This window comes from Cellulomonas sp. EB106-03-03-XG116 (assembly GCF_058792015.1).
The window spans coordinates 1-45,089 of sequence record NZ_JBYTEP010000036.1 but is presented as its reverse complement, the minus strand read 5'-3'; the positions used below and the strand labels follow the sequence as shown (position 1 = coordinate 45,089).

Here is a 45,089-nt window from a genome sequence, read left to right as displayed (position 1 = left end):
CCCCCCCCCCCCCCCCCCCCCCCCCCCCCCCCCCCCCCCCCCCCCCCCCCCCCCCCCCCCCCCCCCCCCCCCCACCGACCGATCCGGAGGAAGGGCCATGTCGACCGACGTCGTCCCGGCACCCCAGGCCGCCCGCGCCGCTGGCGCACCCCGCCCGCGCTCCACCCGGCGCCGGGCCCGCGCCGCGACCCCCTGGCTGTTCGCGTCGCCCGCGATCGCGTTCTTCGCCGCGTTCCTGATCATCCCGATCGGGTACGCGCTGTACCTGAGCTTCCGCGGCTACCGGGTCTCCGGCGGCGCGTTCGGGCGCCGCGAGGAGACGTTCGTCGGGCTGGAGAACTACGCGACCGCGCTGTCCGACCCGGAGTTCGTCGCGGGCCTCGGGCGCTCGCTGGTCTACGGGGCCATCGCGGTGCCGAGCGTGCTCGGCCTCGCCCTGCTGTTCGCGCTGCTGCTCGACCACCCGCGCGTGCCGGGGCGCAGCTTCGCGCGGACGGCGATCTTCCTGCCGTACGCGGTGCCCGGGGTGATCGCCAGCCTGCTGTGGGGGTTCCTGTACCTGCCCAGCACGAGCCCGGTCAGCTACGTGGCGCGCGAGCTCGGCGGCAGCTCGGTCGACTTCTTCGGCTACCCGGCGCTGTACTTCGCGCTGGCCAACATCGCCCTGTGGTCGGGGGTCGGCTTCAACATGATCATCATCTACACGTCGCTGCGCTCGGTGCCGACGGAGATCTACGAGGCGGCCCGGATCGACGGCGCCTCCGAGCGGCAGATCGCGCTGCGCATCAAGATCCCGCTCGTGACGCCCGCGCTGGTGCTCACCGGCCTGTTCTCCGTGATCGGGACGCTCCAGCTGTACAGCGAGCCCGCCACCCTGCGCCCGATGTCGAACACCATCTCCTCGACGTGGGTGCCGCTCATGAAGATCTACCAAGAGGCGTTCATGAACGACAACCTCGGGGGCGCGGCCGCGGCGTCGGTCGTCCTGGCCCTGGGCATCCTGGCCCTGTCCCTGCTGCTCCTCCGGTTCTTCCAGCGCCGCACGTTCGGGGGTGCCGCGTGACCGCCGTCGACACCCGGCCCCCGGCCGTCGTCCGCACCGGCGACCGCAGCCCGCGCCGGGCACCGCGGCGGCACCGCCGCCCCCGCCTCGCGACCGCCGTCCTCATGCTCGGCGCGGTCTACACCCTGCTGCCCGTGGCGTGGGTGCTGATCGCGACGTCCAAGAGCCCGCGCGAGCTGTTCACCACGTTCTCGTTCGCGCCCGGCACCGGTCTGCTGGACAACCTCGCGAACCTCAGCGCCTACGGCGGTGGCCAGTTCTGGCTCTGGGGCATGAACTCCGCCCTGTACGCCGGCGTGGGCGCGATCGTGTCCACGCTGGTGTCCGCCATGGCCGGCTACGCGCTCGCGAAGTTCCGGTTCCGGGGCCGCGAGCTGCTGTTCTCCGGCATCCTCGCCGGCGTCCTGGTGCCCGGCATCGTGCTGGCCGTCCCGCAGTACCTGCTGATGGCCCAGCTCGGCCTGGCCGGCACGCGGTGGTCGGTGCTGCTGCCGGTGATCATCAACCCGTTCGGGATCTTCCTGTGCCGGGTGTTCGCGGCCGCGGCCGTCCCCGACGACACGATCGAGGCCGCCCGCCTGGACGGCGCCGGCGAGCTGCGCGTGTTCGGCGCGATCGCGCTGCCGATGATGACCCAGGGGCTGGTCACGGTGTTCCTGCTCCAGTTCGTCGGGATCTGGAACAACTTCCTGCTGCCGTTCATCATGCTGTCCGACCAGGACAAGTACCCGATCACCCTCGGCCTCTACACGTTCCTGTCCAAGGGTGCGGGGGACACCGACCTGTACCCGCTGATCATCGCGGGCTCCGCCGTGTCGGTGATCCCGCTGATCGCGCTCGTGCTCCTGCTGCAGCGGTTCTGGCGGGCGGACCTGCTGGCCGGCGGGCTCAAGGGGTGAGGCCCGGGCTCGGCGCGCTGACCGATCGGCACGGGCTGCTCTACGGCGGCGACTACAACCCCGAGCAGTGGCCCGAGGCGGTGTGGGCGGAGGACGTCGCCCTGATGCGCGAGGTCGGGGTCACCCTGGTGACCGTCGGGGTGTTCTCCTGGGGCACGCTCGAGCCGGAGCCGGGCCGGTTCGAGACGGGCTGGATCGACCGGGTGCTCGACCTGCTCGCCGGGGCCGGGATCGCCGTCGACCTGGCGACGCCCACCGCGTCGGCTCCGCCGTGGCTCGCGCTCGACCACCCGGAGACGTCCTCGGTCGACGCCTCCGGGGTGCGGATGAGCCCGGGCTCCCGGAACCACTTCTGCCCGACCTCCCCGGTGTTCCGCGAGCACGCGCTCCGCGTGGTCCAGGTGCTGGCGGACCGGTACGCCGGTCACCCGGCGCTCGCGATGTGGCACGTCGGCAACGAGCTCGGCCAGCGGTGCTGCTGCGACCTGTGCGCGGCGGCGTTCCGGGACTGGCTGCGCGCGCGGTACGGCACGCTCGACGAGCTCAACCGCGCGTGGGGCACCGCGTTCTGGAGCCAGCACTACGCGCGCTGGGCCGAGATCGTGCCGCCGCGCGCCGCGCCGTACCTGCACAACCCGGCGCAGGACCTGGACTTCCGCCGGTTCACCTCGGACCAGCTGCGGGACCTGTACCGCGTCCAGGCGGAGGTCCTCCGGGCGGCCACGCCCGACGTCCCGGTGACGACGAACTTCATGGGCTTCTTCCGCGGCGTCGACTACCGGTCCTGGCGCGACGACGTCGACGTGGTCGCGGACGACTGGTACGGCGACCCGGCCGACCCGCGCAGCCCGGCGCGCGCCGCGCTCACGCACGACCTCATGCGCTCGCTCGGCGGCGGGCGGCCGTGGGTGCTGATGGAGCAGGCGACGAGCGCCGTGAACTGGCGGCCGCACAACCTGCCGAAGCCGGAGGGCGCGCTGCTCGTCGACTCGCTGCGGGCGGTCGCGCACGGCGCCGACGCGGTCTGCTACTTCCAGTGGCGCGCCTCCGCCGCGGGCGCCGAGCGGTTCCACTCCGCGATGCTGCCGCACGCCGGCCCGGACACCGACCTGCACCGGGCCGTCCGCGCGCAGGGCGCCGTGCTGCGCCGGCTGCGCCGGGTCGTGGGCACCCGGGTCGACGCCCGGGCCGCGCTGGTCTTCGACTGGTCGTCCTGGTGGGCGGGCGAGGGACCGGGCCTGCCCAGCGACCGCCTGCGCCCGGTCGACCAGCTGCTCGCCTGGTACGAGCCGCTGTGGCGCGCCGGGATCGCCGTGGACGTGGTGCACCCCGGCGACGACCTCGACGGCTACGACCTGGTCGCGGTGCCGGGCCTGTACCTGGTCTCGGACGCCGACGCGGCGAACGTGGCCCGGGTGCCGGAGCGGGGCGGCGCGCTCGTCGTCGGGCCGTTCAGCGGCGTCGCCGACGAGGAGGGCCGGGTCCGCGGCGGGCGGTTCCCGGTGCCGTGGACGGCGACGCTCGGGATGTCGGGGGAGGAGCACCGGCCGCTGCCCGACGGGGGCGTCCGGGTCGACTCCGACCTCGTGGGCGCGTTCACGGCCGTCGACTGGTCGGAGCGGGTGCGCGTCGAGGGCGACGACGTCGAGGTGCTCGCGACCTACCGGGGCGCCGGGCTCGACGGGCGCCCGGCCGTCACGCGCCGCGCGCACCCGGGCGGCGGCAGCGCGACGTCCGTCACGACCGTGCCGCCCGCGGACGCGCTGTCCCGGCTGCTGCTCGACGCGGCGGCGCGCGCCGGGCTCGACCCCGTCCCGTCCCCCGACGGGGTCGAGGTCGCCCGGCGCGGGGACGTCCTGTTCGTGCTGAACCACGGGCCCGACGCGCGCACGGTGCCGGTTCCCGCCGCGGCAGTCGACCTGGTGACGGGCCGGGAGGTGGCCGGGCCGCTCGTGCTCGGGGCGCGCTCGGCGGCGGCGCTGGTCGCGTCGGGCGGCAATACCTCCCACCCGGTCGGGAAGAAGAGGTAGCCTCGCACTACCTAGTAAGCGGTAGGTAGTGCCTCGCACCGGCGCGCGCCCCTGCCGCGACCCGGGGCCGCCGTGGTCCCCGCGGACGACGAAGTGGAGTGTGCGATGCGCATCGCGAGCTGGACCAGCACCACCGAGCACGAGCGCTGGACCGACCTCGGGGGCGTCGAGCCCGCCGCGGTCGACCGGATCCCGGACGTGTTCGTGCAGCTGGACGACGAGCGCCAGGAGATCGAGGGCTTCGGCGCCACGTTCAACGAGCTCGGCTGGACCTCGCTGGCCCACCTGACCGACGACCAGCGGGCCGAGATCTTCCGCGAGATGTACGCACCCGGCGTCGGCGGCAACTTCACCATCGGGCGCATGCCGATCGGAGCGAACGACTTCGCCCGCGACTACTACTCCTACGACGACGTGCCGGGCGACTTCGACCTCGAGCACTTCAGCATCGCGAACGACCACGAGACGCTCGTCCCCTACATCCGCGCGGCGCTGGCGCACCAGGGGTCGCTGAAGCTGTGGGCGTCGCCGTGGGTGCCGCCGCAGTGGCTGAAGACCAACGGGCACTACGCGTCGGTGCAGCCGTGGATCAACGGCGTCGAGAACGGCCTGCGCCCCGACCAGGTCCAGGCCGAGGGCACCGACTCGTTCACCCAGGACGAGCGGCACCTCGCGACCTACGCGGCGTACTTCGGCAAGTTCGTCGACGCGTACCGCGAGCTCGGCATCGAGATCGGCATGGTCATGCCGCAGAACGAGTTCAACTCCGCCCAGCCGTACCCGAGCTGCACCTGGACGCCGGCCGGCCTCGCGGCGTTCCTCCGGCACCTCGGCCCCGAGATGCGCGAGCGCGGCGTCGAGGTGTTCCTCGGCACCGTCGAGCGCCCGAACGAGGCCCTGGTCGACGAGGTGCTGGCGGACCCGGACGCCGCCGCGGCCGTCACCGGCATCGGCGTGCAGTGGCACGGCAAGTCGATCGTGCCGTTCCTGAAGAAGGACCACCCCGACCTGAGGCTCTACCAGACCGAGCAGGAGTGCGGCGACGGCAAGAACGACTGGCGGTACGCCCGCTACGCGTGGCGCCTGATGCGCGACTTCCTCAACAACGGCGCGAACGCCTACCAGTACTGGAACCTGTCGCTGGAGCGCGGCGGCGTGAGCCGCTGGGGCTGGTCGCAGAACTCGCTCGTCGTGGTCGACCCCGAGGCGCGCACGTTCGAGTACACGCACGAGTACCACGTGCTCAAGCACGTCAGCCACTTCGTGCAGCCGGGCGCCCGCCTGGTGCCGACGCTGAGCTACGCCGGCTACGAGAACCAGGTCGCCTTCCGCAACCCCGACGGCTCGCTCGTCGTCGTGATGCAGAACGACACCTCCGAGGAGATGCCGGTCTCGGTGCTCGTCGGCGACCAGGTCGTCTCGCCCGTGCTGCCGGCCGACTCCCTCAACACGTTCGTCCTGGAGGTCTGAGGCGCCCGGGCACCCGGGTCGGCGGACGCACTGGCGCGTCGGCCCGGGTGCCCCGAGAGTGGTCGCATGAGCGTCGTGAACCCGCCTCGCGACCTGCGCGAGTACATCGAGTTCCTCCGGGACAGCGGCTACACCGTCCGGGACGGCCACACGCCGGACCCGGACCTCATCGACCCGCAGGGCAACCCGGTCTACACCTGGCAGGAGGGGTACCCGTACCCCGACCTGATGGACCGCGACGCGTACGAGCTCGAGAAGTACCGCCTCCAGGTCGAGCTGCTGAAGTTCCAGTACTGGCTCGAGGACAACGACAAGCGGGCCATCGTCCTGTTCGAGGGCCGCGACGCCGCCGGCAAGGGCGGCACGATCAAGCGGTTCACCGAGCACCTGAACCCGCGGACCTCGCGGGTGGTCGCGCTGTCGAAGCCGAGCGACCGCGAGCGCGGCCAGTGGTACTTCCAGCGCTACGTGCAGCACCTGCCGACGGCCGGCGAGATCGTCATGTTCGACCGGTCCTGGTACAACCGCGCCGGCGTCGAGCGGGTCATGGGGTTCTGCACCGAGGACGAGTACCAGGCGTTCATGGGGCAGGCGCCCGTCTTCGAGAAGATGCTCGTCGACTCCGGCATCCACGTGACCAAGCTGTGGTTCTCGGTGTCCCGCAAGGAGCAGCGCACCCGGTTCGCGATCCGCCAGCTCGACCCGGTCCGCCGGTGGAAGCTGTCGCCGATGGACCTCGCCTCCCTGGACAAGTGGGAGGAGTACACCGAGGCCAAGGAGGAGATGTTCCGCCGCACCGACAAGCGGCACGCGCGGTGGACGATCATCCGCTCCAACGACAAGAAGCGGGCGCGCATCAACGCGATGCGGTTCTTCCTCGGCCAGTTCGACTACGAGGGCAAGGACCCGGAGGTCGTCGGGCGGCCGGACCCGCTGCTCGTCATCCGCAGCAAGAACGAGCCGGCGGACGAGTAGCCGCCCCTTGCCCCGGGGTGGTGACGACCGCGATGCTGGCGCGATGGCCGGCGAACGGACCTACGCGATCCTGCCCTGCCCCGACGTCGACGCGGCGGTCGCGTTCTACGAGGCGCTCGGCTTCCACCCCACGTACCGGCAGCGGCGGCCGTACCCGACCGCCGTCGTGCGGTTCGAGGACATCCACATCCACCTCGCGGGCGTCGACGGCTTCGACCCCGCGGCGTCGTACGCGAGCGTGATCGTCGTCGTCCCGGACGCGGAGGCGCTCTACCAGCAGTTCGCCGCCGGGCTGCGGGCGCACCTCGGGCGGCTGCCCGTCGCGGGCGTCCCGCGCCTGCTGCGTCCGCGGCGCAAGCAGGGCACGACCACCGGGTTCACGGTGGTGGACGTCGGCGGGAACTGGCTCCGGTTCTACCGCGAGGCCGACGTCGGGACGCCCGAGCCCGCCGCCTCCGGGCTGGCGCGGGCCGTCGAGGTCGCGGCGCGGCAGGGCGACGCGCGGGGCGACGACGCGCAGGCGCTGGTCGCGCTCGACGCCGGGCTGACCCGGCACCCCGACGCGCCCGCCGACGACCGGGCCCGGGCGCTGGCGTACCGCGCCGAGCTGCTGGTGCGGCTCGGGCGGGTCTCGGACGCGGCGGCGGCGCTGGCCGAGGCGCTGCCGTTCACCGCCGCGCAGACGGACGCCGTCGCGCCGGACCTCGCGCACGCGCGCGAGGTCGTGGCCGGCGCGGCGGGGTGACGCGGGGTCGTCAGAACCGGAACGGGATCGGGATGCCGCCGCAGCAGCACACCCCGCGCACGTCCGACTGCGCCAGCATCCCCGCGGCCTGGTAGCACGCGACGAACCGGGCCACGGTCGGCCGGGCGCCGCGCAGCACGCCGCGGGCCACCACCGTGCGGCGGATCTCCTCCGAGCAGGACGTCCCGCCGTGCGCGACGCGGTGTGCGCACGCGTAGCCCTTCCGGGGCGAGATGCGGCGCTGGTAGACCCGGATCAGGCGGTCGGCGGCGACGGCGGCGAGGCTCATCGCGTCACGGTAGGCGTGGGCGCCGGGGGCGGCGACCGGTCAGCGCAGTGTCTGCGTCAGCACCGACCGTTCGTCGTCGTGCTCGATCGTCGCCAGCGCGCCGTTGACCAGCGCGAGGTGCGGCGGGACGTGCCCGCAGTCGACGTCCGCGAGCACGGGAACCCCGAGGTCGGCCAGGGCGAGCCGCGCGGCGTCGTGCTGCGTCAGGCCGGGGACGTCCGCGCCGCGGGTGCGCCCCAGCAGCACGGCGTTCGCGCCCGCGAAGAAGCCCGCGTACCGCAGGCCCAGCAGCCGGCGGACCACGTCGCTCGCGTCCGCGGCGGCCGCCTCCAGGTACACGATCGTGCCCTCCGGGGCGTGCGCGGCGACGAACGCCCCGACGTCGCCGTACGGGGTGCCGGCCAGGTGCGACACCGTCTCCAGGCAGCCTCCGACCAGCCGCCCGGTGACGCGCAGGTCGCCGTCGCCGTCGAGCCGGGTCCAGCCGCCGGGCGCGTCCAGCGGCTCCTCGGTCGCCTCCGGTTCGACCGCGAAGTCGGTGAACCCCGCCGACCGGTACCGCGGCGCGGCGCCCTGCACGAGCGTGGCCCCGGGCTCGGCGCGGACGACGTCCAACCAGGGCAGCATCGGCGCGGGCACCCGGAACGGCGTCTCCATCAGGTTCTGCCCGTGCAGCGTCGCGACGCCCGTCCGGAGCGTCAGCGGGAGCAGCAGCGTCGAGATGTCGGAGTAGCCCACGAACCACGTCGGGTCGGCTGCGAGGGTGTCCCAGTCGACGCGGTCGAGCAGGTCGAGCGCGATCTCGCCGCCCCAGGGCGGGACGACCGCCCGGACCGCGGGATCGGTCATCAGGTCGGCGAGCTCGGCCGCGCGTGCGTCCCGGGGCCCGCTGGCGACGCCGTCGCCGTGCACGAGCGGCCCGAGACGGACCTCGAACCCGCGCTCGGTGAGGTGTCGCACCGCGACGTCCAGCCGCCGCGCGTGCCGGACCGCGACGCCCGCGGAGGGGGACGCGACCCCGATGATGTCGCCGGGGACCAGCGGGCGCGGGTAGCGGATCATGCGCCGCAGTCTGGCAGCGCCGAGGCGGGCCCGGGGCGGTTTGCGGGTCGGCGGTCCCGGGTCCGCCGCCCCCTGGTGGCCCCGCGCGCCCGCGGCGTAGCGTCGTCGGTGCCGGAGCACCAGCCGATCGCACGAGGGGTGGAACTGCCGTGAGCATGATGATGGACATGATGAAGTCGATGCCGGCGGGCACGACGGGGATGGACATGACCGCGATGCAGCCGTGCATCGAGGCGTGCTCGGCCGCGGCGATGGCCGCGACCATGTGTGCCGACGCGGACGCCGGGGAGAACATGGCCCGATGTGCGTCCATGTGCGCGAGCACGGCGGACGTCGCGACCACGACGATGCGGATGATGATGCGGCCCGCGGGCTACGACATGTCCGCGATGTCGGCGATGATGCAGGCCTGCGTCGCCATGGGCGAGGCGTGCGCGGCGGAGTGCGAGATGCACGCGTCGATGTCCGAGCACTGCCGGATCTGCGCGCAGGCCTGCCGGGCGATGGTCGACGCCTGCCGCTCGGCCATGGCCTCGATGGCCTGACCGACCGGGTCGGACCGGCTAGACCGACGGGCGCGCGGCGTACCAGACGCCGCCCAGCGCCAGCAGCCCGGCGACCGGGTGCACCGCCACCGGCTCGCCGGGCTGCGGCGTGGCGCGCGTCGTGAGCACGCGCAGGTCGCCGTCGAGCAGGGCGACGGTCACCTGGGCGTCGCCCTGCGCGACGACGAGGCCGTCGCGCCAGGCGCTGGGGGAGGCGGTCGCGACGACCTCCTGGATGGGGAGGACGTCGACGCGGGTGTGCTGCGGCACTTCAGGCTCCTGGGGTCCGGCGTTGCGGTGCGGGTGCGCTCGCGCGCCGGGACGGACCGGGGCTGCGCGGAGGGCGGCTGCTGCGGGGTGACGCGGGGTCCGGCCGGGGCGCGCCTCAGGCGCGGGCGGGGGACCGCTGGGACGTCAGCGACACATTCGACAGCTGCACCGCACCGTCGGCACGGCGACGGACCCCGCGGGGAGCGGGGCCGCGTGGGCGTGCAGGACGGCGGACATGTCGACGAGTCTGGGCAGCCCCGCGTGACGTGTCAAGGGCGTCCGGGGACCGCCGCGCGCCCCCGCTGGTGAGGGGGTCGCGGCGCCGTCCGGGCGCGTCCGCCCCGTGGACGCGTCAGCCGGACGCGAGCGCCCGGAGGTCCGCCAGCGCGGCCCGCACGTGGTCGTCGAGGCCGCGTCCGCCGTCGCTCGCGACCCACGACTCGAAGCCGACCCGGAACGCGGCGACCGCGGCCTCGGCGGCGAGCGCGGCGACCGGCGCGGGCACCCCGCGGTCGCGCAGCGCCCCGGCCAGCGCGGCGCCGAGCGCCGCCATCTTGAGCAGCTCGCGCTCCTGGAGGCCCGGGTTGGCCGCGACGACCCCGGCGCGGGTGCGTGCGTGCTGGAACCGGTCGGCGAGGGCGTCGCAGCCCCGGACGACGCCCGCGCCGGCGGCCGCCAGCGGTCCGGCCCCCTGCGGGGCGTCCGCGACCCCGGCGACGGCCAGCCGCTCCATGGTGTGCGCGCCGTCGAACAGCACCTCGCGCTTGTCGGCGAAGTACCGGAAGTAGGTGCGCTCGGTGACGCCCGCCCGCTCGGCGATGTCCTGGACGGTCGTCTGCTCGTAGCCGCGCTCGGCGTAGAGCTCCAGCGCCGCGCGCGCCATCCGGCCCTGCGCGTCCGGCTCCCAGCGTCCCATCCCGTCAGTCTAGTGATGACAGCCGCTGACATCGGGCGTACGGTGATGACAGCGACTGACATCACGGTCGCCCCGGGTCCACCCGGGTGCTCGTCCCTGGAGGACTCCCATGCGCGTGTTCGTCACCGGTGCGTCCGGCTGGATCGGCTCGGCCGCCGTCCCCGAGCTGCTCGCCGCGGGGCACGACGTCGTCGGCCTCGCCCGGTCCGAGGCGTCCGCCGCCTCGCTCGCTTCCGCCGGCGTCGAGGTCCGCCGCGGCGACCTCGACGACCTCGGTGCGCTGCGGGCCGGCGCCGAGGACGCCGACGCCGTGCTGCACCTAGCGTTCAAGCACGACTTCAGCGACTACGCGGCGTCCGGCCGGACCGAGCGGGCGGCCGTCGAGGCGTTCGGCGACGTGCTCGCCGGCACCGGGCGGCCGCTGCTGCTCGCGTCCGGCATCGCCGGGGTCTCGCCCGGCCGGCTGCTGACCGAGGACACGGCGTCGCCGTACTCGGCCCCCGACGCGCCGCGCGGCGCGAGCGAGACCTACGCCCTCGGGCTGGCCGACCGCGGCGTCCGGCCCGTCGCGCTCCGGTTCGCGCCCACCGTGCACGGCGACGGGGACCACGGGTTCGTCGCCGAGCTGGTCCGCGTGGCCCGCGAGCGGGGTGTCGCGGGGTACGTCGGCGACGGCGCGAACCGGTGGCCCGCGGTGCACCGCGGGGACGCCGGGCGCCTGGTGGCGCTCGCCCTGGGCCGCGCCGCGGCGGCGGGCGACGTCCCGGTGGTGCACGCGGTCGGCGAGGAGGGCGTGCCCGCCCGCGACATCGCGGAGGCGATCGGCCGGGCCGTCGGCGTGCCCGCGGCGTCGATCGCTCCCGAGGACGCCGCGGCGCACTTCGGCTGGATCGGCGGGTTCTTCGCGCTGGACCTGCCCGCGTCCAGCGCGCTCACCCGCGAGCGGCTGGGGTGGCAGCCCACCGGCCCGACGCTGCTCGAGGACCTGGCGGGAGGCGCGTACGCACCGAGCCGGTGACGGAGGTCTAGGCACGCGCCGCACGGGTGGGTTCTCATGAGGGACCAGCCACCCGTGCGGCGCTCAGCGCCTGCCCGAAGGAGGACCCGCGATGGCGACCCTCGTCTCGACCCTGTTCATCTCGCTCGACGGCGTGGCCGAGATCGACCCCGCCTGGCACTTCCCGTACTTCGACGACCACATGGGCGCCGCGGTCACGGAGGACTACGCCGGCGCGGACGCGCTGCTCCTGGGCCGGGTGACGTACGACAGCTTCGCGGGCGCGTGGCCGGAGCGGGAGGCCGCGGGCGACGTCGACGCGGCGTACGCGAAGCAGCTCGGCGACACCCGCAAGCTCGTCGTGACGCGCGGCACCGCCGACCTCGGCTGGCGGAACGCGGAGCGCGTGGAGGGCGACCTGGTCGAGGCCGTCACCGCGCTGAAGGCCGAGCCCGGCGTCGGCAAGGTCGTCGTGCCGGGGTCGCTGTCGGTCGTGCGGCAGCTGCTCGCCGCCGGGCTGCTCGACGAGCTGCGGCTGCTCGTGCACCCCGTCGCCGCGCGGGGCGGGGAGCGGCTGTTCGACGAGGGGTCGCCGATCTACCCGCTCCGGCTGCTCGGGTCGGACATCTTCCCGACCGGCGTCGTCCGCCTGGTCTACGCGCCCGCCGAGCTGCCGAACGCGCACGGGTACGACGACGTGAAGGGCGACGTGCCGCTCGCCGACGAGGCCTGAGGCCGCGTCAGCCCGCCAGGGCCGCCGTCGCGGCCTCGACCGCCGCCCGGGCCTCCCGCGCGGCGGTCGTCGCCGCGATCACGGTGTCGATGTCCGCGGGGTCCACCTCGGTGGCGCGCGCGGTCGCGGCCGCGTCGAGGGCGCCCTGGAGCGCCGCGCGCGCGTCGGTGTCGCCGGTGCGCGCGCTCAGCGCCTGCTGCCCGGCGGCGACCGCGCCGTCAAGCGCGGCGACCTCGGCCTGCCGGGCCTGGTCCTCCTGCTGGACGTCGTAGGCGTAGCTGTCCTCGAAGACGGCCTGCGTGGCGTCCGCGATCGACTGCAGGTGGCCGAGCGCCGCCTCGCGCGTCTCCTCGACGGCGTCGGCCTGCTCGGCGAGCGAACCCTCCGTCGGGGCCGTGGTGTCCAGGGCCTCGGCCTCGGCGAGCACCTCCGCGAGCGCGGTCCCGAGGGAGGGGTCGAGCAGCCGGCCCTCGGCGGACGCGAGCCCCTCGTGCGAGGTGTCGATCGCCTGCTGCAGCTCGGTGGCGACGGGCGCCAGGTCGGCCAGCGCGTCGTCGAGCGCCGACCGGTCCTGCGCCTGCGAGCGCTGCGCGGAGGCGAACCAGACGCCGCCCGCGACGAGCAGCAGCACCACGACGACCGCCGCGACGGCCAGCCGGGTGCGGCGCGCGCGGCGTCCCGGCGCGGTGGTCGTGGCGGTGTTTGGCGGCGTGCTCGCGGCCATGGTCGTGCCCCCTGATCGGTCCGAGCGGTCGGTCACCGCAGCCTACCTGCGGGTTCGGCCGCGCCGGGTCCGCGCGCCCGGCCGGTCGAGCGGCCGCGGCGCAGGGCGCCGGCCGTCACTCCGGGCCGAGGGCGCTTCCCGGGGAGGGTGCGGCCGGGTCGCCCTTGAGCTCGACCAGCAGCACGTGGGTCGGCGTCGTGCCGGTGTTCTCGCCCGCGTGCTCCTGGGCGGGCAGCCACACCACGGCCCCCTCGGGCAGGACGACGTCGCGGTCGCCCTGCGACCCCGTCAGCCGCCGGCTGAACGCCGACCGCGTGATCAAGACGCTGTCCGGGTGGACGTGCGGCGTGGCCCGGTCGCCCGGGAGGTCGTCGTACGCCAGGACGCGCACGCGCGCGTTCTCGAGCACCACGCGGTAGTGGTCGGCGTTCGTCACGACGGGGTCGAGGTCCACGTCGCCCATCGTCCTCGCCGGCGTCGCAGGGGAGCGCGGTCGTGTCCCGGTTCTGGCTGTGCGCCCGCTGTGCCTGGCAGGATGGGCTCCGTGACCTGCCGAGACGCCGCCCTCCGCGCCCCCGCGCGCCGGGAGGTCCGGTGCTGACCGGCGCCGCGGACGTGGTGCTGGAGCTCGTGCTGCGGGTGACGGCCGCGCTGCTCGGGCACGTCCTGCACGGCCGGGACCCGGTGCAGGAGCTCGCGGCGGCGTGGACGTGGTCGGCCGCGGTGTGGCCCGCGGTCGGGCTCGCGGCGGTCGCGCTGCTCGTCGGGCTGTGGACCGTCTTCTGGGACGACTGAGCCCCCGGGCCGCGGGCGTCGGAGGTCGCCCCTAGCCTGGGCGCATGCCCGAGGGTCACACCGTCCACCGCATCGCCCGCCAGTTCGCGCGGGACTTCGTCGGGCGCCGCGTCGCGGTGTCCTCGCCGCAGGGCCGGTTCGCCCAGGGCGCCGCGCTGCTCGACGGGCGCGAGCTGCTGACGTCCGCGGCCGTCGGCAAGCAGCTGTTCCTCGGCTTCGAGGGCGGCCACGTGCTGCGGGTGCACCTCGGCCTGTACGGCGCGTGGGACTTCCTCGGGGTCGTGTCCCCGCTGACCGAGGGCGGCGGGGCGGTGGCCAGCCTCGGCGCCCCGCGCGTGCGGCGGTCGGTGCGGATGGGCGAGGGGGAGCACGAGGGCGACGAGGGCGCGGAGACCGAGGACTTCCCGCCGGAGCCGGTCGGCCAGGTGCGGGTGCGGCTCGCGACGGAGCAGACGGTGGCGGACCTGCGCGGCCCGACGGCCTGCGAGGTGCTCGACCCCGCCGCCACGGCCGCCGCGCTCGCGAAGCTCGGGCCGGATCCGGCGGTCGAGGACGACGTCCGCGCCCGGATGGCGGACCCGCACGCGGTCGCCGCGGCCACCGGCGCGGCGGCGCACGTCGAGCCTGGGGAGTCGGACCCCGCGGTCGCCGACGCGGTGGCGCCCGGCCCCGGCACGGCCGCCGACGTCGTGGTGCAGCGGCTGACCGCCCGGGGGACCCCCGTGGGTCAGCTGCTCATGGACCAGGCCGTCGTGGCCGGCATCGGCAACATCTACCGGGCGGAGCTGCTCTACCGCGCGCGCCTCGACCCGCACACGCCCGGCAAGCGGGTCCCGGCGGAGACGGCGCGCGCCCTCTGGGCGGACTGGTCGGCGCTGCTGGCCGACGGGATCGCTACCGGGGTCATGCTCACCCGGGAGGACCTCGACGAGGCCGGCCGGGCGGAGGCGCTGCGCGACCCGGCGCAGCGGCACTGGGTGTACGGCCGCGGCGGCGAGCCCTGCCGGACCTGCGGCACGCCGGTGGTCGTGGAGGAGATGGCCGGGCGCAAGCTCTACTGGTGCCCGACCTGCCAGCGCTGACCCCCGGCGCCGGCGGTCCCGGCGGTCAGCGCGGCGCCCGCACCATCGGGACGTGCGGGATGCCGTCCTCGTCGTAGTCCTCGCCGGCGCGCTCGAACCCGTACCGGCCGTACCAGACCTCCAGGTGCGCCTGCGCGTGCAGGTGGATGGTCGCCCGGGGGCCTCAGAGCGCGATCCCGTGCTCGAGCAGCGCACCCGCCACGCCACGCCCGCGCGCGGCCCCGGCGGTCGCGACGCGGCCGATCGCCGGGTGGTCGCTGCCGGCGCGCAGCACCCGGATGGTGCCGAGCAGCTCGCCGTCCTCGTGCGCCCAGACCTGCAGCGAGTCGTCCAGCAGGTCCTGGCCGTCGAGCTCGGGGTACGGGCAGGTCTGCTCGACCACGAACACGTCGACGCGCAGCCGCAGCAGCGCGTAGAGCTCGGCGGCGGTGATCTCGGCGGGGGTGCGGGTCTCGATGGTCAGCGGCACGCCGGTCAGCGTAGGTGGTCGCCGGGGGTGCGGCTGCGCCATGCTCGGACCACGGCGGCCCCGGCCGCCCGCGCACGCACCGCGCCGCGGAGGAGCCCGCCATGAGCAGCACCGAGACGCCCACGAGCCGCCCGAACCCCGTCGTCACGTTCCTGCAGCGCCGCTGGCTCAGCGTCCTGCTGGTCGTGCTCGCGGTCGTGTTCGTGGCGCAGAACCGGCAGCCGGTGCGGGTGCACCTGCTCGCGACGACCGTGACGACGCCGCTGTGGGTGGCGCTCGCGGCGATGCTGGTCGTCGGCCTCGCGGCGGGGACGTTCCGGATCCGGCGCGCGGGCCGCGCGGAGGGCCGCCGCGGCCGCTGAGGTCGTCACTCCCGCGCGAGGTCGTCACTCACGCGTGAGGTCGTCACTACTCGGTGAGGTCGTCACACACGAGTGACGACCTCGCCGGGTGGTGACGACCTCACCGCGCGACGAGCGCGCCCGCGCGTCACTCCAGCTCGAAGTCCGCCACCAGCTTGGGGTCCGGCTGCTGCTCGCCCACCGGCACCGGCGCGGGCAGCACGTTCCCGCGGGTCGCGAGCGGGCAGGCCCACGCCGGGTCGTACGCGCACGAGGGGTTGTACGCGAAGTTCAGGTCGAGGATCAGCCCGCCGTCGGTGGCCCGGCCGAGGTCGGCGTGCTTGATCGTGTCGAGCAGGTACCGGCCGCCGCCGTAGGTGCCCTTGCCGGCGGTCGCGTCCTTGACCGGGATGAAGATGCCGCCGCCGTAGGTGCGCAGCGCCCACACGGACAGCGAGCCGAGGCCCTCGAGCTCGACTCGCCCGACACGGTCGAACGGCACGACGCCGTCGGTCCCGGTGGCGACCTCGAGCCGCTGCGCGGACGTCGCCCGCACCCGCACCTCGAACCGGTAGGCGGGGTCGTAGGGCGCGACGGACAGCCCCTCGAACACGGCCTTCGCGGCGTGGTGCAGCGGGGAGGCGGCGTGCGTGGCGAACAGCTCGTCGCGGCGCGCGACCCACTCGGCGTGCGCGGCGGCGGGGTCGTCCTCGGCCAGCCGGCGGACGTCCGCGTACATCTGCGCGGTGCGCCGCCGCCAGTCCGCCACCGCGAGTGCGTCGAGGGCCAGGCCGAGCTGCGTCACCATGCCCTCACCGTCTCACGCGCGAGGCCCCCGGGCGGCCCGAGCGCGCCGGTCGTGCCGCTGCAGCGCGCGCACCTCGCGGACCGCGGTCGCCGCGCACACCAGGCCGACGACCCACGCCCACGGGCGGCCGCGCAGCGCCAGCACGAGGCACACGAGGGTGAGCGCCCCCGCGCCCAGCACGACGGCGAGGCTCGACCACCGGATGCCACGCAGCACGCCCCGACCGTACCGCCGCGTCCCCGCCGCGGGCCCGCCACGGCCCCCGCCGCGGCCCCGGTGCGACCCACCCCGCGCGCCGTGAAAGGCTGCCCGCATGGACCTGAGGATCTTCACCGAACCGCAGCAGGGCGCCACCTACGACGACCTCCTCGCCGTCGCGCGCGCCACCGAGGACCTGGGCTTCGACGCCTTCTTCCGCTCCGACCACTACCTGTCGATGGGCTCCGGCGACGGCCTGCCCGGCCCGACGGACGCCTGGACGACGCTCGCCGGCCTGGCCCGCGAGACCAGCCGGATCCGGCTCGGCACCCTGGTGTCGTCGGCCACGTTCCGGCACCCCGGCGTGCTCGCCATCCAGGTCGCGCAGGTCGACCAGATGTCGGGCGGCCGCGTGGAGCTGGGCCTGGGCACCGGCTGGTACGCCGAGGAGCACGAGGCCTACGGCATCCCGTTCCCGGACAAGCGGTTCGGCCTGCTCGCCGAGCAGCTCGAGGTCGTCACCGGCCTGTGGGGCACGCCCGTGGGCGACCGGTTCGACCACGCCGGCGAGCACTACACCCTCAAGCGCAGCCCGGCGCTGCCGAAGCCGGTGCAGACGTCGCCGCTCGACGGGACCACTCCGGGCGTGCCGCTGATCGTCGGCGGCCTGGGCCCGCGGAAGACCCCGGCGCTCGCCGCCCGGTTCGCCTCGGAGTTCAACCTGACGTTCCCGCCGCTGGACGTCGTGGGCGAGAAGCTGGAGACCGTCCGGGAGGCGTGCCGCGCGATCGGCCGCGACCCGCGGACGCTGACGATGTCGGCCGCGCTCGTCCTCGCGGGCGGCCGGGACGACGCCGAGGTGGACCGCCGGGCCGCCGCCATCGGGCGCGACCCGAAGGAGGTCCGCGCGGTGGGCATCGCCGGCACGCCGACCGCGATGGTCGACCGCCTCGGCACGCTCGCGGAGCAGGGCGTCACCCGGGTCTACCTGCAGGTGCTCGACCTGCACGACCTGGACCACCTGGAGCTCGTCGCCTCCGAGGTCATGCCGCAGGTGCGCTGAGGCGCGCCCCCTCGCCCGGCCCGGTGGCCCGCGACGAGACCCGACCCGTGCGGGCCAGGTCGCGGGCCACCACCACGACGAGGACGACCAGCAGCACGTTCCGCAGCACCAGGACCAGCGACGGGCCGGCCTGCTGCAGGGTGATCCCGTCGTAGGCGATCGGGAACACCACCTGGGTCAGCCCGGCGATCACGAGCACCAGCACCGCCGGGACCCGCCACGACCGCAGGCCGCCGGCGCCCGGCCGGGCGAGCCCGACGACGACCGGCCCCGCCAGCCAGCCGACGAACTGCGGCGAGCCGACCTTGTTCGCGAGGATCAGCGTCACGGCGACCAGCAGGGCCCCGCGCGCCAGGTACGCCGCCGTGTCCAGGCGGTCGCCGGCGCGCAGCCGCACCCAGGCGAGCAGCCCGGTCACCGCGGCCAGGGCGACCGGGAGGGCGACGCCCAGCGCGCCCGCGACGGCCGCGGTCCCCGGGCCGGCGATCTCCCAGGTGGTGATCTCCTGGTTGAGCACCACCCGCGTCCCGCCGCCGGCGATCCCCACCAGGACGAACGGCGTCGCGGCGACGGACTCGAGCTGGAGGCCGCGCTCGCCCTGCTCGGTGAGGAAGCTCGTGAGGTGCCCCAGCCCGCCGCCCGCGGCCACGGCACCCGCGACCGCCACGCAGACTGCCGCGGCCGGCAGCACGAGGTCCCGCCACGGGCGGCGCAGCACGAGCACCAGCGGCAGGAGCAGCGCGCCCGGCGCGACCTTGACCCAGGCGCCGAACGTGAGCAGCGCGGACGTCACGGCGGGGTGCCGCAGCGCCACCGCCAGGGCGACCACGACCACGGGCGCCACCACGGCGTCCAGCCGGCCGACCGCGACCGGGCCCAGCAGCAGCACGAACGCCAGCCACCACCAGGCGCCCACCGCGGGGTCGCGCGCGGGCGGCACCGCGTCGCCCCGCACCGCGCCCGCCCGCGCCGGGCGCCCCGCGAACCGCAGCAGCACGACCACGGCGACCGCGTCGAGCAGCGTGATGAGCGCGGACCAGGCCACCGCGTACGGCTGGGTGCCCACGGCGTCCACCAGCGCCGGCAGCAGCATGGGGACGACGGCGCCCGCGGGGTAGACCCAGTCGCCGTCGAGGACCGGCCACACGCCCTGGTGCAGCCCCTGCCACATCCACCAGCGGTACAGGTCGAGGTCCCAGAACGCCCGCGCGGGGATCAGCACGGTCCCGACGTAGGCGATCCAGCCGTGCACCGCGAGGAACGCGGTCCACAGCGCGGCGCGCGAGCGCAGCAGGCGGTCGATGGCGCACCTCCACGGCGGACGGTCACGGGCCGGGCCACACCCTACGCGGGCGCCCCGTGCGACCGTGGGCGCCGCCGAGCGGGTGACGCGTCACCCGCTAGCCTGCCCTGCGGCGCACGGACCGACCGGGGCGCCGGCGTAGGAGGAGGACCGCGGTGAGCGCGATCGGCTGGCGGGTGCACGGCGACGGCAGGAGGGTCGAGCCGGGGGCGGTCGTCGCCCCCGACGAGCGGCTGTCCTGGCCCCGGACCATCGGCATCGGCATGCAGCACGTCGTGGCGATGTTCGGCGCGACCTTCCTGGTGCCGCTGCTCACCGGCTTCTCCCCGGCGACGACGCTGCTGTTCTCCGCGATCGGCACCGTGGTGTTCCTGCTGGTGACCGGGAACCGGCTGCCGTCCTACCTCGGGTCGAGCTTCGCGTTCATCGGCCCGATCGTCGCCGCCACCGCCTCCGGCGGGCAGTCCGCGGCCGTCGGCGGCATCCTCGCCACCGGCCTGCTGCTCGCGGCGATCGGCCTGGTCGTGCACCTCGCGGGCTCGCGGTGGATCGACGTCGTCATGCCGCCCGTGGTGACCGGCACCGTCGTCGCCCTGATCGGCTTCAACCTCGCGCCGACGGCGTGGGGCACCTGCGACGAGACCGGCGCGTGCAGCGGTTTCCGCGCGGCGCCGGTGACGGCGATCGTGACCCTGGGGGCGATCGTGCTGTCCGCGGTGCTGTTCCGCGGCATCCTCGGCCGGCTGTCGATCCTCGTCGGGGTCGTGGTGGGCTACGTCGTCGCCACGCTGCGCGGCGAGGTGGACTTCACCGCCGTCGGCGAGGCCGCCTGGTTCGGCCTGCCGCACTTCGTGGCCCCGACGTTCGAGCCGCGGCTGCTCGGCCTGTTCCTGCCGGTCGTCTTCGTGCTGATCGCGGAGAACGTCGGGCACGTGAAGTCCGTCGCCGCCATGACCGGCAAGGACCTCGACCCGCTGACCGGCCGCGCGCTGCTCGCCGACGGCCTCGCCACCACGTTCGCGGGCCTCGGCGGCGGCTCCGGCACGACCACCTACGCGGAGAACATCGGCGTGATGGCGGCGACCAAGGTCTACTCCACCGCCGCCTACTGGGTGGCCGCGGCGACCGCGCTGGTGCTCAGCATGTCGCCCAAGTTCGGCGAGCTCATCAACACGATCCCGGCCGGCGTCCTCGGCGGGGCGACGACCGTGCTCTACGGCATGATCGGCGTGCTCGGCGCCCGGATCTGGGTGCAGAACAAGGTCGACTTCTCCGACCCGGTGAACTTGACGACCGCGGCGGTCGCGCTGGTGGTCGGCATCGCCAACTACACCTGGGCCGTGGGCGACCTGACGTTCGAGGGCATCGCGCTGGGCACCGCCGCCGCGATCGGGGTCTACCACGTCATGCGGGGCGTGGCCCGCTGGCGCGGCACCAGCCAGGAGCCGGCGTCCCCGGCGTCGGTCCCGGGCGGGGTCGAGCTGGAGCGCTGAGCGCGCGGCGGCCGGGGGCTCAGCCCTCGGCCGCGGGCTGCTCCTCCGCCGCCGGCGCCTCGGTGGCGGGCGGCGGGGTGGCCTGCGCGACCGGCGTGACCTGGTCGAGGGCGATGCAGCCCTCCGGCACGGCGAACGGCTGGTCCGCGACCAGCACGACGTCGGCGGCCGCCACCAGGGCGTTGTACGTCGAGCCGACGACGACGTCGACCGTCGCGTCCGCGCGGGTGTCGAGCACCAGCTGCGGGGTGTCGAACTGCGCGGCGACCGTGTAGGCGGCCGCGACGCCCTGGGTGCCGAAGTGGATCAGCGCGTTGCCGCTGTAGGTCGTGTAGCCCATCTGGCTCGCGTTGAGCTGCTGCCCGATGACGAACCCGCGCGACGACAGGGCCGACGCGGTGTCGCCCGCGAGCCCGACCCGGGTGGTGCCGTTGAGCACGTTGACCGTGACCTGGCCGTACGGCACGGGGGTGGCGCCCTCCGGCGGGCACGGCGAGTTCACGGCCGCCAGGCCGGTCGGCTCGGGCGACGAGAAGTCCCGGGACAGGAACGGCAGCGAGACGTTGCCGGTGTACACCGCGGCGGCGCCGAACGCGGCGACCGCGAGGCCGCCGAGCAGCACGCCGAACACGACGGCCTGGCGCTCCCGGGTGTGCCGGCGGCGGCGCTGGCGCGCGGCATCCGGCGTGCGGTCAGCGCTCATCGGACTCGATCACCAGGACGCGCGCGTGCAGCACGGGCCGCTGCTGCAGGGCGGCGCGCACCGCGCGGTGCAGGCCGTCCTCCAGGTACAGGACGCCGCGCCACTGCACGACGTGCGCGAACAGGTCGCCGTAGAAGGTCGAGTCCTCGGACAGCAGGTTGTCCAGGTTCAGGGTCCGCTTGGTCGTGACCAGCTCGTCCAGGCGCACCTGGCGCGGCGGCACCTCGGCCCACTGCTTGGGCGTGACCAGGCCGTGGTCGGGGTAGGGCCTGCCCTCGCCCACGGACTTGAAGATCACGGACGCGAGTGTAGGTGAGACGCGCCCCCCGCGGGGGCACCGGCTCGCGGGTGGGTGGTCGAGGGGCGGCACCCGGGTGAACTTCGGCCCCGGGGTCGCCTGCCCGCGCCCGGTGGCCGATGGGACGGGTACGGCGGGCCCGGTCGGCAGGGCCGCCGCCACGCGGGCTCGGGGAGGGGGTGCGCATGCAGGTCGACGCGCGCGGTCGCGCCCGCAGGCGGGTGCGGCTGGTCGTGGCCGTGCTCGTGCCGGTGGGGCTGGCGCTGTCGCTGCTCGCCTCGACCGTCGACGCGCACCAGCAGCAGGACCGGGCGGAGCAGGCGACGCGCGCCGACCTCGCCGTGTCCGCGGAGGCCCTGGTGGCCCGGCTCGGTGGCCAGGTCCGGGTGGCCTCCACGTCGGCGTCCCTCCTGACGCCCACCGCGGGCGCCTCGTGGGAGGACGCCGCCGCGGCGTGGGAGGGCCACCTGCGGGTCCTCGCGGGCGCACCCGCGCTCGAGGCGGACCCCGCCGCCCGGCGGGGGCCCGGTCCCGTCCTCACCTCGGGCGTCGCGTGGCTCCCGGCGCCCGCGAGCCCCGCGGACCGCGCCGGGGCGGTCGACCTGCGCCCCACGGGGTCCGAGGCGGTCCCGGGCGAGGTGCACGTCGCCCGCGCCGTGCGGATCGGGTCCTCCTCGCTGCTGGACGCGCTGGCGTCCGGGGCCGGCGACCCGGAGGGCGTCGCGGCGGTCGCGGGCGCGCTCGCCGCCGCCCGCGACTCCGGGCAGCCGGCGCTCAGCGCCCCCTACCGGCCCTCGTCGCCCGCGCCCGACCCCTCCGACGCCGGGAAGCTGGCGCGCGCGGCCGGCACCGCGCAGGCCGAGGCCGCCATCGCGGTGCCCGTGTTCGACTCCGCGGACGACCCCGGCAGCGCGGGCGAGCGCCGGCGCCGCCTGCTGGGCTGGACGGTGACGACGTTCGCCGTCGCCCCGCTGCTCGACGCGGTGACCGCGCGGCCCCGCGACGCCGCGGTGGTCAGCGACGGGGGCACCGTCCTCGGGGTGCTCGCCGAGGACGGCGACGCGCGCCCCGCCGCGGGCGGGCGGCTCTCCGTGGCCGTGCCGGTCGCGGGCCGGACCTGGACGCTCGCCGCGGAGCCGCGGGACGCCGGCGGGCCCCTGGCGCCCCTCCCGCTGCTCGGGGGTGCCGTGCTCACCGCGCTCGTGGTCGGCCTGCTCGCCTCGCGCGCCGCGGCCGAGCTCCGGGCGGTCGAGCTGGCCGACGACCGCACCCGCGCGCTCGCCGCGCGGACGCGCGACCTCGAGTCGATCACCCGCAACACCCCGGACGCGCTGGCGCGGGTCGACGGCGACGCCCGGCTCCGGTTCGTCAACGAGGCCATGCGCCGCGCGGCCCGCGTCACCGACGCCGACCTGGGCTCGCCGGTCGGCGACCTCGCCGGGCGGTCCCCGGTCATGGACTCCGTGCGTGCGCTCGCCCACCACATGATCGCCATCTCCGAGGACCGCGGCGTCGACGGGGACGCGGACCCGCGCCGGTTGATCAGCATGTCCGCGCAGGTCGAGGGGCACTGGTACGAGGTCCGGGCGGTGCCCGAGCGGGGTCCCGACGGCACGGTGGACTCGGTGCTGGTCGTAGCCCGGGACGTCACCCGGTTCCGGGACGCCCAGGACCGGCTGACGCACGCGGCGACCCACGACCCGCTGACCGGCCTGGCGAACCGGGACCTCGCCCGGGAGCGGGCGGTCGCGGCGCTGGCGACCTCGCGGGCCGGGACGGCGCTGCTGCTGCTGGACCTGGACCGGTTCAAGCTCGTGAACGACTCCTACGGCCACGTGGTCGGGGACCAGCTGCTGCAGCGGGCCGCGGAGCGCGTGGGCGCCGACCTGCCGGACCGGGCGGTCGCGGCGCGGCTGGGCGGCGACGAGTTCGTCGTGCTGCTCCCCGACGCGACCGCCGCCGTCGCCGAGGAGGTCGCCCTGCGGCTCGTCGCCGCGTTCGACGAGCCGTTCGCCGTCCGCGGCGAGGAGTTCGCCGTCGGCTGCTCGGTCGGCGTCGTGCACGCCGAGCCGGGCGGGATCGCCTGGGACGAGCTGCTCCGGTGCGCCGACGTCGCGATGTACCGCGCGAAGGCCGCGGGCGGCGGCTGCCACCAGTGGTACGAGGACCACGGCGCCGACCACGCGCGGCAGCGGCTGACGATGGCCGCCGACCTGCGCCGCGCCGTCGAGGAGGGCGAGCTGTCCCTCGTCTACCAGGCGGAGGTGGACCTGGTCACGGGCCGGGTCGAGGGGGTCGAGGCGCTCATGCGCTGGACCAGCCGCACCCGCGGGCCCGTGTCGCCGGGCGAGTTCATCCCGGTGGCCGAGGAGACCGGCCTGATCGGCGAGCTCGGCGCCTGGGCGCTGGACCGCGCGCTGGCCGAGGTCGCCGCGCACAACCGCAGCACCGGGGCCGGGCTGCGGGTCTGGGTGAACGTGTCGCCCCGGCAGTTCGCCGGGGGCCAGGACCGGGCCGACCTCATCACCCTGGTCGTGGACCTGCTCACCGCGTACGACGCGCCCGCGAGCTGGCTCGGCATCGAGGTCACGGAGAGCGCGCTCGCCGACGACGCCCGGGCGGTGCCGATGCTGCGGGCCCTGCGGGAGCTCGGCGTGGGGGTCGCCATCGACGACTTCGGCACCGGGTACTCGTCGCTGTCCCGGCTGCACGACTACCCCGTCACGCTGCTCAAGATCGACCAGTCGTTCGTGCAGGAGCTCGGCGGGTCCGGCGCGGCCGGACCGCGGGCGGCGGGAGTGGTCGAGGCGGTGGTCGCGCTGGGCCGGTCGCTGGGCGCCGACGTCATCGCCGAGGGCGTCGAGGACGTGGCCCGGTACGCCGCGCTGCGCTCGCTGGGCTGCGACCTCGCCCAGGGCTACCTGTTCGGCAGGCCCTGCGCCTTCGCCGACGCCGTCCGGCCGGTCGAGGTCCCCGGGCCGGTGCTGCCCGGGATGGTCGGGGCGAGGCTGCCCGGGCCGCGCTGAGCCGCGGGCTGCTGCAGCAGCATCCAGGTCGAGCACGCTGCGGCGAGCAGCGGCACGGCGAGCCCGATGCCGGTCGCCGGCACGACCACGCCCGAGTCGTTGAGCGCGAAGCCGACGCCGAGCGTGACGGCCAGGGCGACCAGGCCCTTCATCAGCATCGGCGCGTCGGTGCCGATCTGGCGCAGCGGCGCGCCCGCGGACAGCCAGGCGTACGGGCCGCCGTCGGGGGCGGTCACGGCCGAGCGGGCGGGGCGGCCGACCAGCAGCACCACCAGCAGCAGCCCGCCGATCGCCAGCAGAGTCTGCTCGCTGCCGAACAGGATGCGCAGGTTCGTCTCGCCCTTGCGCACCAGCACCGTCCACAGGCCGCCGTCCAGCACGGTCTCGATGAACGCGCCGAGGTGCGTGCGCTGGTCCGGGGGCCGGAGCCAGTCGGCCAGGGCGATGCCGAGGACGGTGACGACGCCGGCGGCCAGGACCGCGACGACGCGCCGCCAGGTCAGCCGCACGCCGGCGGCGAGCAGCGCGAGGATCGCGAACCCGGGGACCAGCGCCGGCGGCCCGCCGAAGTCCGCGCCGATCGACGGGGCGCCGTCGATCACCACCGCGACGACGCCGACGGCGGCGACCACCGCGACGGCGAGACCGCGGCGCCCGGCGCGCAGCAGCGGGTCGGCGAACGCCACCGCCGTGAGGACCATCGCCGTGGCGAACAGCGCGAACGCCGGGTTCCCGAAGCCGTAGAACCGCCCCGCCACCAGCGAGCCCGGGCCCATCATCGAGTCCAGCGCGAGGCGGGCGCCGGTGGCGACGTCGACCGCGAGCACGAGCGCCGTGAGGCCGCCGACGGCGCCCATCGGGCCGAGCAGCCGCCCGCGCCACCAGGGCGGCCCCAGCGTGACCGCGACGATGCCCGCGACGAACAGCGCGACCGCCCCGGCGAGCGCCCAGGCGGGGTCGCCGGACCGCCACCAGGGCAGCAGGTTGGCGAGGAAGGTCGAGACCGGCACCGCGGCGACCGCGACGGCCCCGATCCGCAGGCCGTGCAGCACGCGTCGGGGGTGGCCGGCGCCCGGTGGCCGGCGGCGCAGCCGGGCCAGCAGGCCGGACCACCACAGGCGGACCCGGTTGTTCAGCCCGACCACCACCAGCAGGTAGAGCGCGAGGTTGAGGCCGACCCAGAGCACGTAGAACCCGCCGACCAGCGGCGCGGCCGCCTGGGCGTGCCGGTTCTGGTCGATCAGGTACGCCACCCGGGCGCCCGCGGTCGCGTCGTCGGGGCTGAACCGGATCAGCGAGCCGACGAGCGCGCCGGTGGGCGCCTGGTCGCGGATCCCCAGCGCCTCGAGCACCGTCGGGGCGATGTCGGTGGTCTGGAGGAACCCGTCCTGGCGGGTGGACGAGGAGCCGATCAGCCCGCCCTCGTAGCGTCCGCCGTCGGCGGTCGGGCCCGCCGCGGCCGCCACCTGGAGGTTCGCGCGACGGCTGGAGTCCGCGACCGAGAACAGCAGCACGGTCGCGTCGTCGTCCGCGTCGGCGACGGCGTCCAGCACCGCCCCGATGCGGGCGTCGATCTCCTGGACCTGCTCGGCGCGCGTCGGCTCGATCACCACGTCCGTCCCGGACAGCGGCGGCTCGTCCTGGGTGTCGGACGGGACGTCGGCGTCCCCCTCGGACCGGCCGCGGGTCTGGTAGCCCGGGTCCCGCACCGTGCCGGCGTCGACGACCACCAGCTGCGAGCCCGCCAGGCCGGTCGCGACGGCGTCCTCCAGCGCGGAGGTGCCGGCCGGCGCGCGCACGTGGGTGCCGACGGGCGTGCCGTCCGCGTCCGAGAGTGCGATCGCGGCGCCCGGCCCGATGCCCGTGGCGGTCACGCCCGCCGCCGCGACGGTGTCGCCGAGCAGGCCCAGCCGGGAGTCGTACGACGAGGCCCGCATCGCGTCCTGGTAGTCGGCCCAGCCGGGCACCGCCCCGTTCGCCAGCGGGTCGCGCAGCGTGCGGCAGGTGCCGTCGGCCACGGCCAGGTCGGTCGCGCGGCCGCCCGCCGAGACGGCCAGCCAGCCCATCGACGGGCAGGTGAACGAGATCGCGCTGCGCACGACCGTGGTGCCCAGGGACGCGGTCCGGGACAGCTCCCACAGCGCGGGCGTCGTCAGCGAGCCCAGGTCGTCCCAGCGCAGGCCGGCCACCCCGACGAGCACGACGGGGCCGCGGTCCGCGGCCTCCTCCGCGCCGTCCGCGGCCGCGGCCCGGGGGGCGGCGGCGACCCAGCCCGCGGCGACCGTCAGCAGCGCCGCCAGCACCGCGGCGACCACCCGGGCGGTGGCGGTGCGGGCGGGCGCGGGGCGGGCAGCCGCGCGCGGCTGAGGCGTGGACAGGAGCACCGGCCCAGGGTACGGGCGCACTACTGTCGGTGGCGTCGTGGCGAGCGACTTCGCGCGGCACGTCCACCCGCGCCGCACAGGGCGCGCACGCCCCGGCCACACCCGTCGCGCGCCCGCGCGGCGACCGTCCCCTGGAGGTCCACGATGCCGCGTCCGCGCTACGCCTACCTCGGCCCCGCGGGCACGTTCACCGAGGTGGCGCTGCGGCAGGTCGCCGGCCCCGAGGACGCGGACTACCTCCCGCAGACCGACGTGGTGAGCGCGATCGAGGCCGTCCGGTCCGGCGAGGCCGACCACGCGGTGGTCGCGATCGAGAGCACCATCGAGGGCGGCGTCACCGCCACGCTCGACGCGCTCGCGGTGGGGGACCCGCTGGTGCTGCAGCGCGAGGTGCTGGTGCCCGTCGGCTTCACGCTGGTCGGGCGGCCCGGGGTGGCGCTCGCGGACGTCCGCCGGGTCGCCGCGCACCCGCACGCCTGGGTGCAGTGCCGCCGCTGGCTCGGGGAGCACGCCCCCCGCGCCGTGCACCTGCCCGCGACGTCCAACACCGCGCCCGCCGCGCTGCTGGCGGAGGCCGGCGCGGGGGCGGACGCCGAGGCGCTGGGATTCGACGCCGCGCTCGTGCCGCCCGCCGCGCCCGCGCACTACCGCCTCGAGGGTCAGGTGCTCGCCGAGGGCGTCGCCGACAACCCGCACGCCGTCACCCGGTTCGTCGTCGTCGGCCGCCCGGGCGAGGTGCCGCCGCCCACCGGCGCGGACAAGACCACGCTGGTCGTGCACCTGCCCAGCAACGAGGCCGGCGCCCTGCTCACCATGCTCGAGCAGTTCGCGGCCCGCGGCGTGAACCTGTCCCGGATCGAGTCCCGGCCGATCGGCGACTCGCTGGGGCGGTACTCGTTCTCGATGGACGCCGAGGGACACATCTCCGAGGAGCGGATGGGCGAGGCGTTCATGGGCCTGCACCGGGTCTGCCCGCACGTGCGGTACCTGGGCTCGTACGCGCGGGCCGACCGGCGGCCGGCGGACGTGCACATCGGCACGGCGGACGACGACTTCCGCACGGCCCGCGACTGGCTGCGCTCGGTGCGTGGCGGCGCGTCGGTCTGAGCCGCGCGGGGGCGGTCAGGCCTGCGCGACCCGGACGACCAGCGCGCCGGGCTCCACGCGCGCCGACAGCTCGGTGACCTGGCCGATCACGTCGCCGTCCACCTGCACGTACTCGCCGCCGGACACCTCGACGTGCACCTCGCGGGCGCGGGCGTGGTCGATCCGGCCGATCTTGGCGGGCAGCTGGCTGCGGACGCCGACGCCCTGGAGCACCACCTCGCCGAACAGCTGCGCCCAGCCGGCGACGCCGCCGCGGGTGTCGATGGCCGCGACGTCCAGCCAGCCGTCGTCCAGCACGGCGTCCGGCAGCAGCGTGATCCCGCCGGGCAGCCGGCCGCAGTTGCCGATGAGCAGGCTGCGCACCCGCGCGGGCTCGCCCGGCGCGTCGTCCAGCCGGACCGTGGTCCGCAGCCGGCGGCCGTGCAGGTGCTTGATGCCGGCCACGAAGTAGGCGACCCAGCCGACCCGGGCCTTGAGGTCGTCGTCGGCGTCCGCGACCATCGCCGCGTCGAAGCCGACCCCGGCGATCACCAGGAAGATGTGGTCCCGCGGGACGTCGGTGTCCGCGGGCAGGTCGTCGGCCGCCTCCGCGACGTCGTCGTCGACGCCGGACTCGTACTTCAGCACCCTGAGCCAGCCGACGTCGATCGTGCGGTCGGTGCCGTCCAGCGCGATCTGCAGCGCCGCCAGCGGGTCGCCGATCGGGATGTCGAGGTTCCGGGCGAGCAGGTTGCCGGTGCCGACCGGCACCAGGCCCATCGGGACGCCGGTGCCGACCAGCGCCTCCGCCACGGCGCGCACCGTGCCGTCGCCGCCCAGCGCCACGACGATGTCCGCGCCGCGCGCGACGGCGTCCTTGGTCTGCCCGATGCCCGGGTCCTCCAGGGTGGTCTCGAGCCACAGCGGCTCCGGGAGGTACTGCTCGGCGCACGCGCGGCGGACGGTCGCCCGCAGGTCGGGGACGTCGGGCTTCGACGGGTTGGCCACGAACGCCACCAGCGGGCGGTGCGGCTCCGGCTGGGCGGCCGTCGCGACGGACGCGTGGTTGCTCGCCGCGGTCCCGAGGATCTGTCCGGCCCGGTCGGCGCGGCGGCTCGAGGCGGTCGCCCGCCACGTCGCGCCGGCGACCACGAGAGCGGCGACGGACAGCGCGGCGGCGGCGACGGCCAGCCATCCCTCCCAGGTCATGCGAGGAATCTACGCGCCGGGGGCGGCCCGTGGCCCCTGGTTCGCGGCGCGACCCCGCGGCGGCGGTCGGTAGGCTCGGGAGCGTGATCGATCTCAAGCTGCTGCGCCAGGACCCGGACGTCGTGCGCGCGAGCCAGGTGGCCCGCGGCGACGACCCGGCCCTGGTGGACCAGGTGCTCGACGCGGACGCCCGGCGGCGCGCCGCGCTCACCGACTTCGAGAGCCTGCGCGCGGAGCAGAAGGCGCTCGGCAAGAAGGTCGCGTCCGCGCAGGGCGAGGAGAAGCAGTCCCTCCTGGCGCACGCGAAGCAGCTGGCGGAGCAGGTCAAGGCGCTGCAGGCCGACGCCGACGCCGCGGACGAGCTCGCGACCGAGCTGGCCCGCCGGATCGGCAACGTCGTCGAGGACGGCGTCCCCGCCGGCGGCGAGGACGACTACGTGGTGCTGCGGCACGAGGGCACCCCCCGCGACTTCGCCGCGGAGTACGGCGCGGAGTTCGCCGTCCGGGACCACCTGGAGCTGGGCGAGGGCCTGCGGGCGATCGACACCGAGCGCGGCGCGAAGGTGTCCGGCGCGCGGTTCTACTACCTGACCGGCATCGGCGCCCGCCTGGAGCTCGCCCTGCTGAACGCGGCGGTCGACCTCGCGCTGAAGTCGGGCTTCACGCCGGTCATCACGCCGACGCTGGTCAAGCCCGAGGTCATGGCCGGCACCGGGTTCCTCGGCGCGCACGCGGACGAGATCTACCGCCTGGAGGCCGACGACCTGTACCTGGTCGGCACCTCCGAGGTCGCGCTCGCCGGCTACCACTCGGGCGAGATCCTCGACCTGTCGGGCGGCCCGCTGCGGTACGCCGGCTGGTCGGCCTGCTACCGGCGCGAGGCGGGGTCCTACGGCAAGGACACCCGCGGCATCATCCGGGTGCACCAGTTCCACAAGGTCGAGGCCTTCTCCTACACGACCGTCGAGGACGCCGCGGACGAGCACCGCCGGATCCTGGGCTGGGAGGAGGAGATGCTCCGCCTCGTCGAGCTGCCGTACCGGGTCATCGACACCGCCGCGGGCGACCTCGGGTCGAGCGCGGCCCGGAAGTTCGACTGCGAGGCGTGGCTGCCCAGCCAGGAGCGGTTCCTGGAGCTCACCTCGACCTCCAACTGCACGACGTTCCAGGCCCGCCGGCTCGGGGTGCGCGAGCGCACCGCCGACGGCGAGGTCCGGCCGGTCGCGACGCTGAACGGCACGCTCGCGACCACCCGGTGGATCGTCGCGATCCTGGAGAACCACCAGCAGGCCGACGGCTCGGTGCGGGTCCCGGAGGGCCTGCGGCCGTACCTCGGCGGCCTCGAGGTGCTGGAGCCGGTGGGGGGCGGGTCCCGGTGACGCACCCGCGCGCGGCGGCCGGCACCCTCGTCGCCCTCGACGTCGACGGCACGCTGCTGACCTACGACGGCGCGGTGTCGCCCGCCGTGCGCGAGGCCGTGACCACGGTCCGCGACGCGGGCGCCCACGTCGTGCTCGCGACCGGCCGCGGTGTGCGCAGCGCGGTGCCGGTGGCCACCGACCTCGGCCTCACGACCGGCTGGGTCGTGTGCTCGAACGGCGCCGTGACCGCGCGCCTCGACCCGGAGGCCCCGCAGGGCTACGAGGTCACCAGCACCACCACCTTCGACCCGGAGCCCGCGCTCCGGGTGCTGCAGGCCGAGCTGCCCGACGCGCTGTTCGCCGTCGAGGACCTGGGCCACGGCTTCCGGGTGTCCCGGCCGTTCCCGGACCACGAGCTCACCGGCGAGCAGACGGTGCTGCCGTTCGACGAGCTGGTCGCGCAGCCGGCGACCCGCGTCGTCGTGCGGGACCCGGGCAGCACGCCCGAGGAGTTCCGCGAGCTCGTCGAGCGCGTCGGCCTGCACCAGGTGTCCTACGCGGTCGGCTGGAGCGCCTGGCTCGACCTGACCCCCGGCGGCGTCTCCAAGGCGAGCGCCCTGGAGGAGCTGCGCCGCGACCTGGGCGTCGAGCCGTTCGCGACCGTCGCGGTCGGCGACGGCGGCAACGACGTCGAGATGCTCCGCTGGGCCGCGCGCGGCGTCGCGATGGGGCACGCGCCCGAGTTCGTGCGGCTCGCGGCGGACGAGGTCACCGGCACCGTCGAGGACGACGGCGTGGTCGCCGTGCTGCGGACCGTCGGGCACGCGCCGGCCTGACGGGCCCGGGAAAGCGGTAGCGCTCCCACGGCAACCGGTCGCCCGACAGGGTGGACCGGGGCCCGCGCGGCGGAGCACAATCCCCGCCATGGCGCACGGCATCGTCGACGTGGCCCGGGCTGCCGGGGTGTCCACCGCGACCGTGTCGCGCGCGCTGCGCGGCCTGCCGAACGTCACGGCCGCCACGCGCGAGCGGGTGCGCCGTGCCGCCGACGAGCTGGGGTACGTGCCGTCGCCGTCCGCCTCGTCGCTCGCCTCCGGGCGCACGCGGACGATCGGCCTCATCACGCCGTGGGTCGCGCACTGGTTCTTCGCCAACGTCATCGAGGGTGCGGAGCGGGCCCTGCGGGTCGAGGACTTCGACGCGCTGCTCTACACGTTCGAGGTGTCCCGCGAGGTCCGGCGGCTGCGGCTGGACCCGGACGTGCTGCGCCGCCGCGTCGACGGCGTGCTGGTCGTGGGGCTCCCGCTCGAGGCGGAGGAGGTCGCGCTGCTCGACGAGCTCGGCTATCCGCTGGTGTTCGTCGGCGCGGGCGCGCCGGGCCACGTCACCGTCGGGCTGGACGACGTCGGCACCGCGCGCCGAGCGGTCGCGCACCTGGCGGACCTCGGCCACACCGTGATCGCGCACCTGTCGGGGGAGCCCGACGACACCCTGCCCTGGTCGCCGGCCGTGCGCCGGGCCGAGGGCTGGCGCGCCGAGCTGGCCGCGCGCGGGCTGGCGACCGCGGGCCTCGAGGTGCACGGGCACTTCGACGTCCGGGGCGGCCGCGCGTCGATGCACGCGCTGCTGGACCGGCGCCCCGACGTGACGGCGGTGTTCGCGGCGTCGGACGAGATGGCGATGGGCGCGCTGCTCGCGCTGCGGGACCGGGGGCTCCGGGTGCCCGAGGACGTGTCGGTCGTCGGGGTCGACGGGCACGACATGGGGGAGCACCTCGGGCTGACCACCATGGTGCAGAACGCGCAGGAGCAGGGGGTCACCGCGGCCTCCATGCTGCTGGAGATGATCACCGGCGCGCCGGTGCCGGAGGAGGTCGTGTTCCCGACGGTGCTGGTCGACCGCGGGTCCACCGCGGCGCCGCGTGACCAAATCGTGACAAGTCGGAACCCGTCAGGTGGTTGTGCGCCAGCCATGTAAACGCTTGCATATGACCCACGCACCGAGGCGCACCCGCCTCGGCCCGCAACCACGACGAGGTGGAGGCAGACGCATGATGAGGATCCGTCGTCGCGGCGCGAGCGCCGCAGTGGCCGGCGGGCTCGGGCTGGCGCTCGCGCTCACGGCTTGTTCCGGCGACTCGGGCGACTCCGGTGACGGGGGCACCAGCGGCGGCGACACCGACGCCGCGAACGAGATCGACTGCTCCGTGTTCGACGACTTCGGCGACCTGGACGGCACGACCGTCTCGGTCTACACGTCGATCGTCGAGCCCGAGCAGCAGACGCAGGAGGACTCCTACGACCCGTTCGAGGAGTGCACCGGCGTCACGGTCGAGTACGAGGGCTCGCGCGAGTTCGAGGCCCAGCTGCTCGTCCGCATCCAGGCCGGCAACGCGCCCGACATCGCGTACCTGCCGCAGCCCGGCCTGCTCAACACGATCGTCACCGACTTCCCCGACGCGATCGTCCCCGCTCCCGACGCCACCGTCGCGAACGTCGACGAGTTCTTCAGCGAGTCGTGGAAGGACTACGGCACCGTCGACGGGACGTTCTACGCCGCCCCGCTCGGCTCGAACGTGAAGTCGTACGTCTGGTACTCGCCGTCGATGTTCGAGGACGCCGGCTACGAGGTCCCGGAGACCTGGGACGACCTGATCGCCCTCTCGGACCAGATCGTCGACGACGGCGGCATGCCGTGGTGCGCCGGCGTGGAGTCCGGCGACGCGACCGGCTGGCCGGGCACCGACTGGATCGAGGACGTGGTGCTCCGCACCGCGGGCCCGGACGTGTACGACCAGTGGTACACGCACGAGATCCCGTTCAACGACCCGCAGATCATCGACGCGTGGGACACGGTCGGGGACATCCTGAAGAACCCCGACTACGTCAACGCGGGCCTCGGCGGCGTCGACTCGATCGCCACCACGCCGTGGACGGACGCGGGCTTCCCGATCCTCGACGGCACCTGCTGGCTGCACCGCGCGGCGAACTTCTACCAGACGCAGTGGCCCGAGGGCACCGAGGTCGCGCCGGACGGCGACGTCTACGCCTTCTACCTGCCGACCAACCAGACCGACATCAAGCCGGTCCTGGGCGGCGGCGAGTTCGTGGCGGCGTTCGACGACCGTCCCGAGGTGCAGGCGTTCCAGACCTACCTGTCGAGCGCGGACTGGGCCAACACCAAGGCCAAGACCACCCCGATGGGCGGCTGGGTCAGCGCCAACAACGGCCTGGACCCCGACAACCTGGCCACCGAGTTCGACAAGCTGTCGGCGGAGATCCTCGCCGACCCGAACTCCGTGATCCGGTTCGACGCGTCCGACCTGATGCCCGGTGAGGTCGGTGCCGGCACGTTCTGGACCGCGATCGTCAACTGGCTGACCGGCACCTCCACGGAGGATGCCGCGAAGTCGGTCGAGGACTCCTGGCCCGCCGGCTCCTGACGGGGTCGGGCATCGATCGACTGATCGGCTGACGGCCCGCCCGGCGGGGCGCGGGGGCAGCACCCCCCGTCCCGCCGGGCGGGCCCGTCCGGTTCGGAGGCGTACATGGACTGGTTGACGAGCGCGAGCTCGGTGGGCGAGAAGTTCGCCCTGATGTTCCTGGCGGTCGCGCTGTTCGTGGTCGTCATGGGCGCGATCCTGTTCCTGGTGGACCGGCCCAGCCGCGTCCCCCGGTGGGTCGTGGCCGCGGCGTTCGCGGGACCCGCGCTGCTGCTGCTGGCGTGGGGGCTCGTGCGCCCCGCGGTGCTCACCCTGTGGAACTCGTTCTTCGACAAGCGCGGGAACGAGTTCATCGGCGTGGACAACTACACCCGCGTGCTCACGGGCGGGCAGTTCCAGAGCGTGCTGACCAACACCGCGATCTGGGTGATCCTGGTGCCGATCGCGTCGACGCTGATCGGCCTGGTCTACGCGGTGCTGGTGGACCGCACCCGGTTCGAGAAGCTCGCCAAGGCGCTGGTGTTCATCCCGATGGCGATCTCGATGGTCGGCGCGTCGATCATCTGGAAGTTCGTCTACGAGTTCAAGCCGGACCAGCCCGGCGTGAAGCAGACCGGCCTGCTCAACCAGGTGCTCGTCTGGGTCGGGCTGGAGCCGCAGCAGTTCCTCATCAACGCGCCGTGGAACACCGTGTTCCTCATCGTGGTGATGGTGTGGATCCAGACCGGTTTCGCGATGACCGTGCTGTCCGCAGCCATCAAGGCGATCCCCGACGACATCGTCGAAGCCGCCCGGCTGGACGGCCTGCACGGCGTCAAGATGTTCCGCTTCATCACGGTGCCGTCGATCCGGCCGGCGCTGGTGGTCGTCCTCACGACGATCGCCATCGGCACGCTCAAGGTGTTCGACATCGTCCGGACCATGACCGGCGGCCAGTTCGACACCCAGGTGATCGCGAACGAGTTCTACACGCAGGCGTTCCGGCAGAACAACCAGGGGCTGAGCTCGGCGCTCGCGGTCATCCTCTTCATCCTGGTCGTGCCGATCGTCATCTACAACGTGCGGCAGCTGCGCAGGTCGGAGGAGATCCGATGACCACCACCCCGCTCCCCCCGACCGGGCCGTTCGCGGAGGCGTTCGAGGAGACCGCCGACGCGGGCGGAGAGCCGGGACGCCAGCGCCGGCTCTCGCGGCTCGAGAGGCGAGCCATCGCCACCAAGGGCAAGCTGTCGTCGCCCTGGGCGTCGTTCCTCGCGATCGTGATCGCGATCCTGTGGACGATCCCGTCCGTCGGCCTGCTGGTCACGTCGTTCCGGCCCGAGCTCGACATCCGCCGCTCGGGCTGGTGGACCGTCTTCGGCGGCCTGCTCAACGGCGAGGCCGAGTTCACGCTCGACAACTACGACCAGGCGCTGTTCGGCTCCGGGGCGAACCTGGCGACGTACTTCGTCAACTCGTTCGTCATCACGATCCCGGCGGTGATCATCCCGATCACCATCGCGCTGCTCGCGGCGTACGCGTTCGCGTGGATCGACTTCAAGGGCCGCAACATCCTGTTCGTCGCGGTGTTCGCGCTGCAGATCGTCCCGCTGCAGGTGGCCCTCGTGCCGCTGCTGCGCGACTACGTGAGCGCGGGCGTCGCCGGGTCGTTCTGGACGGTCTGGCTGTCGCACTCGATCTTCGGCCTGCCGCTGGCGATCTTCCTGCTGCACAACTTCATGAAGGACATCCCGTCGTCCCTCGTGGAGGCGGCCCGCGTCGACGGCGCGGGGCACGTGAAGATCTTCTTCCGGGTGCTGCTGCCGCTGCTGGTCCCGGCCATCGCGGCGTTCGGCATCTTCCAGTTCCTCTGGGTGTGGAACGACCTGCTCGTCGGCCTGACGTTCGCGTCGCCGAACTCCCGGCCGCTGACCGTCGCGGTCGCCGAGATGGCGGGCAGCCGCGGCGGCGACTGGCACGTGCTGACCGCCGGGGCGTTCATCTCGATGGTGGTGCCGCTCATCGTGTTCATCTCGCTGCAGCGGTACTTCGTGCGCGGCCTCCTGGCGGGCTCCGTCAAGGGCTGACCCGGGCCCGCGCCCGCTCGGGTGGAAGGTCTGGCCGGACACGCCCACGGCGTGTCCGTCACGACCTTCCACTGCGGGCGGCTGCGAGGATGAGGCCGTGCGCGTACTCGGTGTGGACCCCGGACTCACCCGCTGCGGGCTGGGCGTGGTCGACGGGCTGCCCGGCCGGAAGGTGCGGATGGTGGCCGTCGGGGTCGCGCAGAGCGCGCCGGCCGCCGACATCGACCAGCGGCTGCTCGTCATCGCGGCGACCATCGACGAGTGGCTCGAGGAGCACGCGCCCGACGCGCTGGCCGTGGAGCGGGTGTTCGCCCAGCACAACGTCAGCACCGTGATGGGCACCGCGCAGGTGGCCGGCATCGCGATGCTCGCGGCTGCCCGCCGGCGGATCCCGGTCGCGATGCACACGCCGTCCGAGGTGAAGGCCGCGGTCACCGGCAGCGGCCGGGCGGAGAAGCCGCAGGTGCAGGCGATGGTGCAGCGGCTGCTGTCCCTCGACGAGCTGCCCCGGCCCGCGGACGCCGCCGACGCGCTCGCGCTGGCGATCTGCCACCTGTGGCGCCCGGCCGGCGCGGTCGGCGCCCCGCAGCGCGCGCCCGGCTCGATGACCGCCGCGCAGCGCGCGTGGGCGCAGGCCGAGCAGGCGGCCCGCCGGGTCCCGACCCGCTGACCCTCGGCCGCGTGTCGTTCGTACACCTGTTCGTACGCGTGGCAGACTGCACGCCGGGCGCCCGGTCACGCCGGTCCCGCGCCCGCCGCGACTGGGAGGAGCCGGAGTGATCGCCTCGGTGCACGGGACGGTGCAGGCCGTGCGGCTGGACGCCGCGGTGGTGGAGGTCGGCGGCGTCGGCATGCTCGTGCAGGCGACCCCGGCGACGCTCGCGGGCCTGCGGGTCGGCGCGACCGCCACGCTGCACACCTCGCTGGTGGTGCGCGAGGAGTCGCTGACCCTGTTCGGGTTCGCCGACGACGACGAGCGCGAGGTGTTCGAGGTGCTGCAGCAGGTCAGCGGCGTGGGCCCGCGGCTCGCGCTGGCGATGCTCGCCGTGCACACCCCGGACGGGCTGCGCCGCGCGGTCGCCACCGAGGACCTGGCCGCGCTCAAGCGGGTGCCGGGCATCGGGCAGAAGGGCGCCCAGCGGATCGTGCTGGAGCTCGCGGACCGCCTCGGGGCCCCGGCCCCGGTCGCGCTCGCCGGCGGCGCAGCGGCCCCCGCCGGGCCGGCCGACCGCCGCGACCAGGTGGTCGACGCGCTCGTGGGCCTGGGCTGGAACCAGAAGGCCGCCGCGGACGCGGTCGCCGCCGTCCTCGACGGCAGCGACGAGCCGGTGGGGGAGGCCGAGGTCGCGGGCGTGCTGCGCGCGGCGCTGCGCACCCTGGGCGGCGGCCGTGGCTGACGACGAGGTCGACCTGGGCGTCGACGTCGACCCGGCGGGCTCGGTCGTGCGCCCCGGCGCCGACGACCTGGAGCGCGCCGCCGAGGCCGCGCTGCGCCCGCGGCACCTCGACGAGTTCGTGGGCCAGAAGGTCGTGCGCGAGCAGCTGTCGCTCGTGCTGCAGGCCGCCCTCGGCCGGGGCCGGGCCCCGGACCACGTGCTGCTGTCCGGGCCGCCCGGGCTGGGCAAGACGACGCTCGCGATGATCATCGCCGCGGAGCTCGGCACCTCGCTGCGCGTCACCAGCGGCCCCGCGATCCAGCACGCCGGCGACCTCGCCGCGATCCTCTCCTCGCTGGAGGAGAACGAGGTGCTGTTCATCGACGAGATCCACCGGCTCGCGCGGCCCGCCGAGGAGCTGCTGTACGTCGCGATGGAGGACTTCCGGGTCGACGTCGTCGTGGGCAAGGGGGCGGGCGCGAGCGCGATCCCGCTGGCGCTGCCGCCGTTCACGGTCGTCGGCGCCACCACCCGCGCGGGCCTGCTCCCGGCGCCGCTGCGCGACCGGTTCGGGTTCACGGGGCACCTCGACTTCTACGCCGACGACGAGCTGGAGCGGGTGCTGGTCCGGTCCGCCGGCCTGCTGGGCGTGCCGCTCGCGCACGAGGCGGCCGCCGAGATCGCCTCCCGGTCCCGCGGCACCCCGCGCATCGCCAACCGGCTGCTGCGCCGGGTGCGCGACTGGGCGCAGGTGCGCGGCGACGGCACGCTGTCGCTCGACGCCGCCCGCGCGGCGCTCGAGGTGTACGAGGTCGACCGCCGCGGCCTCGACCGGCTCGACCGGTCCGTGCTCACCGCGCTGTGCACCCGGTTCGGCGGCGGCCCGGTCGGGCTCACCACGCTGGCCGTGGCGGTGGGCGAGGAGCCGGAGACCGTCGAGACCGTCGCCGAGCCGTTCCTGGTGCGCGAGGGGCTGATCGGGCGGACCCCGCGCGGTCGCGTCGCGACGCCCGAGGCGTGGGCGCACCTGGGGCTGTCCGCCCCGACCCCGGCGGATACGCTGTTCGGCTGAGACCCCGCGCGCCGCGGCGGCACGAACAGGTCCCGCACAGGGAACCGGCGCGCGCCCGCGGTCGTTAGGAGCCCGGAGCCGTGGCGCCTAGACTGCGGCCGACGTCGTACGCAGTCAGGAGCTGTTTCTTCGTGGACCCGACCTTCCTCATCATCCTCGTCATCGGCCTCGGGGCGATGTGGCTGCTGTCCAGCCGCCAGCGCAAGGCGCAGCGGGAGCAGCTCAGCTTCCGCGACAACCTGCAGCCCGGCCAGCGGGTGATGACCGGCTCCGGCATGTACGGCACGGTCGTCGACGTCGACGGCGACGAGGTCACCCTCGAGTCGACGCCCGGCCAGCAGTCCGTGTGGATCAAGGCCGCGATCGCGCGCCTCGTCGAGCCGCCGGTGGCCGACGAGGACGAGGCCGACGAGGTCGACGGCGACGACGCCGAGTGGCGCGACGAGCCGGGCGCCATCCCGCCGGGCCGGATCGACGTCCCGGACGACCTCTCCTCGCTGCAGCCGCCGCGGGACGACGAGGGCCCCGACAGCACCAAGAAGCCCCAGCAGTAGTCGACCGGGCGCCGGCCACCCGCGCACCGCGGGGCCGGCGCCCTTCATCCGCACCGCCCGCCGTCCGCGGGCGGTGCGCGCACGAGAGAAGACGGTCCGTTGGCCCCACCCACACGCCGCCGCCACCCGGCGCGCATCCTGCTCACGCTCGCCGTGATCACGGTCGCCGTGTTCGGCGCGATCTTCGCCGGCACCAAGCTGTCGGACGCGACCTGGACGCCCAAGCTCGCCCTCGACCTCGAGGGCGGCACCCAGCTCATCCTGGCGCCCGTCGCCCAGGACGAGTCCCGCGTCACCTCGGAGACCATCGCCCAGGCGATCGAGGTCATCCGGCAGCGCGTCGACTCGTCCGGCGTGGCCGAGGCCGAGATCAGCTCGCAGGGCGGGTCCAACATCGTCGTGGCCCTCCCGGGTCGCCCGAGCGAGGAGACGCTGGACCTGGTCCGCACCTCCGCGCAGATGGAGTTCCGGCCGGTCCTGACCTACGGCGCGGCGACGCCCACGGCCACCCCGTCGGCCAGCCCCACGGACGGCGCCACGGAGCCCTCGGACCAGCCGACGAAGGCGGCCCCGGACTCCGCGAGCGACGCCGAGTACTACATCACCCCCGCCGTGCAGGCGGAGTACGACGCCCTCGACTGCACCGACCCCGCGAACCTCACGGGCGGCAAGCAGGTCGCGGCCGACGAGGCGATGGTCACCTGCGACCCGGACGGCACCGTCAAGTACGTCCTCGGCCCGGTCGAGGTCGAGGGCTCGCACATCGCGAACGCCAGCTCCGGCCTGCAGGTCAGCCAGTCCGGCGCGGTCACCAACAACTGGGCCGTGAACCTGGAGTTCGACCGCACCGGCACCCGGCAGTTCGCGGACGTCACCGAGCGGCTGCAGGGCCTGTCCTCGCCGCAGAACCAGTTCGCCATCGTGCTCGACGGCCTGGTCATCTCGGCGCCGTCGCTCGACCCCGGCGTCATCATCTCGGACGGCAAGGCGGAGATCTCCGGCTCGTTCACCCGGGACTCCGCGACGGCCCTCGCCAACCAGCTGAAGTTCGGCGCGCTGCCGCTGAGCTTCGAGGTGCAGAGCGAGGAGCAGATCTCCGCGACGCTCGGCTCCGAGCAGCTGGAGAAGGGCCTGATCGCCGGCCTCATCGGCCTGATCCTGGTCGTCATCTACTCGCTGTTCCAGTACCGCGCGCTCGGCCTGGTGACCGTCGCGTCGCTGGTCATCGCGGCGGTGCTCACGTACGGCGTGATCACGCTGCTGTCCTGGACCCAGGGCTACCGGCTGTCGCTCCCCGGCGTCGCCGGGTTGATCGTCGCCATCGGCATCACCGCGGACTCGTTCATCGTGTACTTCGAGCGCATCCGCGACGAGCTGCGCGAGGGCCGGACCCTGGTCGCCGCCGTGGACCGGGCCTGGGAGCGCGCGCGCCGCACGATCCTGGCGTCCGACGCGGTGAACTTCCTGGCCGCCGTGGTGCTCTACTTCCTCGCGGTCGGCTCGGTGCGCGGCTTCGCGTTCACCCTCGGCCTCACGACGCTGCTCGACCTGCTCATCGTGTTCACCTTCACCCACCCGGTGATGAAGCTGATCGCGAAGACGCGGTTCTTCGGCAGCGGCCACCCGCTGTCCGGCCTCGACCCGCGCCGGCTCGGCGCCCCCGAGTCGACCCGCTACGTCGGCCGCGGCCGCGTGGTCACCGGTCGGCGCGCGGACGCCGACGCGCCCGCGGAGGAGCCCGCCGACCTCGGCGCCCGGACCTCGACGCTCGTCGCGGCCCCGGTCGGCGCGGGTGGCACGATCGCCGAGCGCCGCGCCGCCGCGCGCGCCGCGCAGGCCGAGGCGGAGTCCGGCACGGCCGCACCCGCCGACGCCGACGACGCCGGGACGACCGGCACCACCGACACCGACGAGGCACCCGACGGCAGCACCCCCGCCGCGCGACGCACCGAGGGGAGCGAGTCCTGATGGCCGTCAACTTCGCCCAGTGGGGCAACGACCTGTACACGGGCCGCCGCTCGTACGACATCGTCGGTCGCCGCCGCACCTGGTTCCTGATCTCCGGGATCCTCGTGCTGCTGTCCGCCGTGCTGCTGTTCAAGCCGGGCCTGCACCCGGGCATCGAGTTCCGCGGCGGCTCGCAGTTCACGGTGTCGAAGGTGTCGACCACGGACCAGCAGCCCGCCATCGACGCGGTCACCGAGATCGCCCCCGAGGAGGTGCCGCGCGTCAGCAACGTCGGCTCGTCCACGCTGCGGATCCAGACCTCGGAGCTCACCAACGACCAGGTGACCCAGGTCCGCACGGCGCTCGAGGACGCGTACGGCGTGTCCGACGACGACGTGGCGAGCGCGTTCATCGGCCCGACCTGGGGCGCGGACGTGTCCAAGAAGGCCGCGACGTCGCTGATCGTGTTCCTGGTGCTCGTCAGCATCGTCATGACGGTGTACTTCCGGAACTGGCGCATGGCCGTCGCCGCGATCGTCGCGCTGTTCCACGACATCGTCATCACCGCGGGCGTGTACGCCGCGGTGGGCTGGGAGGTCACGCCGGCGACGGTGATCGGCTTCCTCACGATCCTCGGGTACTCGATCTACGACACCGTCGTGGTGTTCGACAAGGTCCGCGAGAACACCGTGGGCATCACCGACCAGACGCGCGCCACCTACGAGGAGCGCGCGAACCTCGCCGTCAACCAGACGCTGGTCCGCTCGATCAACACCTCGGTCGTGGCGCTGCTGCCGGTCGCGGGCATCCTGTTCATCGGGGCGTTCGTGCTCGGCGCCGGCACGCTGCGCGACATCGCGCTCGCGCTGTTCGTCGGCATGATCGTCGGCGCCTTCTCGTCGATCTTCCTCGCCACGCCGCTCGAGGTGGTGCTCCGCCTGCGCGAGCAGCCGATCCGCGAGCACACCGCGAAGGTGCTGGCCGCCCGCGCGCGGCTCGCCCAGGGCGGGCTGGGCGAGGACGCCTCCTCGGAGGAGGTCGCGGTGGCGCGGTTCACGGGCCAGGTGCGCCCCGGCGGTCACCAGGGAGTCGCGGCGCAGCCGCGCAGGAAGAAGGGCCGGCGATGAGCGGCGTGCAGGACGTGAGCGGGCAGCACCGCGGGCTGACGGGCCAGGCGCTCGTCGACCGGGTCGAGGAGCTCGTGCGCAGCGTCCCCGACTACCCGACGCCGGGCGTCGTGTTCAAGGACATCACCCCGCTGCTCGCGGACGGCCCGGCGTTCGACGCCGTCGTGCGCGAGATGGCCGCCCGCGTCCCGGGCCCGGTCGACCTGGTCGCCGGCATGGAGGCGCGCGGGTTCATCCTCGCGGCGCCGGTCGCGATGGCGCTCGGCGCCGGCTTCCTGCCGGTGCGCAAGGCCGGCAAGCTGCCCGGCCCGACCGCCCGCCGGGACTACGAGCTCGAGTACGGCGCGGCCTCGGTCGAGCTGCACCCGTTCACGGTCCCGGCCGGCTCGCGCGTGCTGGTGGTCGACGACGTGCTCGCGACCGGCGGCACCGCGCAGGCGACCGTCGAGCTGCTGGAGGAGTGCGGGGCCGAGGTCGTCGGCCTGTCCTTCCTCATGGACCTCACGTTCCTCCCGGGCCGGTCCCGGCTCGCGGGCCGGCACGTGGACGCGCTGCTGGCCGTCTGACCCGTCCGCCGACGCCGCCGTCACCCGCCCCGGGGTGCCGGCGGCGTCGTGCTGCGGGCCGTGACGCGGTGCGCCGCCGCGACGCCGTAGAATCGTGCGGATCGACAGCGCGTCCGGTCCGTCCGGGCCGCGTCGTCATCGGACAGCCGGGGGGACCCGGCACGGCGGGAGGCGTGCATGGCGGAGCCACGGACCTCGGCAGGACCCGACGCACGGCCGGAGGCGCCCGCGACCACGGGCGGCACCAGCCGGGTGCGGTCACGCCTGGCCCGGTTCGGGCAGATCCGCGGACCGCAGCAGTCGCCGGTGATCGAGCCGCTGCTCCAGGCGGTCCGGACGAACCACCCCAAGGCCGACCTCAGCCTGATCGAGCGCGCCTACGTCACGGCCGAGCGCGCGCACCGCGGCCAGCTCCGCAAGAGCGGCGACCCGTACATCACGCACCCCGTCGCCGTCGCGACGATCCTGGCCGAGCTCGGCATGACCCCGCCGACGCTCGCCGCGGCGCTGCTGCACGACACGGTCGAGGACACGTCGTACTCCCTGGACCAGCTCCGCACGGAGTACGGCCCCGAGATCGCGATGCTCGTCGACGGCGTCACCAAGCTCGACAAGGTGACCTACGGCGACGCCGCGCAGGCCGAGACCGTGCGCAAGATGGTCGTCGCGATGTCCAAGGACATCCGGGTGCTGGTCATCAAGCTCGCCGACCGGCTGCACAACGCCCGGACCTGGAAGTTCGTCCCCGCGGCGTCGGCCGAGAAGAAGGCCCGCGAGACGCTCGAGATCTACGCGCCGCTCGCGCACCGCCTCGGCATGAACACCATCAAGTGGGAGCTCGAGGACCTGTCGTTCTCGACGCTGTACCCGAAGGTGTACGACGAGATCGTGCACCTGGTCGCCGAGCGCGCGCCGGCCCGCGAGGAGTACCTGGCCGTGGTCCGCGAGCAGGTCGGCGCCGACCTGCGCAGCGCGAAGATCAAGGCGACGGTCACCGGCCGGCCGAAGCACTACTACTCGATCTACCAGAAGATGATCGTGCGGGGCCGCGACTTCGCCGACATCTACGACCTGGTCGGCGTACGGGTCCTGGTCGACACGGTGCGGGACTGCTACGCGGCGCTGGGCGCGCTGCACGCGCGGTGGAACCCGGTCCCGGGCCGGTTCAAGGACTACATCGCGATGCCCAAGTTCAACCTCTACCAGTCGCTGCACACGACGGTGATCGGCCCCGGCGGCAAGCCCGTCGAGATCCAGATCCGCACGCACGACATGCACCGGCGCGCGGAGTACGGCGTCGCGGCGCACTGGAAGTACAAGGAGAACGCCAAGGGCGCCGGGGCGGACGCCGACGGCAACGACATGGCGTGGCTGCGCCAGCTCGTCGACTGGCAGAAGGAGACCGCGGACCCCTCGGAGTTCCTGGACTCGCTGCGGTTCGAGATCGCGGACGGCGAGGTCTACGTCTTCACGCCCAAGGGCGACGTCATGGCGCTGCCCGCCGGCGCCACCCCCGTCGACTTCGCGTACGCGGTGCACACCGAGGTCGGGCACCGCACGATGGGCGCCCGGGTCAACGGCCGGCTCGTCCCGCTCGACTCGACGCTGGAGAACGGCGACGTCATCGAGGTGTTCACCTCGAAGTCCGAGACCGCCGGCCCGTCCCGCGACTGGCTCGGGTTCGTCACCAGCCCCCGCGCGCGCAACAAGATCCGCCAGTGGTTCACCAAGGAGCGGCGCGAGGAGGCGATCGAGCACGGCAAGGACGCCATCGCCAAGGCGATGCGCAAGCAGAACCTGCCGATCCAGCGCCTGCTGTCCCACGAGTCCCTGGTCGCCCTCGCGAACGAGATGCGGTACGCCGACGTCTCCGCCCTGTACGCGGCGATCGGCGAGGGCCAGGTCTCCGCGGCCACCGTCGTGCAGCGGCTCGTGCACGCGATGGGCGGCGAGCCCGGGGCCGAGGAGGACATCGCCGAGGTCGCCCGCCCGGGCCAGACCGCGCGCCGCGTCCGCACCGGCGACCCGGGCGTGGTCGTCAAGGGCGTGGACGACATCTGGGTGAAGCTCGCCAAGTGCTGCACCCCGGTGCCGGGCGACGACATCATCGGCTTCGTCACCCGCGGCCAGGGCGTGAGCGTGCACCGGTCCGACTGCATCAACGTCACCGCCCTGCGCGCCCAGCCCGAGCGGATGGTCGACGTCGAGTGGAGCCAGGGGAGCACCGCGCTGTTCCTCGTGCAGATCCAGGTCGAGGCGCTGGACCGCAGCCGGCTGCTCTCGGACATCACCCGGGTGCTGTCCGACCACCACGTCAACATCCTGTCCGCGTCGGTGTCCACGTCCCGCGACCGGGTCGCCCAGTCGCGGTTCGTGTTCGAGATGGCGGAGCCGTCGCACCTCGCGTCGGTGCTGGCGGCCGTGCGCAAGGTGGAGGGCGTGTTCGACGTCTACCGGATCACGGGCGCGAAGGCGGAGCAGCCGGTCGTCGACGCGTAGCGGCGCCGGGGTCCGCCGCGGTCGCGGCGGTCCCGGCGGTCGCGCCGGGCGGTGGGGTCTGTCTCTTCTGCACATCTCCGAGCCCACGAGACATGGCGCCTGG

Annotated in this window: 45 protein-coding genes; 30 read left to right on the top strand and 15 right to left on the bottom strand. The window is 74.9% G+C overall.

The window, feature by feature from the left end; translation table 11 throughout:
• Window positions 1–97 precede the first annotated feature (97 nt).
• The 6 genes from AC3WUG_RS13540 (at window position 98) to AC3WUG_RS13515 (ending at window position 7,182) form a co-directional block, all read left to right on the top strand.
• Window positions 98–1,063, top strand: a complete 966-nt coding sequence (locus tag AC3WUG_RS13540) for a carbohydrate ABC transporter permease (protein WP_492328147.1) — start codon at window positions 98–100, stop codon at window positions 1,061–1,063.
• Window positions 1,060–1,962 (top strand): carbohydrate ABC transporter permease, encoded by a 903-nt coding sequence (locus tag AC3WUG_RS13535; protein WP_492328146.1) that lies wholly within the window; start codon window positions 1,060–1,062, stop codon window positions 1,960–1,962. Before AC3WUG_RS13540 ends, AC3WUG_RS13535 begins: the two co-directional genes overlap by 4 nt.
• Window positions 1,959–3,992, top strand: coding sequence for a beta-galactosidase (locus AC3WUG_RS13530; RefSeq protein ID WP_492328145.1), 2,034 nt, complete (start codon window positions 1,959–1,961; stop codon window positions 3,990–3,992). Before AC3WUG_RS13535 ends, AC3WUG_RS13530 begins: the two co-directional genes overlap by 4 nt.
• Before the next feature lie 105 nt (window positions 3,993–4,097).
• Window positions 4,098–5,462, top strand: coding sequence for a glycoside hydrolase family 30 protein (locus AC3WUG_RS13525; RefSeq protein ID WP_492328144.1), 1,365 nt, complete (start codon window positions 4,098–4,100; stop codon window positions 5,460–5,462).
• Window positions 5,463–5,528: 66 nt separating this feature from the next.
• Entirely contained in the window at window positions 5,529–6,437 is a 909-nt protein-coding gene (gene ppk2, locus AC3WUG_RS13520) for a polyphosphate kinase 2 (RefSeq protein WP_492328143.1), read from the top strand.
• Between the two features lie 43 nt (window positions 6,438–6,480).
• The gene (locus AC3WUG_RS13515) at window positions 6,481–7,182 is read left to right on the top strand and encodes a DUF8817 family protein (protein WP_492328142.1); all 702 of its coding nucleotides are present in this window, start codon (window positions 6,481–6,483) and stop codon (window positions 7,180–7,182) included.
• Window positions 7,183–7,192: 10 nt separating this feature from the next.
• Here the strand turns inward: AC3WUG_RS13515 and yidD are convergent, their stop codons facing one another.
• Together yidD and AC3WUG_RS13505 are read right to left on the bottom strand one after the other, a co-directional pair.
• Window positions 7,193–7,471: a membrane protein insertion efficiency factor YidD gene (gene yidD / locus AC3WUG_RS13510; RefSeq protein ID WP_492328141.1), complete on the bottom strand. Its 279-nt coding sequence runs from the start codon at window positions 7,469–7,471 to the stop codon at window positions 7,193–7,195.
• Window positions 7,472–7,510: 39 nt separating this feature from the next.
• On the bottom strand, window positions 7,511–8,533 hold the full coding sequence (locus AC3WUG_RS13505) for a S66 family peptidase (protein ID WP_492328140.1): 1,023 nt from the start codon (window positions 8,531–8,533) through the stop codon (window positions 7,511–7,513).
• Window positions 8,534–8,688: 155 nt separating this feature from the next.
• Between AC3WUG_RS13505 and AC3WUG_RS13500 the strand changes: the two genes are divergently transcribed.
• On the top strand, window positions 8,689–9,078 hold the full coding sequence (locus AC3WUG_RS13500) for a four-helix bundle copper-binding protein (RefSeq protein WP_492328149.1): 390 nt from the start codon (window positions 8,689–8,691) through the stop codon (window positions 9,076–9,078).
• A gap of 18 nt (window positions 9,079–9,096) precedes the next feature.
• On the opposite strand, the gene AC3WUG_RS13495 is transcribed toward AC3WUG_RS13500, so the two are convergent.
• Together AC3WUG_RS13495 and AC3WUG_RS13490 are read right to left on the bottom strand one after the other, a co-directional pair.
• The gene (locus tag AC3WUG_RS13495; protein WP_492328139.1) at window positions 9,097–9,348 is read right to left on the bottom strand and encodes a nuclease; all 252 of its coding nucleotides are present in this window, start codon (window positions 9,346–9,348) and stop codon (window positions 9,097–9,099) included.
• A 352-nt stretch (window positions 9,349–9,700) separates the two neighbouring features.
• Complete coding sequence (locus AC3WUG_RS13490; protein WP_492328138.1) at window positions 9,701–10,264, bottom strand: TetR/AcrR family transcriptional regulator; 564 nt, start codon at window positions 10,262–10,264, stop codon at window positions 9,701–9,703.
• Between the two features lie 109 nt (window positions 10,265–10,373).
• Here AC3WUG_RS13490 and AC3WUG_RS13485 point away from each other — a divergent pair, with 109 nt between their 5' ends.
• Both AC3WUG_RS13485 and AC3WUG_RS13480 read left to right on the top strand, forming a co-directional pair.
• Window positions 10,374–11,282: an SDR family oxidoreductase gene (locus AC3WUG_RS13485; protein WP_492328137.1), complete on the top strand. Its 909-nt coding sequence runs from the start codon at window positions 10,374–10,376 to the stop codon at window positions 11,280–11,282.
• A gap of 91 nt (window positions 11,283–11,373) precedes the next feature.
• Entirely contained in the window at window positions 11,374–11,994 is a 621-nt protein-coding gene (locus AC3WUG_RS13480; protein WP_492328136.1) for a dihydrofolate reductase family protein, read from the top strand.
• Window positions 11,995–12,001: 7 nt separating this feature from the next.
• Here the strand turns inward: AC3WUG_RS13480 and AC3WUG_RS13475 are convergent, their stop codons facing one another.
• The gene (locus tag AC3WUG_RS13475) at window positions 12,002–12,718 is read right to left on the bottom strand and encodes a hypothetical protein (RefSeq protein WP_492328135.1); all 717 of its coding nucleotides are present in this window, start codon (window positions 12,716–12,718) and stop codon (window positions 12,002–12,004) included.
• A gap of 115 nt (window positions 12,719–12,833) precedes the next feature.
• Window positions 12,834–13,172 carry a cupin domain-containing protein gene (locus AC3WUG_RS13470; protein ID WP_492328134.1) on the bottom strand — a complete coding sequence of 113 codons (339 nt, stop codon included), beginning with the start codon at window positions 13,170–13,172 and terminating at the stop codon, window positions 12,834–12,836.
• A 140-nt stretch (window positions 13,173–13,312) separates the two neighbouring features.
• On the opposite strand from AC3WUG_RS13470, the gene AC3WUG_RS13465 reads away from it, so the two are divergent.
• Both AC3WUG_RS13465 and AC3WUG_RS13460 read left to right on the top strand, forming a co-directional pair.
• On the top strand, window positions 13,313–13,513 hold the full coding sequence (locus AC3WUG_RS13465; protein ID WP_492328133.1) for a hypothetical protein: 201 nt from the start codon (window positions 13,313–13,315) through the stop codon (window positions 13,511–13,513).
• Window positions 13,514–13,557: 44 nt separating this feature from the next.
• The gene (locus AC3WUG_RS13460) at window positions 13,558–14,595 is read left to right on the top strand and encodes an Fpg/Nei family DNA glycosylase (RefSeq protein WP_492328132.1); all 1,038 of its coding nucleotides are present in this window, start codon (window positions 13,558–13,560) and stop codon (window positions 14,593–14,595) included.
• A gap of 25 nt (window positions 14,596–14,620) precedes the next feature.
• On the opposite strand, the gene AC3WUG_RS13455 is transcribed toward AC3WUG_RS13460, so the two are convergent.
• Both AC3WUG_RS13455 and AC3WUG_RS13450 read right to left on the bottom strand, forming a co-directional pair.
• Window positions 14,621–14,719: a hypothetical protein gene (locus tag AC3WUG_RS13455; protein WP_492328148.1), complete on the bottom strand. Its 99-nt coding sequence runs from the start codon at window positions 14,717–14,719 to the stop codon at window positions 14,621–14,623.
• Window positions 14,720–14,758: 39 nt separating this feature from the next.
• A complete protein-coding gene (locus tag AC3WUG_RS13450) occupies window positions 14,759–15,064 on the bottom strand; it encodes a GNAT family N-acetyltransferase (protein ID WP_492328131.1) in 306 nt (101 codons plus the stop codon).
• A 101-nt stretch (window positions 15,065–15,165) separates the two neighbouring features.
• Here AC3WUG_RS13450 and AC3WUG_RS13445 point away from each other — a divergent pair, with 101 nt between their 5' ends.
• Window positions 15,166–15,426, top strand: a complete 261-nt coding sequence (locus tag AC3WUG_RS13445; protein WP_492328130.1) for a LapA family protein — start codon at window positions 15,166–15,168, stop codon at window positions 15,424–15,426.
• Between the two features lie 127 nt (window positions 15,427–15,553).
• On the opposite strand, the gene AC3WUG_RS13440 is transcribed toward AC3WUG_RS13445, so the two are convergent.
• Window positions 15,554–16,213: a DUF1684 domain-containing protein gene (locus AC3WUG_RS13440; protein ID WP_492328129.1), complete on the bottom strand. Its 660-nt coding sequence runs from the start codon at window positions 16,211–16,213 to the stop codon at window positions 15,554–15,556.
• A gap of 12 nt (window positions 16,214–16,225) precedes the next feature.
• Window positions 16,226–16,429, bottom strand: a complete 204-nt coding sequence (locus AC3WUG_RS13435; RefSeq protein WP_492328128.1) for a hypothetical protein — start codon at window positions 16,427–16,429, stop codon at window positions 16,226–16,228.
• Between the two features lie 97 nt (window positions 16,430–16,526).
• Here AC3WUG_RS13435 and AC3WUG_RS13430 point away from each other — a divergent pair, with 97 nt between their 5' ends.
• On the top strand, window positions 16,527–17,474 hold the full coding sequence (locus AC3WUG_RS13430) for an LLM class F420-dependent oxidoreductase (RefSeq protein WP_492328127.1): 948 nt from the start codon (window positions 16,527–16,529) through the stop codon (window positions 17,472–17,474).
• Here the strand turns inward: AC3WUG_RS13430 and AC3WUG_RS13425 are convergent.
• A complete protein-coding gene (locus AC3WUG_RS13425; RefSeq protein ID WP_492328126.1) occupies window positions 17,455–18,726 on the bottom strand; it encodes a glycosyltransferase 87 family protein in 1,272 nt (423 codons plus the stop codon). The two genes, AC3WUG_RS13430 and AC3WUG_RS13425, sit on opposite strands and share 20 nt — an antisense overlap.
• Window positions 18,727–18,932: 206 nt before the next feature.
• Between AC3WUG_RS13425 and AC3WUG_RS13420 the strand changes: the two genes are divergently transcribed.
• Window positions 18,933–20,270 carry a uracil-xanthine permease family protein gene (locus tag AC3WUG_RS13420; protein ID WP_147794836.1) on the top strand — a complete coding sequence of 446 codons (1,338 nt, stop codon included), beginning with the start codon at window positions 18,933–18,935 and terminating at the stop codon, window positions 20,268–20,270.
• Window positions 20,271–20,289: 19 nt separating this feature from the next.
• On the opposite strand, the gene AC3WUG_RS13415 is transcribed toward AC3WUG_RS13420, so the two are convergent.
• Both AC3WUG_RS13415 and AC3WUG_RS13410 read right to left on the bottom strand, forming a co-directional pair.
• Window positions 20,290–20,973, bottom strand: coding sequence for a LytR C-terminal domain-containing protein (locus tag AC3WUG_RS13415; protein WP_492328125.1), 684 nt, complete (start codon window positions 20,971–20,973; stop codon window positions 20,290–20,292).
• Entirely contained in the window at window positions 20,963–21,271 is a 309-nt protein-coding gene (locus AC3WUG_RS13410) for a type II toxin-antitoxin system VapB family antitoxin (RefSeq protein WP_324844520.1), read from the bottom strand. The genes AC3WUG_RS13415 and AC3WUG_RS13410 overlap by 11 nt, the downstream gene beginning before the upstream one ends.
• Before the next feature lie 185 nt (window positions 21,272–21,456).
• Here AC3WUG_RS13410 and AC3WUG_RS13405 point away from each other — a divergent pair, with 185 nt between their 5' ends.
• Entirely contained in the window at window positions 21,457–24,297 is a 2,841-nt protein-coding gene (locus AC3WUG_RS13405; RefSeq protein ID WP_492328124.1) for a putative bifunctional diguanylate cyclase/phosphodiesterase, read from the top strand.
• On the opposite strand, the gene AC3WUG_RS13400 is transcribed toward AC3WUG_RS13405, so the two are convergent.
• The gene (locus tag AC3WUG_RS13400) at window positions 24,189–26,681 is read right to left on the bottom strand and encodes a hypothetical protein (RefSeq protein WP_492328123.1); all 2,493 of its coding nucleotides are present in this window, start codon (window positions 26,679–26,681) and stop codon (window positions 24,189–24,191) included. The two genes, AC3WUG_RS13405 and AC3WUG_RS13400, sit on opposite strands and share 109 nt — an antisense overlap.
• A 144-nt stretch (window positions 26,682–26,825) precedes the next feature.
• On the opposite strand from AC3WUG_RS13400, the gene pheA reads away from it, so the two are divergent.
• The gene (pheA, locus tag AC3WUG_RS13395; protein ID WP_492328122.1) at window positions 26,826–27,788 is read left to right on the top strand and encodes a prephenate dehydratase; all 963 of its coding nucleotides are present in this window, start codon (window positions 26,826–26,828) and stop codon (window positions 27,786–27,788) included.
• Between the two features lie 15 nt (window positions 27,789–27,803).
• Here the strand turns inward: pheA and AC3WUG_RS13390 are convergent, their stop codons facing one another.
• Window positions 27,804–28,976: a diacylglycerol/lipid kinase family protein gene (locus tag AC3WUG_RS13390; protein ID WP_492328121.1), complete on the bottom strand. Its 1,173-nt coding sequence runs from the start codon at window positions 28,974–28,976 to the stop codon at window positions 27,804–27,806.
• 83 nt (window positions 28,977–29,059) lie between these two features.
• On the opposite strand from AC3WUG_RS13390, the gene serS reads away from it, so the two are divergent.
• From serS to AC3WUG_RS13320, 14 genes are all read left to right on the top strand, one after another.
• Window positions 29,060–30,355, top strand: coding sequence for a serine--tRNA ligase (serS, locus tag AC3WUG_RS13385; RefSeq protein ID WP_217615535.1), 1,296 nt, complete (start codon window positions 29,060–29,062; stop codon window positions 30,353–30,355).
• Complete coding sequence (locus tag AC3WUG_RS13380; RefSeq protein ID WP_492328120.1) at window positions 30,352–31,173, top strand: HAD family hydrolase; 822 nt, start codon at window positions 30,352–30,354, stop codon at window positions 31,171–31,173. Before serS ends, AC3WUG_RS13380 begins: the two co-directional genes overlap by 4 nt.
• Before the next feature lie 88 nt (window positions 31,174–31,261).
• Window positions 31,262–32,314 (top strand): LacI family DNA-binding transcriptional regulator, encoded by a 1,053-nt coding sequence (locus tag AC3WUG_RS13375; RefSeq protein WP_492328119.1) that lies wholly within the window; start codon window positions 31,262–31,264, stop codon window positions 32,312–32,314.
• Between the two features lie 73 nt (window positions 32,315–32,387).
• Window positions 32,388–33,779 carry an ABC transporter substrate-binding protein gene (locus tag AC3WUG_RS13370; protein WP_492328118.1) on the top strand — a complete coding sequence of 464 codons (1,392 nt, stop codon included), beginning with the start codon at window positions 32,388–32,390 and terminating at the stop codon, window positions 33,777–33,779.
• Window positions 33,780–33,884: 105 nt separating this feature from the next.
• Window positions 33,885–34,874 carry a carbohydrate ABC transporter permease gene (locus tag AC3WUG_RS13365; RefSeq protein ID WP_492328117.1) on the top strand — a complete coding sequence of 330 codons (990 nt, stop codon included), beginning with the start codon at window positions 33,885–33,887 and terminating at the stop codon, window positions 34,872–34,874.
• Entirely contained in the window at window positions 34,871–35,845 is a 975-nt protein-coding gene (locus AC3WUG_RS13360; RefSeq protein ID WP_492328116.1) for a carbohydrate ABC transporter permease, read from the top strand. Before AC3WUG_RS13365 ends, AC3WUG_RS13360 begins: the two co-directional genes overlap by 4 nt.
• Before the next feature lie 97 nt (window positions 35,846–35,942).
• Entirely contained in the window at window positions 35,943–36,515 is a 573-nt protein-coding gene (ruvC, locus tag AC3WUG_RS13355) for a crossover junction endodeoxyribonuclease RuvC (protein WP_492328115.1), read from the top strand.
• A gap of 106 nt (window positions 36,516–36,621) precedes the next feature.
• Window positions 36,622–37,242 (top strand): Holliday junction branch migration protein RuvA, encoded by a 621-nt coding sequence (gene ruvA / locus AC3WUG_RS13350; RefSeq protein ID WP_492328114.1) that lies wholly within the window; start codon window positions 36,622–36,624, stop codon window positions 37,240–37,242.
• A complete protein-coding gene (gene ruvB, locus AC3WUG_RS13345) occupies window positions 37,235–38,293 on the top strand; it encodes a Holliday junction branch migration DNA helicase RuvB (RefSeq protein ID WP_492328113.1) in 1,059 nt (352 codons plus the stop codon). The genes ruvA and ruvB overlap by 8 nt, the downstream gene beginning before the upstream one ends.
• Before the next feature lie 131 nt (window positions 38,294–38,424).
• A complete protein-coding gene (yajC, locus tag AC3WUG_RS13340) occupies window positions 38,425–38,847 on the top strand; it encodes a preprotein translocase subunit YajC (protein ID WP_492328112.1) in 423 nt (140 codons plus the stop codon).
• A gap of 99 nt (window positions 38,848–38,946) precedes the next feature.
• Window positions 38,947–40,815, top strand: coding sequence for a protein translocase subunit SecD (secD, locus tag AC3WUG_RS13335; RefSeq protein WP_492328111.1), 1,869 nt, complete (start codon window positions 38,947–38,949; stop codon window positions 40,813–40,815).
• Window positions 40,815–41,921 carry a protein translocase subunit SecF gene (secF, locus tag AC3WUG_RS13330; RefSeq protein ID WP_492328110.1) on the top strand — a complete coding sequence of 369 codons (1,107 nt, stop codon included), beginning with the start codon at window positions 40,815–40,817 and terminating at the stop codon, window positions 41,919–41,921. Before secD ends, secF begins: the two co-directional genes overlap by 1 nt.
• Window positions 41,918–42,487 carry an adenine phosphoribosyltransferase gene (locus AC3WUG_RS13325; RefSeq protein WP_492328109.1) on the top strand — a complete coding sequence of 190 codons (570 nt, stop codon included), beginning with the start codon at window positions 41,918–41,920 and terminating at the stop codon, window positions 42,485–42,487. Before secF ends, AC3WUG_RS13325 begins: the two co-directional genes overlap by 4 nt.
• A 177-nt stretch (window positions 42,488–42,664) precedes the next feature.
• Window positions 42,665–44,986 carry a RelA/SpoT family protein gene (locus tag AC3WUG_RS13320; protein ID WP_492328108.1) on the top strand — a complete coding sequence of 774 codons (2,322 nt, stop codon included), beginning with the start codon at window positions 42,665–42,667 and terminating at the stop codon, window positions 44,984–44,986.
• Window positions 44,987–45,089 lie beyond the last annotated feature (103 nt).

Excerpts from the sequence above, each read along its gene's own strand:
- AC3WUG_RS13365 (WP_492328117.1), top strand. The coding sequence starts at position 33,885 with ATGGACTGGTTGACGAGCGCGAGCTCGGTGGGCGAGAAGTTCGCCCTG.
- AC3WUG_RS13430 (WP_492328127.1), top strand. The coding sequence starts at position 16,527 with ATGGACCTGAGGATCTTCACCGAACCGCAGCAGGGCGCCACCTACGAC.
- AC3WUG_RS13440 (WP_492328129.1), bottom strand. The coding sequence starts at position 16,213 with ATGGTGACGCAGCTCGGCCTGGCCCTCGACGCACTCGCGGTGGCGGAC.
- AC3WUG_RS13360 (WP_492328116.1), top strand. The coding sequence starts at position 34,871 with ATGACCACCACCCCGCTCCCCCCGACCGGGCCGTTCGCGGAGGCGTTC.
- AC3WUG_RS13390 (WP_492328121.1), bottom strand. The coding sequence starts at position 28,976 with ATGACCTGGGAGGGATGGCTGGCCGTCGCCGCCGCCGCGCTGTCCGTC.
- AC3WUG_RS13405 (WP_492328124.1), top strand. The coding sequence starts at position 21,457 with ATGCAGGTCGACGCGCGCGGTCGCGCCCGCAGGCGGGTGCGGCTGGTC.
- secF (WP_492328110.1), top strand. The coding sequence starts at position 40,815 with ATGGCCGTCAACTTCGCCCAGTGGGGCAACGACCTGTACACGGGCCGC.
- AC3WUG_RS13370 (WP_492328118.1), top strand. The coding sequence starts at position 32,388 with ATGATGAGGATCCGTCGTCGCGGCGCGAGCGCCGCAGTGGCCGGCGGG.
- AC3WUG_RS13375 (WP_492328119.1), top strand. The coding sequence starts at position 31,262 with ATGGCGCACGGCATCGTCGACGTGGCCCGGGCTGCCGGGGTGTCCACC.
- AC3WUG_RS13475 (WP_492328135.1), bottom strand. The coding sequence starts at position 12,718 with ATGGCCGCGAGCACGCCGCCAAACACCGCCACGACCACCGCGCCGGGA.
- AC3WUG_RS13485 (WP_492328137.1), top strand. The coding sequence starts at position 10,374 with ATGCGCGTGTTCGTCACCGGTGCGTCCGGCTGGATCGGCTCGGCCGCC.
- AC3WUG_RS13415 (WP_492328125.1), bottom strand. The coding sequence starts at position 20,973 with ATGAGCGCTGACCGCACGCCGGATGCCGCGCGCCAGCGCCGCCGCCGG.
- yidD (WP_492328141.1), bottom strand. The coding sequence starts at position 7,471 with ATGAGCCTCGCCGCCGTCGCCGCCGACCGCCTGATCCGGGTCTACCAG.
- AC3WUG_RS13515 (WP_492328142.1), top strand. The coding sequence starts at position 6,481 with ATGGCCGGCGAACGGACCTACGCGATCCTGCCCTGCCCCGACGTCGAC.
- AC3WUG_RS13540 (WP_492328147.1), top strand. The coding sequence starts at position 98 with ATGTCGACCGACGTCGTCCCGGCACCCCAGGCCGCCCGCGCCGCTGGC.
- AC3WUG_RS13505 (WP_492328140.1), bottom strand. The coding sequence starts at position 8,533 with ATGATCCGCTACCCGCGCCCGCTGGTCCCCGGCGACATCATCGGGGTC.
- ppk2 (WP_492328143.1), top strand. The coding sequence starts at position 5,529 with ATGAGCGTCGTGAACCCGCCTCGCGACCTGCGCGAGTACATCGAGTTC.
- AC3WUG_RS13460 (WP_492328132.1), top strand. The coding sequence starts at position 13,558 with ATGCCCGAGGGTCACACCGTCCACCGCATCGCCCGCCAGTTCGCGCGG.
- pheA (WP_492328122.1), top strand. The coding sequence starts at position 26,826 with ATGCCGCGTCCGCGCTACGCCTACCTCGGCCCCGCGGGCACGTTCACC.
- AC3WUG_RS13325 (WP_492328109.1), top strand. The coding sequence starts at position 41,918 with ATGAGCGGCGTGCAGGACGTGAGCGGGCAGCACCGCGGGCTGACGGGC.
- AC3WUG_RS13320 (WP_492328108.1), top strand. The coding sequence starts at position 42,665 with ATGGCGGAGCCACGGACCTCGGCAGGACCCGACGCACGGCCGGAGGCG.
- AC3WUG_RS13525 (WP_492328144.1), top strand. The coding sequence starts at position 4,098 with ATGCGCATCGCGAGCTGGACCAGCACCACCGAGCACGAGCGCTGGACC.
- AC3WUG_RS13490 (WP_492328138.1), bottom strand. The coding sequence starts at position 10,264 with ATGGGACGCTGGGAGCCGGACGCGCAGGGCCGGATGGCGCGCGCGGCG.
- AC3WUG_RS13445 (WP_492328130.1), top strand. The coding sequence starts at position 15,166 with ATGAGCAGCACCGAGACGCCCACGAGCCGCCCGAACCCCGTCGTCACG.
- AC3WUG_RS13500 (WP_492328149.1), top strand. The coding sequence starts at position 8,689 with ATGATGATGGACATGATGAAGTCGATGCCGGCGGGCACGACGGGGATG.
- AC3WUG_RS13480 (WP_492328136.1), top strand. The coding sequence starts at position 11,374 with ATGGCGACCCTCGTCTCGACCCTGTTCATCTCGCTCGACGGCGTGGCC.